Annotated in this window: 51 protein-coding genes, 2 tRNA genes, 1 other RNA gene and 1 pseudogene (1 of these 55 running past the window's edge); 18 read left to right on the top strand and 37 right to left on the bottom strand. The window is 61.1% G+C overall.

Annotation, left to right across the window (positions count from 1 at the left end; translation table 11 throughout):
* Window positions 1-130 precede the first annotated feature (130 nt).
* The 5 genes and pseudogenes from QKE52_RS07605 (at window position 131) to QKE52_RS07625 (ending at window position 6399) form a co-directional block, all read left to right on the top strand.
* Entirely contained in the window at window positions 131-2212 is a 2082-nt protein-coding gene (locus QKE52_RS07605) for a hypothetical protein (RefSeq protein WP_347948499.1), read from the top strand.
* Window positions 2213-2310: 98 nt separating this feature from the next.
* Window positions 2311-3483: pseudogene (locus QKE52_RS07610) on the top strand (DNA polymerase III subunit epsilon); the annotation flags it as partial.
* A 405-nt stretch (window positions 3484-3888) separates the two neighbouring features.
* The gene (locus QKE52_RS07615) at window positions 3889-5178 is read left to right on the top strand and encodes a MurT ligase domain-containing protein (protein ID WP_347948501.1); all 1290 of its coding nucleotides are present in this window, start codon (window positions 3889-3891) and stop codon (window positions 5176-5178) included.
* The gene (locus QKE52_RS07620; RefSeq protein WP_070821062.1) at window positions 5171-5950 is read left to right on the top strand and encodes a glutamine amidotransferase; all 780 of its coding nucleotides are present in this window, start codon (window positions 5171-5173) and stop codon (window positions 5948-5950) included. The genes QKE52_RS07615 and QKE52_RS07620 overlap by 8 nt, the downstream gene beginning before the upstream one ends.
* A gap of 137 nt (window positions 5951-6087) precedes the next feature.
* Window positions 6088-6399 carry a DUF3800 domain-containing protein gene (locus QKE52_RS07625; protein ID WP_347948503.1) on the top strand — a complete coding sequence of 104 codons (312 nt, stop codon included), beginning with the start codon at window positions 6088-6090 and terminating at the stop codon, window positions 6397-6399.
* 50 nt (window positions 6400-6449) lie between these two features.
* Here QKE52_RS07625 and QKE52_RS07630 read toward each other — a convergent pair whose 3' ends face one another.
* The 3 genes from QKE52_RS07630 to QKE52_RS07640 form a co-directional block, all read right to left on the bottom strand.
* Window positions 6450-8525 carry a M3 family metallopeptidase gene (locus QKE52_RS07630; RefSeq protein ID WP_347948504.1) on the bottom strand — a complete coding sequence of 692 codons (2076 nt, stop codon included), beginning with the start codon at window positions 8523-8525 and terminating at the stop codon, window positions 6450-6452.
* 45 nt (window positions 8526-8570) lie between these two features.
* Window positions 8571-8945, bottom strand: coding sequence for a hypothetical protein (locus QKE52_RS07635; protein WP_070754905.1), 375 nt, complete (start codon window positions 8943-8945; stop codon window positions 8571-8573).
* Window positions 8946-9393: 448 nt separating this feature from the next.
* Window positions 9394-9819, bottom strand: a complete 426-nt coding sequence (locus QKE52_RS07640) for an ATP-binding protein (protein ID WP_070754904.1) — start codon at window positions 9817-9819, stop codon at window positions 9394-9396.
* A gap of 260 nt (window positions 9820-10079) precedes the next feature.
* Between QKE52_RS07640 and QKE52_RS07645 the strand changes: the two genes are divergently transcribed.
* Entirely contained in the window at window positions 10080-10670 is a 591-nt protein-coding gene (locus tag QKE52_RS07645) for a DUF3800 domain-containing protein (protein WP_144012819.1), read from the top strand.
* A 24-nt stretch (window positions 10671-10694) separates the two neighbouring features.
* Here the strand turns inward: QKE52_RS07645 and recR are convergent, their stop codons facing one another.
* The 6 genes from recR to ffs form a co-directional block, all read right to left on the bottom strand.
* Complete coding sequence (recR, locus tag QKE52_RS07650) at window positions 10695-11351, bottom strand: recombination mediator RecR (RefSeq protein WP_010190001.1); 657 nt, start codon at window positions 11349-11351, stop codon at window positions 10695-10697.
* Between the two features lie 114 nt (window positions 11352-11465).
* Entirely contained in the window at window positions 11466-11846 is a 381-nt protein-coding gene (locus tag QKE52_RS07655; RefSeq protein ID WP_046648833.1) for a YbaB/EbfC family nucleoid-associated protein, read from the bottom strand.
* A gap of 57 nt (window positions 11847-11903) precedes the next feature.
* Window positions 11904-14546, bottom strand: a complete 2643-nt coding sequence (locus QKE52_RS07660) for a DNA polymerase III subunit gamma and tau (RefSeq protein WP_347948505.1) — start codon at window positions 14544-14546, stop codon at window positions 11904-11906.
* 32 nt (window positions 14547-14578) lie between these two features.
* Window positions 14579-15055, bottom strand: coding sequence for a suppressor of fused domain protein (locus QKE52_RS07665; protein WP_158397747.1), 477 nt, complete (start codon window positions 15053-15055; stop codon window positions 14579-14581).
* An 85-nt stretch (window positions 15056-15140) separates the two neighbouring features.
* Complete coding sequence (locus QKE52_RS07670; protein ID WP_347948506.1) at window positions 15141-16412, bottom strand: aminotransferase class I/II-fold pyridoxal phosphate-dependent enzyme; 1272 nt, start codon at window positions 16410-16412, stop codon at window positions 15141-15143.
* An 81-nt stretch (window positions 16413-16493) separates the two neighbouring features.
* An RNA gene (gene ffs / locus QKE52_RS07675) (signal recognition particle sRNA small type) lies at window positions 16494-16592 on the bottom strand.
* A 167-nt stretch (window positions 16593-16759) separates the two neighbouring features.
* On the opposite strand from ffs, the gene QKE52_RS07680 reads away from it, so the two are divergent.
* Window positions 16760-16848: transfer RNA gene (locus QKE52_RS07680), tRNA-Ser, on the top strand.
* A gap of 60 nt (window positions 16849-16908) precedes the next feature.
* Here QKE52_RS07680 and QKE52_RS07685 read toward each other — a convergent pair.
* The 4 genes from QKE52_RS07685 to gluQRS all read right to left on the bottom strand — a co-directional run bounded on the left by QKE52_RS07685 (window position 16909) and on the right by gluQRS (window position 20505).
* Window positions 16909-17274, bottom strand: a complete 366-nt coding sequence (locus QKE52_RS07685) for a VOC family protein (RefSeq protein ID WP_347948507.1) — start codon at window positions 17272-17274, stop codon at window positions 16909-16911.
* Between the two features lie 273 nt (window positions 17275-17547).
* A complete protein-coding gene (locus tag QKE52_RS07690; protein WP_158397386.1) occupies window positions 17548-17883 on the bottom strand; it encodes a hypothetical protein in 336 nt (111 codons plus the stop codon).
* 48 nt (window positions 17884-17931) lie between these two features.
* Window positions 17932-19503 (bottom strand): sodium:proton antiporter, encoded by a 1572-nt coding sequence (locus tag QKE52_RS07695; protein WP_102234497.1) that lies wholly within the window; start codon window positions 19501-19503, stop codon window positions 17932-17934.
* Between the two features lie 69 nt (window positions 19504-19572).
* Window positions 19573-20505 (bottom strand): tRNA glutamyl-Q(34) synthetase GluQRS, encoded by a 933-nt coding sequence (gene gluQRS / locus QKE52_RS07700; RefSeq protein WP_347948508.1) that lies wholly within the window; start codon window positions 20503-20505, stop codon window positions 19573-19575.
* A 58-nt stretch (window positions 20506-20563) separates the two neighbouring features.
* Here gluQRS and QKE52_RS07705 point away from each other — a divergent pair, with 58 nt between their 5' ends.
* Window positions 20564-21874 (top strand): hypothetical protein, encoded by a 1311-nt coding sequence (locus QKE52_RS07705; RefSeq protein WP_049157807.1) that lies wholly within the window; start codon window positions 20564-20566, stop codon window positions 21872-21874.
* On the opposite strand, the gene QKE52_RS07710 is transcribed toward QKE52_RS07705, so the two are convergent.
* From QKE52_RS07710 to QKE52_RS07750, 9 genes are all read right to left on the bottom strand, one after another.
* A complete protein-coding gene (locus QKE52_RS07710; protein WP_175974738.1) occupies window positions 21871-22374 on the bottom strand; it encodes a hypothetical protein in 504 nt (167 codons plus the stop codon). The genes QKE52_RS07705 and QKE52_RS07710 overlap by 4 nt on opposite strands.
* The gene (locus QKE52_RS07715; protein WP_175974736.1) at window positions 22371-23381 is read right to left on the bottom strand and encodes a hypothetical protein; all 1011 of its coding nucleotides are present in this window, start codon (window positions 23379-23381) and stop codon (window positions 22371-22373) included. Before QKE52_RS07715 ends, QKE52_RS07710 begins: the two co-directional genes overlap by 4 nt.
* On the bottom strand, window positions 23381-24340 hold the full coding sequence (locus tag QKE52_RS07720; RefSeq protein ID WP_070509676.1) for a hypothetical protein: 960 nt from the start codon (window positions 24338-24340) through the stop codon (window positions 23381-23383). Before QKE52_RS07720 ends, QKE52_RS07715 begins: the two co-directional genes overlap by 1 nt.
* Before the next feature lie 18 nt (window positions 24341-24358).
* On the bottom strand, window positions 24359-26041 hold the full coding sequence (locus QKE52_RS07725) for a hypothetical protein (RefSeq protein WP_347948509.1): 1683 nt from the start codon (window positions 26039-26041) through the stop codon (window positions 24359-24361).
* A 2-nt stretch (window positions 26042-26043) separates the two neighbouring features.
* Window positions 26044-28497 carry a hypothetical protein gene (locus QKE52_RS07730; protein ID WP_347948510.1) on the bottom strand — a complete coding sequence of 818 codons (2454 nt, stop codon included), beginning with the start codon at window positions 28495-28497 and terminating at the stop codon, window positions 26044-26046.
* A 23-nt stretch (window positions 28498-28520) separates the two neighbouring features.
* Window positions 28521-31358 carry a hypothetical protein gene (locus QKE52_RS07735; protein WP_347948511.1) on the bottom strand — a complete coding sequence of 946 codons (2838 nt, stop codon included), beginning with the start codon at window positions 31356-31358 and terminating at the stop codon, window positions 28521-28523.
* Window positions 31358-35026: a tubulin-like doman-containing protein gene (locus QKE52_RS07740; RefSeq protein ID WP_293775840.1), complete on the bottom strand. Its 3669-nt coding sequence runs from the start codon at window positions 35024-35026 to the stop codon at window positions 31358-31360. Before QKE52_RS07740 ends, QKE52_RS07735 begins: the two co-directional genes overlap by 1 nt.
* A 70-nt stretch (window positions 35027-35096) precedes the next feature.
* Window positions 35097-38078 (bottom strand): VWA domain-containing protein, encoded by a 2982-nt coding sequence (locus QKE52_RS07745; RefSeq protein WP_347948512.1) that lies wholly within the window; start codon window positions 38076-38078, stop codon window positions 35097-35099.
* The gene (locus tag QKE52_RS07750; RefSeq protein WP_232751584.1) at window positions 38078-38725 is read right to left on the bottom strand and encodes a hypothetical protein; all 648 of its coding nucleotides are present in this window, start codon (window positions 38723-38725) and stop codon (window positions 38078-38080) included. Before QKE52_RS07750 ends, QKE52_RS07745 begins: the two co-directional genes overlap by 1 nt.
* 435 nt (window positions 38726-39160) lie before the next feature.
* On the opposite strand from QKE52_RS07750, the gene QKE52_RS07755 reads away from it, so the two are divergent.
* From QKE52_RS07755 to QKE52_RS07770, 4 genes are all read left to right on the top strand, one after another.
* On the top strand, window positions 39161-39895 hold the full coding sequence (locus QKE52_RS07755) for a queuosine precursor transporter (protein WP_071409824.1): 735 nt from the start codon (window positions 39161-39163) through the stop codon (window positions 39893-39895).
* 119 nt (window positions 39896-40014) lie between these two features.
* Window positions 40015-40224: a DUF6290 family protein gene (locus tag QKE52_RS07760; protein WP_070509660.1), complete on the top strand. Its 210-nt coding sequence runs from the start codon at window positions 40015-40017 to the stop codon at window positions 40222-40224.
* A 2-nt stretch (window positions 40225-40226) separates the two neighbouring features.
* On the top strand, window positions 40227-40511 hold the full coding sequence (locus QKE52_RS07765; RefSeq protein WP_046648850.1) for a type II toxin-antitoxin system RelE/ParE family toxin: 285 nt from the start codon (window positions 40227-40229) through the stop codon (window positions 40509-40511).
* Complete coding sequence (locus tag QKE52_RS07770; RefSeq protein ID WP_347948514.1) at window positions 40504-41238, top strand: sortase; 735 nt, start codon at window positions 40504-40506, stop codon at window positions 41236-41238. Before QKE52_RS07765 ends, QKE52_RS07770 begins: the two co-directional genes overlap by 8 nt.
* Here the strand turns inward: QKE52_RS07770 and tgt are convergent.
* The 4 genes from tgt to QKE52_RS07790 form a co-directional block, all read right to left on the bottom strand.
* Entirely contained in the window at window positions 41226-42509 is a 1284-nt protein-coding gene (gene tgt, locus QKE52_RS07775; RefSeq protein ID WP_293775852.1) for a tRNA guanosine(34) transglycosylase Tgt, read from the bottom strand. The two genes, QKE52_RS07770 and tgt, sit on opposite strands and share 13 nt — an antisense overlap.
* Before the next feature lie 6 nt (window positions 42510-42515).
* On the bottom strand, window positions 42516-44948 hold the full coding sequence (locus QKE52_RS07780) for an MMPL family transporter (protein WP_293775854.1): 2433 nt from the start codon (window positions 44946-44948) through the stop codon (window positions 42516-42518).
* A 346-nt stretch (window positions 44949-45294) separates the two neighbouring features.
* A complete protein-coding gene (locus tag QKE52_RS07785; RefSeq protein ID WP_293775856.1) occupies window positions 45295-45798 on the bottom strand; it encodes a hypothetical protein in 504 nt (167 codons plus the stop codon).
* 145 nt (window positions 45799-45943) lie between these two features.
* A complete protein-coding gene (locus tag QKE52_RS07790; RefSeq protein WP_293775858.1) occupies window positions 45944-47194 on the bottom strand; it encodes an MFS transporter in 1251 nt (416 codons plus the stop codon).
* A 113-nt stretch (window positions 47195-47307) separates the two neighbouring features.
* Between QKE52_RS07790 and QKE52_RS07795 the strand changes: the two genes are divergently transcribed.
* The 3 genes from QKE52_RS07795 (at window position 47308) to QKE52_RS07805 (ending at window position 48127) form a co-directional block, all read left to right on the top strand.
* Complete coding sequence (locus QKE52_RS07795; RefSeq protein WP_158010513.1) at window positions 47308-47475, top strand: hypothetical protein; 168 nt, start codon at window positions 47308-47310, stop codon at window positions 47473-47475.
* 233 nt (window positions 47476-47708) lie between these two features.
* Window positions 47709-47837, top strand: coding sequence for a hypothetical protein (locus QKE52_RS07800; RefSeq protein ID WP_256381183.1), 129 nt, complete (start codon window positions 47709-47711; stop codon window positions 47835-47837).
* A gap of 77 nt (window positions 47838-47914) precedes the next feature.
* Window positions 47915-48127, top strand: coding sequence for a hypothetical protein (locus tag QKE52_RS07805; RefSeq protein ID WP_175974228.1), 213 nt, complete (start codon window positions 47915-47917; stop codon window positions 48125-48127).
* Window positions 48128-48233: 106 nt separating this feature from the next.
* On the opposite strand, the gene QKE52_RS07810 is transcribed toward QKE52_RS07805, so the two are convergent.
* The 4 genes from QKE52_RS07810 to QKE52_RS07825 form a co-directional block, all read right to left on the bottom strand.
* Window positions 48234-48324: transfer RNA gene (locus QKE52_RS07810), tRNA-Ser, on the bottom strand.
* A 92-nt stretch (window positions 48325-48416) separates the two neighbouring features.
* Complete coding sequence (locus QKE52_RS07815) at window positions 48417-48614, bottom strand: CsbD family protein (protein WP_010188406.1); 198 nt, start codon at window positions 48612-48614, stop codon at window positions 48417-48419.
* A 92-nt stretch (window positions 48615-48706) separates the two neighbouring features.
* A complete protein-coding gene (locus QKE52_RS07820) occupies window positions 48707-49147 on the bottom strand; it encodes a nucleoside deaminase (RefSeq protein ID WP_293778662.1) in 441 nt (146 codons plus the stop codon).
* A 34-nt stretch (window positions 49148-49181) separates the two neighbouring features.
* On the bottom strand, window positions 49182-49685 hold the full coding sequence (locus QKE52_RS07825) for a tRNA adenosine deaminase-associated protein (RefSeq protein WP_046648855.1): 504 nt from the start codon (window positions 49683-49685) through the stop codon (window positions 49182-49184).
* A 39-nt stretch (window positions 49686-49724) separates the two neighbouring features.
* Here QKE52_RS07825 and QKE52_RS07830 point away from each other — a divergent pair, with 39 nt between their 5' ends.
* Window positions 49725-50753 carry a prephenate dehydrogenase gene (locus tag QKE52_RS07830; RefSeq protein WP_293778653.1) on the top strand — a complete coding sequence of 343 codons (1029 nt, stop codon included), beginning with the start codon at window positions 49725-49727 and terminating at the stop codon, window positions 50751-50753.
* Window positions 50754-51213: 460 nt separating this feature from the next.
* On the opposite strand, the gene QKE52_RS07835 is transcribed toward QKE52_RS07830, so the two are convergent.
* The 5 genes from QKE52_RS07835 to QKE52_RS07855 form a co-directional block, all read right to left on the bottom strand.
* Window positions 51214-51402 carry a hypothetical protein gene (locus QKE52_RS07835; RefSeq protein WP_070516297.1) on the bottom strand — a complete coding sequence of 63 codons (189 nt, stop codon included), beginning with the start codon at window positions 51400-51402 and terminating at the stop codon, window positions 51214-51216.
* A gap of 11 nt (window positions 51403-51413) precedes the next feature.
* On the bottom strand, window positions 51414-52532 hold the full coding sequence (locus QKE52_RS07840) for a trypsin-like serine protease (RefSeq protein ID WP_070679227.1): 1119 nt from the start codon (window positions 52530-52532) through the stop codon (window positions 51414-51416).
* Window positions 52532-53437: a DUF418 domain-containing protein gene (locus tag QKE52_RS07845; protein ID WP_046648860.1), complete on the bottom strand. Its 906-nt coding sequence runs from the start codon at window positions 53435-53437 to the stop codon at window positions 52532-52534. The genes QKE52_RS07840 and QKE52_RS07845 overlap by 1 nt, the downstream gene beginning before the upstream one ends.
* Before the next feature lie 116 nt (window positions 53438-53553).
* Complete coding sequence (locus tag QKE52_RS07850) at window positions 53554-54033, bottom strand: hypothetical protein (protein ID WP_046648880.1); 480 nt, start codon at window positions 54031-54033, stop codon at window positions 53554-53556.
* Window positions 54034-54141: 108 nt separating this feature from the next.
* On the bottom strand, window positions 54142-54606 hold the full coding sequence (locus QKE52_RS07855; protein WP_347948515.1) for a hypothetical protein: 465 nt from the start codon (window positions 54604-54606) through the stop codon (window positions 54142-54144).
* Window positions 54607-54832: 226 nt separating this feature from the next.
* On the opposite strand from QKE52_RS07855, the gene QKE52_RS07860 reads away from it, so the two are divergent.
* On the top strand, window positions 54833-55072 hold the full coding sequence (locus tag QKE52_RS07860) for a hypothetical protein (RefSeq protein ID WP_347948516.1): 240 nt from the start codon (window positions 54833-54835) through the stop codon (window positions 55070-55072).
* A 219-nt stretch (window positions 55073-55291) separates the two neighbouring features.
* Here the strand turns inward: QKE52_RS07860 and QKE52_RS07865 are convergent, their stop codons facing one another.
* Both QKE52_RS07865 and QKE52_RS07870 read right to left on the bottom strand, forming a co-directional pair.
* Window positions 55292-55462 carry a hypothetical protein gene (locus QKE52_RS07865; RefSeq protein ID WP_347948517.1) on the bottom strand — a complete coding sequence of 57 codons (171 nt, stop codon included), beginning with the start codon at window positions 55460-55462 and terminating at the stop codon, window positions 55292-55294.
* A gap of 68 nt (window positions 55463-55530) precedes the next feature.
* The gene (locus tag QKE52_RS07870; RefSeq protein WP_347948518.1) at window positions 55531-56082 is read right to left on the bottom strand and encodes a recombinase family protein; all 552 of its coding nucleotides are present in this window, start codon (window positions 56080-56082) and stop codon (window positions 55531-55533) included.
* Between the two features lie 888 nt (window positions 56083-56970).
* On the opposite strand from QKE52_RS07870, the gene QKE52_RS07875 reads away from it, so the two are divergent.
* Window positions 56971-57083 carry the beginning of a hypothetical protein gene (locus QKE52_RS07875; RefSeq protein ID WP_347948519.1) on the top strand. 361 nt of this gene lie beyond the right edge of the window, so only the first 113 of its 474 coding nucleotides appear in the window; its start codon is at window positions 56971-56973; the stop codon falls past the right edge of the window.

The raw sequence follows: 57083 nt of genomic DNA on the forward strand, positions 1-57083 counted from the left end.
AATAAAGATTTTTCAAACATTTCGTGCGGCTAGTCAGAGCTTCAGTCTGGGCTTCGGCATTCCCAATGCTCACGGCGAACCCGCCCGGCCGTATGCATCCGACGTGGTCCACTCAACGAAGGCGAGCAATATGACGGTCACTAACTATGTGGTTCCCCACCACGGGTTTGGCACACCGCGTCGCCTGACGGTTGACACCGTAAACCCGGAGATGTTCCTGCAGCTGCTATCGCTAGCTGAAAGCAGTCATCTCCCCGTCACTTTGAGTGGACATTCAAGTACAGGATTTCGCGTCCATCACGGCGAAGACATCGTGGGCGTGATCCCCGCCTCCCAAGCTGCCGATTACTCGGAGCTGGACTGGATCATTGACGCGGGGCTGACCCCACAAGCCACCGCAGAAATCGCACTCCGCGAGGATGCGGCGGAAGAAACCATTCCTGCTTTCGAGGTCCTCCTCCCAGAGCCTGGCCTGTGCGTGCCGCTCAATATTCCCCCGGCTCAGCGGTGGGGCATGCTCAGTGGCCAGCGCGCTTTGCACATCACCGAGTTTGCGGTCCCAGCCAGTTCCCTACCGACGCACCCTGCGCACCTCCTTGTGCGTTTGACCAATAACCGGCACTTTTTCCGACGCTCCATCGAGGTTCACCTTGATGACGAACTCGTCGCCACTATTCCGAGGGAGCGGGCTCCCTGGTTGAGCGATACCATCGCGGGATTCAATCACGAGGGCCTCATCGCAGTCGCCCGCGCATATTTCATATCGGATGGACAACCAACCCTCACCGTCTATTCCGAAGAAGGCACGCCGGAAAGCCACTTCGCCGTGGGAACCGCCGGAATCATCGCTGCCGCCGCGGGCGCAGCGGCCGTGAAGGTCACCAACAGTGGCAAGGCACACGCAGCCAGCCTGCCGGCTGGCGGAATTGAGGCTACCGGCGCAGCGAAGACCGCCGGTACTGCTGCCACGCAGAGTGCACAAGCCCTGTCCCTCAACTCTGCCGGGGCGGCTGCCGTGACCGGAACAAAGATCGCTGCAGCTAGCACTGGGCTCAAGGTAGCTTGTGCTGCCGGCGTTGCCGTCGTGGTCGGCGGGGCTGCCAACTTCGCATCTTCCGGGAATTCCTCCGGTTCACACCACCATAACCTCGCCGAATCGGCTTTTGAAGAAAACACCCTCGCTGTGTCCACGTCACACTCTGCTGACGCCGACGCTGCTGCTATTGAGGACAAGGCCTCCGACGTCGCGGACACTGCGGACATTGTGGCTGCAGACGCCCACCTCCCCGAGGAGCGGGATGATACGGACGCTACGCAAGCGCTTGGCTCGACTGATTTTTCCGAGCACACAGAGCCTGCCGAGCCTACAGAGCTGACCGAACCAGCAGAACCCACGGAGCTCGCTGAGCCCACGGAACGTACACCGCTGCCCGCTGCCGAGGAGGCTGCTACTTCACCGCAGGCGGATCACCTGCCGCATACAGCACCGACAACAGCAGCACCTCGGACCACCGAACCCACAGCGGAGGAGCTTGACGCTCCGGAGGCTCGCCGCACTGAGGCGTTCACCGCTCCCAGCTCCAGCCCTACGAGCAGCGCCAGCCCTAGGAGCACCGTAAAAAGCACGGAATCAACCACTTCACGTGAGGTCAGTCGCTCCGCAGAGCCGCCGAGCGCTGCTCCGCAGCCGCGCACAACGCCGCCGATCCACGTACCCCGTCCCACCCCACAAACTCAGGCGACCCCGTCGCCGACTGTGGTGACGACTACGCCGAAGCCACCAGCTGAACCCACGCCCTCCACGTCAAAGGCTGCTCCCACCACTACTCCGGTGGGCGAAGATCGAACCGCACCTCGCGACGAACCAACTACCCCGAGCACGCCGCCGGCCACTACCCCTGTGACCACGCGCGTCAGCACACCACCCACGGCGGCTCCGGCGCCCTCGACTACTTCTGCTCCGGCAACTCCAACGCCCACCACCAAGCCCAAACCAACTAGCAAGCCCAAGCCCACCACGAAGCCAACGCCGACCACTGATCCCAAGCCCACCACCAAGCCACAACTAACCAACGAGCCCAGGCCAACCACTCAACCTCAGCCCACCAGAAAGCCCGAGCCGACTAAAGAGCCCGAGCCCAGCCGCGAGCCTGACCCCACTCCCGAGCAATCCGACCGCGGCGGCTGGGTCATCATCATCGACTTTGGCTAGTCCGCAGCGTGCTTACCTTCACCGCGACTCAGTGGATACAACCCCCTTCTCGTGTGCCCTTTCCAGCTTCCTCGCAGTTGGGTACTAAACTGTGAACAATGACTACGACACCCGGCCCCACCGAGCCTGCAGCGCAGCTCAGCGCTGCAGAGACGCCGGCCGCGGCGTCACCACACACCGGCGCCCCTAAGCCGGGCCCGCGCCCCCACCAGGCAGATAAGAAGCAGACCGATAGGGAGCACAAGGCCTCTGCCCGCGAGGAAGCTCTCGCCGCCTTTCCCTACGTGGCGCTGACCATCCAAACCACCGGAATCCACCCTTCGACCGGCCGCCTGCTCACCGTGGATGCGTTGACTCTCAACGCCGCCGGGGAGATCGGCCAGGAATTCCACGCCGTCATCAACCCAGGCGCAGACCCCGGACCGCGGCACCTCCACGGGTTAAGCGTTGAAGAAATCCAGGCTGGGCAGTCTTTCTCCATGCTGCTCAAGCCCCTGGACCGGCTCATTGATGGCCGCACGCTCATCGTCCACGACACCCCTTATACCTGGGGATTCATCGTCTCCGAAGCGCGCCGTGCGATGACCGCCGCTGCCCGCCAGAACCGCGCGCGCAATCGCAACCGGGGCAAGGGCCGACGCCGCCGCTTCAAGGTAGGACACGTCCCCACCCCAGTCGCCATCGTGGATACCCTCGCCACCGCCCGCCGCCAAAGCGTGTGGGGCACCGACATCCGCTTGGCGGCCGTCGCGCGTGACACCGGCCTTTCTGCACCCGACCCCATGGCCAGCGTCGAGCGTGCACAGAGAGCAGAAAAAGATACCTCCCGCGAAGCAACCCGCCTGCTCGTGGATCTCTACCGCGCGCAAAGCGCTGGCCCACTCAGCAGCGCCGCACCGGATGACCTGCGAGCGGATCGTTTTGGGCTGCAGCGCTCCCACGTCCGCGTCGACGCCGCCGAGGCTCCTCGTCAGCATCACAACCCCGGTCCGTATGTGCCCGGCAAGGAGCTCATCCGCGGCATGGAGATCGTCGTAGCCCCGGAGATCACCGAGGATCCCGACACCATCATTGCCGCACTCGCCCGGGAAGAGCTCAACTACTCAGAAAAACTCACCCGGGAGACTTCCCTGGTGGTCTGCAATATCACCACGGACCTCGTGGGCAAGCCCATGCATGCCCACCGCAAGAACATTCCCCTGATGTCCGACACCGCTTTCCTCGCGGCCCTCGAGCGCATCGAGGAACCCACGGAGCCCGAAGAGCAGTCCGCATCTGGTGGGGCGGGCAACTCGGGGAAGCGCCAGGGCGAGGGACGCTCCGGTGGGCAGTCCAACCGCAACCGCTCCACGAACAAGAATCGCCGCCGCTCCCGCCGTAAATCTTCCGGTAATCATCAGTCCGCTAAACAAGGGCACAACGATAAGAAGAACCAGAACCCTTCAACCGAGGGTTCCGCAGGCGACAAGCCTGCTCACTCGGGCTCGGCTAATAACCAAGGTTCGCAGGGCTCTGGCAACAACAATCGAAACAAAGGCGGAAACCACGGGCGTAGGCGTCGCCGCCGCGGTGGGCGCGGCCGCCGCGGTAATGGCAACCAGCAGGGCCAACAAAACTCGGGACACAACCGCTCCCGCAACACCGATAACTAGCGTCCCCCGACTACCCTGGAGAACATGAATTTTAACTTCCGAAGCGCGTTCTCCTCCGCGCGCACTGCGGTTGCCACCACCGCTGCGACGCTGGCTACCACTGCCTCGCGCGCCACGGGCCGCGGCGCCGGTGGCATGATTGGCGGGCTCATCGCCAACGCCATCGACCCCACCATCATGCAGAACCTGGCCAAGCAGCGCCCAGCCATCCTGGTGACCGGAACCAACGGTAAGTCCACCACCACGCGCATGCTCGCCGCCGCTGTGCGCACCGAGCACTCCGTGGCCACCAATGATGGTGGCGACAACATGGACGCCGGAATCATCTCCGCGCTTCTGGCAGGCAAGGACGCGAGCCACTTGGTGCTGGAAGTGGACGAGCTCCACGTTCCCCACGTCGCGGATAACCTCAACCCCACCGCGCTGGTGTTGCTGAACCTCTCACGCGACCAGCTGGACCGCGTGGGCGAAATTAACAAGATCGAGCGGGCCCTGCGCGGCGCAGTCGAGGCACACCCGGACATGCTCGTCATCGCCAACTGCGATGACGTGCTTATGACCTCTGTGGCCTATGACGCGAAGAACGTCATCTGGGTTTCCGCTGGTGCCGGATGGATGGGTGAATCCGTCACCTGCCCGCGCACCGGAGGACACATCGTGCGCGAAGGCGAGGACTGGCACGCGGTCAAGCCGCTTGCCGACGGCCGCGAATTCCGCCGCCCCACCCCCACCTGGGCAGTGACGGAGGAAGGACTGGTGAGCCCGGAGGGCGTCGACAAGCTCCAGCTCTCCCTGCCGGGGCAGGCCAACCGCGGCAATGCCGCCCAAGCCGTCGCCGCTGCCGTCGAGGCCTTTGGTGTGGATCGCCACAAGGCCATTGCCGCCGCGGAAAGCGTCGACGATGTAGCCGGGCGCTATTCCACCATCACGCTAGGAAACCGCACCATCCGCCTGCTGCTGGCTAAGAACCCGGCCGGCTGGCAGGAGGCGCTGTCCATGGTGGACCGTGACGCTGATGGCTTGGTCATCGCCACCAACGGCCATGTGGCCGACGGTATTGATATGTCCTGGCTGTGGGACGTGCGCTTCGAAGACTTCGAAGATCTGCCAGTCAAGGCTGCGGGTGAGCGCGGCACCGACCTCGCAGTGCGTTTGGTCTACGCGGATATCTCGCACGAGCTCATCCCAGATCCCCTCACCGCCATTCAGTCCTGCCCGGAGGGCCGCATCGAGGTGCTGGCCAACTACACCGCCTTCCGTGATCTGAAGAAGGCCCTCACCGCCGCAGCAGCAAAGGAGCATTCGAATGACTAGCCTGCAGATTGGCCTCATCCTCCCCGATATCCTGGGCACCTACGGCGATGACGGTAACGCCCTCGTGCTGCGCCAACGCGCCCGCATGCGCGGACTCGAGGCAGAGATCGTGCCCATCAAGCTGGGTGAGCCGGTGCCGGAGTCCCTCGACGTCTACACCCTGGGCGGTGGCGAGGACACCGCACAGATTCTCGCCGCGGAGCACCTCATTGCTGACGGTGGCTTGACCCGCGCGGCGGCCGCTAAGCGCCCAATTCTGGCGATTTGCGCAGGCTTGCAGGTGCTCGGCGAATCCTTCCGCGCGTCCGGCCGCGTGGTGGATGGCGTGGGGCTTATCGACGCCACCACGGCCTCCATGACCGAGCGCGCCATCGGCGAGGTAGCCACCGAGCCAACCCAGGCTGGCATTACTGCTGAGCTCACCGAGCCTCTCACCGGTTTTGAAAACCACATGGGTGCCACCATCCTGGGACCTGCCGCCCAGCCGCTGGGAACGCTCACACGCGGAACCGGCAATGCGGATACCGCTGCCATCCTGGACCTCTCCGACAGGGCCGTCCAGCGCGGCGCCGAGGGCGCGGTACAGGGCAGTGTCATCGCCACCTACATGCACGGTCCGGTCCTGGCGCGCAACCCGCAGCTGGCGGACCTGTTGCTGGCTAAGGCCATGGGAATCGCACTCAGCGAACTCGAGCCCTTAGACATTCCGGCTATTGACCAGCTACGCACCGAGCGCTTTAACGCCTCGGAGCCGCCGCGCTCGCAGCGCTAGATATCAACAGAAGTAACTAACTGAACCTATTGACCAGAATCTTCGGTACACGGTACAGTAAGCAACGGACGCACCAAGGTGCTCCACTTCCGAAGCTCGTGTGAACAACACGAGCTTTCGCGTATCCAGGGGGGAAGATGTACATCGGATATTTTGACGAATTTGGACATAACGGGGCTTATGTCTCCCGCACCGATCCGAATTATAAAACTCACCCCGTCTTTGGAATTGGTGGGTTCATTATCCCAGCCGACAATATTCGGCAGCTCTCAGGAGCATTTCGCAGAATTAAAGAACGCGGACTCAAAGCCGAAATTGACGCTAAGGTCATCGCGAAAGGTCGCCCTGTAGAACGCTGGGAAAAGAAAGGAGCCGCGCTTCTGACGACACAGAACGTAAAGAAATACCGTGAAGTCCGAAGCATTTATCGGTCGTATTTTCCGCCCTGAATCGGTCGAATTTTCCGTCTCGTCGGGATTGTGCCGTTAGACGTGTGCCGTTAGTCGGTGGCGCCGGACAGCCCGCGGCGGGCAAGCAGCGGGGCGACGTCCTTGTCGCGGCCGCGCAGCTCGCGGTAGGCCTCGGTGAAGTCGCGGGACGCGCCCTTGGACAGGACGAGGTCGCGGAAGCGCTGGCCGGCGGCGCGGGCGGCGGCATCGGAAGCCTCAGGGCCCGCGGCGTTTTCTTCCTTGAACCAGGAGAAGCCATCGGCGTCGAGGACCTCGGCCCACAGGTAGGAGTAGTAGCCGGCGGAATAGCCGCCGGCGAAGATGTGATTGAAGTACGCGGAGCGGTAGCGCGGCGCGATGTGCGGGTTGTGCAGGCCAGCGTCGTCGAGGGCGGCGCGCTCGAAGGCGTCGATAGACTCTTGGGACGCGGCGATAGCGGCGGCATCGGCAGGCTGGAGGGAGTGCCAGGCGAGGTCGACGATGGAGGCGGCGAGATACTCGACGGTGCCGAAGCCCTGGCCAAAGGTCTGGGCCTCGCGGACCTTGGCGAGCAGCTCGTCCGGGATGACCTCGCCGGTCTCCACGTGGTGGGCGTAGCGCTTGACCATGGCCGGGTCGAGCGCCCAGTTCTCGTTGATCTGGGAGGGGAATTCTACCCAGTCGCGCGGGACGCGGGTGCCGGAGAAGGTGGGGTAGCGCACGTCGGAGAGCAGGCCGTGGAGGGCATGGCCGAACTCATGGAAGACGGTGTGGAGCTCGTCTTGGCTCAGCAGCGGCTGGGAGCCGTCCGCGGGCTTGGTGAGCCCCATTACGTTGACGATGACGGGCTTGGTGCCGAGCAGACGCGACTGGCCCACGAACTCGCTCATCCACGCGCCGCCGCGCTTGGAGGGGCGGCCGAAGTAGTCGGTGAGCAGCAGGCCGATGCCGCTATCGCGATCGGCGGTGGGGTCTTGGCCTTCGTCGAAGACCTCCCACACGCGCACGCCCTCGGCGTAGCCTTCGAGGTCTTCGCGCGGGACGACGGTGATGCCGTAGAGGCGGTGGGCCGCCGCGAAGACTCCATCCTCGAGAACGCGGTCGAGAGGGAAGTACTGGCGCAGCTCGTCCTCGTCGAGGGAGAAGTCGCGGGCGCGAACCTTGGATTCCCAGTAGGCCCAGTCCGGGGCACCGAAGTCCTCGTTATGCAGGGTGGCTTTCTCGGCGAGCAGCTTCTCTTCGCCGGCGGCGTTGGCCCCGGCGGCGGGTGCGAGCTCGACGAGCATGCGGCGGGCTGCCTCGGCGGTCTGCGCGGTCTCTTCGGCGATGACGTAATCGGCATGTGTGGGGTAGCCCAGCAGCTGCGCGCGCTCGGCGCGCAGGCGCACCATCTCCGTGAGCACGTCCAGGTTATTCTCGCTGCCGCGGGCGCGCGAGGCCTCGTAGACCTTGGCGCGGGCAGCGGGATTTGCCAGGCGCGCGAGCTCAGATTGCACGGTGGGCAGCTCGAGCGGGAGCACGTAACCGTCCTGGCCGACCTCGTTGGCGTAGGCCTTGGCGGCCTCGATGCGACCGGCGGGCAGGCCCTTGAGCTCTTCCGTGCTGTCGAAGTGCACGGCGCGCTCGCGGGTGGACGCCATGAGGTTGCGGCCGAACTCCTCGGAGAGCGCCGAGAGACGCTGGTTAATGGTGGAGAGCTGCTCTTTCTCTGCCGCGCCGAGGTCCGCGCCCTGGCGCGCAAAAGTCCGCAGCAGGTGCGTGTGGAGGCGTTGCGACTCCTCGTCGGCCGGCGGGGTCGCCTCTTTGAGGCGAGCGTAGAGGACCTCATTCTGGTAGATCGCATCCGAATGCGCGGCGACCTGCGGCCAGACCTCCGCGGCGATCTCTTCCATCTCGTCCGTGACATCCGTGCCCGACAGGTTGCCGAAGATGGAAAGCACGCGCTCCAAATCCTGACCAGCGCGCTCGAGGGCCTCGACGGTGTTTTCCCATGTCGGGTCGGCCGTGTTGTCGACGATGGCCTTAATCTCTTCGTCGTGGCGGGAGAGTGCCTCGGCGATGGCGGGACGGAAGTGTTCGACCTTGATCTCCGCAAACGGTGGGAACTGGTACGGGAGCGTGGAAGGAGAAAGAAGCGGATTAGTCATGCGACTAATCTACCGATCTCCCCGTGCCGCCGGCAGGGAAATCCCCTAAAACAGGAGCTGGTCCGGCCAAGGGAGTTCGACCGTGCGGTCCTCGAAAGGAGCGACCTCGAGCTCAACGGGAACACCGTCCGCGATGTGAAGCAGCACCATAGCCCCAGGGCAATCGGCGGTGAGCACGTAACTGGAGCCTTGCGGGACGGCCTTGCCGTTGGCGTCGCGACGCGGCTCCGGCGGCTCTTCACCCGCCGTGAGGTAGACCGTGGGGCACGTGCCACATCCACAGTGCTTGTACACCTTGAGCTCCGGCACGCGTGCAGCAATGGCCTCGCGCTGCTGCGTGCTCAAAGAATGCATGGGGTCCGAGGCATGCGCCAGCATGGCGTAGACGACGTCGGATTCAGAAGTGAAGAGGGGACGCATGATTATGCCTTTCGTCGGGGCGACAGAATCCATACCCTAACAGGGCCCCCTCGACATAGGTTGGTGCGTGCGGTGTGCGGCAGGGACGTGACCGTTAGAAGAGGAAGCTTCTGCGCCAGAAGCAAGAAACAGGCAAAGAATTGGATTTTTGCATATATCCAGGTCGTGGACTCGGGGTTGCCGTGAAAACAGCGAATTAAGGCCAAAATCGAGGCTTGTGGGGTTAATGAAGCAAGAAAGTGATGAGACAAGAAGAGAAGTAAGAAAAGAAGTACGGTGTGTTGCAGTCGTGGAGGCCAGGTTAATTAACGCTGCTGGCCCAAAAGGGAACGTAGCGCAACGATCGGGCGCCTGCCGTGCGATCATAGGGCTTGATGAGTCCAGCATCTTCAGTGGCCTTGATGAGCCGTGTGGTTTGCCCCGCTTGAGAGTCTTTGAGACCGAAGCGTCAGCGTACGGATGAGTTTGTGACCGGACGGTTCTCTAAAACGTTGAGACATGCATGTTGGTAGACGGCCTCTTCCTTTTCCTCCTGGCTCATTAGGGCGAAGGGTCGGTACGCGCTCAGTGTCACGGTTGTTGCGCCGTTCGTGCGGATGAGTGCGGGCGGGAAGTGCGCGGCCTCGAGTGACTCGACGATACGGTCCCATCCGCTGCCGCGCTTCTCTACGAACTTAGCAACCCGCAGCGCTTCGCCGAGGTGCGGATTGCGGGTCACAGAAGTTGAGTCGATGAAGCGTTGCGGGCTAACAAGTGGGGCTCCAGGATTGCTCACGTCGACGTGATCGCTGAAGATCTCGATGGTTAACGAGCTGCCGCGTGCCTCAAGGTCTTGGTGCATGAGAGCATTAGCGAGGACCTCACGAAAAGCCACGGTGGGGAGGACAGGGGTTTCAACGCGGGACCGCTGGTGTCGATAGATTCTCCACCGGGCCGGATCGTGGCGAAGAGCTCCATAATGCGTGGGAATCCGAGAGCGCAGCCCTCGTTGATAGTCCATTCACGGAGGATGTTGGTGCGTGACGAGTCGCGAAAATGCATGACCCGCGGGACGAGGGAGTGGAAGAAGGGGAACGCGGAGATGGAGCGGGCGTACATGAGCGCCGATCATGCCGGGATGCACCATCCTAGTTCGTGAGAATAAACCGCGTACTCAACACACTTGAGAAACTCAACGCACAAATCATTTTCTACGGCCAAGAAAAGCCACGGGGCACCAACGAAGATACTGGCGAAGACGAACGATCACGTTATGACCACGCCATGAAACAACTTATTCGGTGTGTCAATTGGTCGCTAGCTGAAAACCAACGGCATCTCATGGTGCTCGACAAGCAGGGGACCAAAGAACGTATGGATATCTTCGCATCAAGCGCCGCGTTTATGTTCTCCCACCAAGATGCAGACAAACTCCTTGAACCACCGCTCGAAGTAGAAAGCCATCTTTACCAAACAGTTCAGTGCGCAGATTGGATCTGTGCCCTACTTGGAAGAATTTCAGCCTACAAATATGACCCAGATTTCAAGGATTTCGACTGGGCAATCAAGTATTTCGGAAACAGACTAGCCCATGCGAGTAGTCCCCACAGCAAGATTCGTGCTGCGGGCACTGGTCGGGACGTTTATGCGAATCATCTTGGCAGCTACCGCAGTTGTTTTTCCACAACCGAAATCCCCATGAGCCCTACCGATATGGAAGCTCTGGAGAAAAAGTTCAACGGTTAATTCTCTATTTTCTGAAGCGCCGGTTTAAACCGTTAGGCGGCCACTCAACGCACGCGAGAGCGTGAGCTCGTCGACGAACTCAAGGTCGCCGCCCAGCGGCATGCCGGAGGCCAGGCGCGTGATCTTCAGTCCCGGGAAATCTCGTAGCAGGCGCACAAGGTAGGCCGCGGTGGCCTCGCCCTCGGTGTTGGGATCGGTGGCGAGGATGACTTCGGTGATGTCCGGGGAATCGTCGTAAAGCGGCTCCTCCGGGGTGGAATCCGCAAGCTCTCGGTCCGGTAGCACGCCGCCGAGGCGCTGCAGTAGTTGCGAGATGTTGAGATCCTTCGGGCCCACGTTCGCCAACGGATCGAGTGCGCCGCCGAGCACGTGATAGCGGCCGTCATATTCGCCGGTGCGCTCGATAACCTGAATGTCCTTGGGCTCTTCCACCACGCAGATGGTGGAAGCATCGCGCTGCGAATTGATACAAATGCGGCAGACTTCCTCGCGCGAAATATTGCAGCAGATGCGGCAGAACGTCACCCCATCACGCACTGCTCCCAGCGCCTTCTGGAGGCGGTCAATCTCCTCTGGGTCCTGATGCAACACGTGGAAGGCGATGCGTTGCGCTGACTTCGGGCCAATACCCGGCAGGCGCGAGAACTCATCGATGAGATCCTGCAATGGTCCTTCAAACACGCAATGCTCCCCTCACTCAACAATCCCTCAGACCTCGACGGCCGGGGACACAATAAAAGGCCGCGCTGCTCTCCACGAAGAGAGCAACAACGGCCTTTAAGTCTAACGCGCGGCTTACTGGTTGCCGCCGAAGACATCCTGGAAGGACGGACCATCGTAGTTCTGCTGGGACTGGCCCATGCCCTGGGACAGCGGACCAATCTTCTCCTGGGCCAGGCGGCCAGCAGCAGCGTGAGCCTCCTTGAAGGCACCAACGATGAGGTCCTGGAGGGTATCGATGTCCTCCGGGTCGACCACGGACTTATCGATGGTAACGTTCTGCAGCTCAGCGCCGCCGGTCATGGTGACCTTCACCAGGCCGTTGCCGGCGGTGCCTTCAACGGTGGAGGCCAGGATCTCTTCCTGTGCCTTCTGCAGTTCTGCCTGGACGCGGGCTGCCTGCGCCAGGATCTCGTTCATGTCATTTGCCTGCTGCATCGGGTCGTTCTCAGTCATGCTAAAAATCCTTTCACACGATTATTTTCACTACGCGCCAAGTGTACAGATGCCACGCTAGAGCCGCCGCGCTCCCAACTCCTGTGCGAGGAGCTCCATGGCCACCTCCGTGGCGTTGCGGTGGTCCATCTCGCCGGCATTCTGCGCGGCCTCCATCATCTCGCGCTCCTCATCCGCGCGGGTGTACTCCGGCTGCGGAGCGGGAGCTTGCTGAGGCGCAGGTTGTTGCGGCGCGGCAGGCGCTTGGCCTGCGCTTTCCGACGCCCCACCCATCCCTGCCGGCGGACCGTACTCCTCCGGTGGGGCTTCGAATTCGCCTTCCTCCGGGCCTGGCTCCGGCGGCAGTGGAACGCCGTTGCCAAACTTGGGAACTTTGGAAAACTCTTCATCCCGCTGGGCCGCTACTTGGCTCGCTTGCGCGATGCGTGATCGCCATTGGCTACCACGGGCCTCCCTCTTTGGGGGCACCGTCGCCCCGCGCGGGGCGACGTCCGGACGTTGTGGTTCTGCCGGCGGTCGCGGGTCTGCCGGCGGCTGCGACTCAGCTGCCTCACGCGGCTGCTCCGTCGTCGTTGAAGAAGACGGAGCCTGCTGCCCGATCCGGCGCGGCGCACCCCACGGATCATCACTGGCATTGCTGGGTTCCTTCGCCTCGGACTCGCTGGGCTTGTCTCCTCTTTCAGATTCTGTTGCTGCCGCGGAAGCAGGCACAGTGTCGGAAGAGTGCGAATCAGTAGCGTTGTCCGGAGTCTCCGGACTCTCTGCCTCCTCGTCGGGCTCGGCGGCCTCGCGTGGTGGCTGGTTGGGGTTCCACTGGGTGCGCTGGGCTGGTTCAGCCACCGTGAAGCCGTGGGCCTTCGGGTCGGTGCCGATGACGCACGTGACCTTCAGGTTGCGGTTGAGCTCTTCCTTAAGGACGGTCACGATGACCTCGTTGGTGCCTGGCGAGTTGATGCGTTCCGCCAGCGCGCCGGTGGTGTGCCCAAGAACCAAGGTGTCATCGCGCACGCCGAGGACACGGGCTTCGGCGAGCATGATTTCAGCGACCTTGTTCCGGCGCCCAATCGTCGCCCGCAGGTCAGACCAACGCCCGCGAATTTCCGCGGCTGGGTCTTGAGGCTGCTCGGGCTCAGGCTGCTGTTCTTGTGGCTGTCCTTGAGCCTGTTCTTGCCGTTCTTGTAGTTCCGGCTGTTCCGCTTCCTGCGGTTGTTCGTGCTGCTCCTGTTGCTGGTGCTCCGGTCGCTCTTGGTGCTGCTCAGGCTGCTCTGACTGCGGCTCAGGCTGCGCCTCCGGCTGTGCAGGGCGCTCCACCGGTGCCTGAGGCTGCGCAGCCTCAGGGGTTGGGGTCTGCTGCGTCTGCTGGGCTGCTTCTTGAGTCCTTTCGACCTGCTGTGGTTGCTGTTGCTGGGCCTCCTGCTTTGCCGCCTGTCGGCTGCGACGCTGCGCAATGATGGCCGCGGCAGCGGCCGCGGGATCCTGGGCGCTAGCGACCGCAGATTGCTGGCGTTGCGCAGGCGGAGTTCCCTGCCCAGCGGGAGCGGAAGGCTGCACGCCCGCCCCCTGCGGGGCAGCAGTGGGCATCTGACCGGAGGCTGCCGCTGCAGGCCCCGAGCCAACGATGAGGTGTGCGCAGAGGATTTCTAGGAGCAGGCGCGGGGACGTCGCGCCACGCAGAGAGGACACGCGCTCGTTGACGGTTTCCGCTAAGTAGGCCAGCTGTGGGCCGGAGAAGCGTTGCGCCTGGGCAGTGAGGATCTCACCGCGGTCAGTCGGCGCAGAGACTAACCCCTCCTCCAACGCTGAAGGGACTGCCTGCAGGATCATCAAATCCCGCAAACGATCCAAAAGGTCAATGGCAAAGCGGCGAGGATCGTGGCCGGCCTCAATGACATCGTCGACAAGCCGGAAGAGCCCAGCCTTATCCTGGTTCGCCAGGGATTCAACCGTGTTATCCAGCAGGCCTACGTCCGTAACACCCAGAAGCGGGCGGGCTACCTCGTAGGTCAATCCATCGGGGCCTGCGCCCGCCAAGAGCTGGTCCAGGATGGACAAGGTATCGCGGGGCGAACCGCCGCCGGCCTGGATGACCATGGGGTACACGGTGTCATCCACGTGGACGTTCTCCGAGGCCACGGTGCGCTCCAGCAGCCCCTTCATCGCCGGCGGAGTCAACAGGCGGAAGGGATAGTGGTGGGTACGCGAACGGATAGTGCCGATGATCTTCTCCGGCTCCGTCGTGGCAAAAATGAAGATCACGTGCTCCGGCGGCTCCTCGACAACCTTGAGCAAGGCGTTCGCACCGGAGGCGGAAATCATGTGGGCCTCATCGATGATGAAGATGCGGTAGCGCGACTCCGCCGGCGCGTAGTAGGCGCGGTCACGCAACTCACGCATGTCCTCGACACCATTGTGAGAGGCGGCGTCGAGCTCCGTGACATCCAAGTTGCCCGGCCCACCCGGGGCCAGCGAGACGCAAGAGTCACACTGCCCGCACGGCGTTGACGTTGGCCCCTGCTCACAGTTCAGCGAGCGGGCCATGATGCGCGCGGACGACGTCTTTCCGCAGCCACGCGGGCCGGAAAAGAGGTACGCATGGTTAATGCGCCCTGCGTCGAGGGCAGCGGATAAAGGCGTGGTGACCTGCTCTTGGCCAACCACTTCCGCGAAGGTTGCTGGACGATATTTCCGGTAAAGAGCCACGGTTAGTCAGTGTAGCGTCTCAACCCGACACGTCACTCCGAGCGCTGCCAATCCAGCAGATCGATGCCTTGCTCCGCCACCGCCTGCTGCAGCGCCGGCACGCCTTCCTCGACGGCGTAGGCATACTCGGCGTCGCTCAGCATGAGCAGTTGGCACACCAGCGTTAGGCGGCCCTCCTCCGCCACCTGCGGGGTCTGGCCGCCCCACAGGTACGGGGCGATGAGCATGCCATGACGCACGCTCAAGTGAGCGAAGCGCTCATCGTCTTCGGCAAAGAGCTTGGGCAAGAGCAGGCCCGGTTGCGCGGGCAACAAGCCTGCAGCTTCCGTGAGCAACGCCGCCGCAGAACTCACTGCGGCAGCCACCTCCACCTGCCCGGTGCGGGCGACGGTGAGGAGCTCACAGCGCACGTCGATGCCTTGCTCGGCGTGCGCTAGCCCGGTGTCGACGGCGGCAAACTCACACGTGACGGCGAGGGACTGTTCCCCCTCCAGTGAGGCTAAGCCCAAGCGCTGCCCCTCGACGTTCTTAAACGCTAGGTCAGCCGGAATGATCTGGTCGAGCCAGTAGGCCGTCTCGTCGGAGTTGATTGCCTTATGCCCCCAGCTTCTCTACTGCGGCGAGCAGCACACAGGTGGCCACGCCATCCATTGCTGCCTCGACTTCTTCCTGCGGCGGCAGGGACGGTGCCAAGCGAATGTTGTGGTCCTTGGCGTCCTCGCCGTATGGGTACGCCGAACCAGCCTGGGTCAGGAGAATGCCGGCGTCACGGGCCAGCTCCCACACGCGGGTGGCGGTGCCCTCCATCACGTTGAGGGAGATGAAGTAGCCGCCCTTGGGGTGGGTCCAGTCCGCGATCTCATGGTGGGTGAGGTTCTTATCCAGGATGCGAAGAACCGACTCGAACTTCGGCGCCAACAGCGCAGCGTGGCGGCGCATCACCGCGCGCACGCCCTCGGCGGAACCAAAGAACTCGTAGTGTGCCAGCTGGTTAATCTTGTTCGGGCCAATGCCGCGGATACCGGCGTGCTCCAGGTACCACTCGAGGTTGTCTTCGGAGGAGCCGAAGAAGCTCACGCCAGAGCCAGCGAAGGTAATCTTCGACGAAGAAGACATGGCCCAGAAACGGTCCGGGTTACCTTCTTCCGCAGCGATATCCAGGATCGGCAGAATCTCCGGGAAATCCTCAGTCAGCGTGTGCACGGCATAAGCGTTGTCCCACACGATGCGGAAGTCCGGTGCGCCAGTCTCCATCGCGGCAAGGCGGCGGGTCTTCTCTTCAGAGATGACAGCGCCCGACGGGTTGGAGAACATCGGCACCACCCACATACCCTTGACCTGCGGGTCCTTGGCCAGCTCCTCTACCGCCTCGATGTCCGGGCCATCTTCTTCCATCGGCACCGAAATCAGCTCGAAGCCGAAGGACTCCGTGATGGCGAAGTGGCGGTCATACCCCGGGGTGGGGCAGATCCACTTGATGGTCTCCTCCTTGGACCACGGCTTCTCAGAGCTGTTAGTGCCAAAGGTGTAGGCCCACAGGATGAGGTCATACATGATGTTCAGGGAGGAAGAGTCCGCTGCGACGAGGAGCTCCGGATCCATGTTGGTGAGCTTGCCCCACAGATCGCGCAGCTCCTTGATGCCCTTCTGGTTGCCGTAGTTGCGCAGGTCATTACCCGCAGCATCGGTGTAGTGGCCGCGGCCCGGCAGGACGAGCAGATCATTGGACAGATCAAGCTGAGCCTTGGACGGCTTACCGCGGGTCAAGTCAAGATCCAACCCCTCAGCCTTGAGGGCCTCGTAGTCCTTGCGCACCTGCGCGGCAAGCTCATCAAGCTCGGACTTTTCAAGATTAAGAAGAGACATCCGTCTTCCTTCCGGGACGTAGTGCGGACATATGGCAACCATACTAACGCCCCGTCACATCCCCCGTGTGAAAGCACACAAATAAAAAGGGGACCCCGCGCACCCGCCAGAGCCTCCTGACCCTTGCTGCATTCCTGCCCTGGGGGAGTTCAGAGGATGGACGCCACGCGGAATCCTGCGGTCTAGCCTAGCGCGCCTTGCTTGCCGACGCCAAACCGCTCCCCCACCACCCAGCTCCCCACTCCGCTTCCAAGCGCACTTTCCGCCTCAAGCCACTAAATCCTTAACTTTTTCGCGCTGACCTGGCGATTTTGCTTCATTAGGGGGCTCATGTAATGTTTTCCAGCGGAGGATTCGACTAGCGGCCTATGTCACACGCCTGGAACGCGTGCGGGAGTCACATCCCTCAGGGGTTCAAATCCCCTATCCTCCGCCACTGGGAAGTCCCCTGGATGTCATCATCCAGGGGACTTCTTCTTTATCCGGGGCCCCCGTTTCACCACGTATAGAACTCCAAGATGTTTCCGTCTGGATCCGAAATGTAGGCGGAATAAGAACCCCATGGCATTTTCTTCGGTGAGGCAGAAGCCTCGCGATAGGAATCTGGAAGTTGACTCCAGTACTCGTCGACGTCCTCGACAGAAAACTGGATTACTGCTCCGCCGGGGGTCGCCGGACTAGTGTTAGTGGCTGAAGCAAAAGCTGAAGAATCGAATACGCCAATTACGCTGTCGTCAAACGACACCTCAAAATATCCTTCTTCAGCAGACAATGGCTTTACTTCGGAGTTGGGAAGTTGATGGTAGAACTCCCATGAGGCTTCGATATTGCGGGTCAAGATCGTCAAATGATCGAATCGCATGATTGGAATAACCTTTCTCGCTGGGCCAAAGATTTGTTGCGATTATTCCAACTACCCTTTGCACCTGTGCGGTGTTAGGAATCGAGGCTATTGGATTCTTCATGCGGTGGTTTGAAGCCTTCAAGCAAAGGAACCAAAGTAAAGGCACCATTTGCGGGGACTAGGATGGAAAACCCCAGGTGATTGCATGCGGAGTTTCGCATAAGGTGCCAGTACTTTGGTTCCTTTGCAGCTGACGGAGGCGCCTCATCGAACGCCCACAGCTGCACGCCCCTAATCGAACTCGGGGGCCGCGAAACCGTCTTCCTTAAGCCACTCCACGTGCGGCGGGGTGTTCATGCCCCACTCGGTGCGGGCAAGCAAGAAGGCCTCGTCCACCTCGGCCTCGTCATAGCCGCCATCGCACAGGTACTGGCGGAAACCGTTGGGGCCAGGATCTTTGATCCACAGCCACACGTAGTCATCGAGCGTGCTATCACCCAGGATGTCCTCCATGCCCGCTGGCAGCAGCTCACGCCCGGCGCGCACGCGCTCCTCCAAGTCAGCGTCGAAGAAGTCGTAGAGGTAATCCAGGCCGTCTTCCAGCTGGGCGTACTCATAGGCGTCCATTGATTCGCTCCTCTCGCCACCATTCTTAGTCACGGATCAGCACTCCCCTCAACTGTGTTTCTTTGCGCCGAGGGACATCCGGTCGACGTCGGCAAGCACTTCGTCCACAATCATGGGGTTGAATTCCCTATCGCGGCGCAGGCGCAGCAATTCCTGTTGGGCACCGGCGAGGGCTGTTCGCCGCGCCGCGAGGGCCACCTCACGGGCCTCGATGGCCATACGCAGACGAGTCGTAGCGTCCTCGCCATCCTCATCCTCACCGAGGCGATCCTCAAACCATCGGGCGATATTCGCCGCAATGTCGGGGTCCAGTTCCTCATACTTCGCGCGCATCGCAGCGATACCGGCTTTACGCGCGCGGGAGGTAATGGTCGCGCGCATTTTATCCGTGGCTGCCTGCGAATACGTGGTGAGGTCGAGCTGACGCATAAGCCACGGCAGCAGCAGACCGGGAATCACCATGGTCATGAGCAGCACCACGAGGGCGATAACGGTCAACTCGTTGTAGAAGCTCAAACCACTTGGAACAGACAGAACCAGCGCAAGAGTCACCAAACCGCGCATGCCGGACCACGTCATAAGCAGCACTTCTTGCAGGCGCAGCGGCGCCAGGCGTGGCTTCCCACGGCGCCTATTAATGAGATAGAAGGCGTACATCCACACCAAGCGCACGAGGAAGGCAACAACGGACAGGATGACGCCGATGATGACCGCATGCCAGAGGTCCGCACCCGCGGCGTCGATGGCGCTGAACACGGTCAAGCCAATGAGGCCGAAAGCCACACCCGTGAAAAGCAGCTCGACGGTCTCCCAGAATGACTGACCGGAGAGTCGGTCCTCGGCTTGAATCGGCGCGCGGGAGTGCAGTTCCACCGCAGCAATCACCACAGCGATGACACCGGAGGCACCGAGCTCCTCCGCGGCGATATACACGGCAAAAGGAATCACCCACGTCAACGCGTTGCGAGCGATAACCTCGTGAACCGCGCCGACGAACCACGAAGACACGCGCCCCACGACGAGCCCGAGAATGGTGGCCACCGCCGCGGAGTAGAGGAAACTCGTCACCGCTTCCCCGGCATGCATCTCCCCCGAGCTCGTCACGGCTTCCAGGGCGAGGTGGAAGGCCACAATAGACGCGGCATCATTGAACAGGCCCTCGATCTGCAGCACGGAAATGATGCGCCGCGGGATACCGGCCGGTTCTGCCACGGCCTCGACGGCCACCGGATCTGGCGGGGCAATCGCGGCGCCGATAAGGATGGCGGCAGCGAGCCCCAAGCCCGGCATGAAAGCACGGGCGGTGAATCCCACCGCCAGGGTGGTAGCCACCACGAGCAGCACGGACAGAGCCAGGATGGTCATCCACTGCTCACGAATGACACCCCACGATGTTCTCCTTGCCAGCGCCCACAACAATGGCGGCAAGAAGATGGGAAGAATGAGGTCAGCAGGCACGGAGAATTCAAATGTGCCATTCGAGAAAGTGGCGTACACCGAAACCGCCACCGCCGTAAGGATAGTCAAAAGCGCCGGCCAGGGAAGTCCTATTTTGTCCCCTACCGCCTTGACGATGACGGTCAACAGCATCAGGCCAATAAGGACAAACAAAACTTCCATGCTGAGCTTCTCTCTCCGTTAAATTTTTTGTTCTCAGACTACCGCTGTACAGCCGGCGAGGGGGAGGAGCTACACAGCGCCATCCCAGACGAAGGCCTCCCGCGATAGCTTCTCCGGCTGAAACTGTTGGCACAGCTCCTGTACGGAAGAGGCCTCATACCCTAAGGAGTGGGCCAAGAGCTTGACGACGTCCCCCGCATCCCTACCGTGCCCATCGAGCAGCTGACGCAGGGTCACCGCCCCATCGCGCTTGGACAAACGCACACCCTCAGCGTTGAGCACGAGCGGCACGTGGACGAACTCCGGCTCCGGATAGCCCAGCTTGTGCGCCAGGTAGGCCTGGCGCGGGGCCGAAGACAGTAGATCATCACCGCGCACGATCTGATCGACGCCTTGGAAGGCATCATCAACAACAACCGCCAGGTTATAGGCCCAGTCCATGCCCTGGTTCGGATCCGCCGGGGGCTGGCCGCCACGGCGCAGGATGAAGTCATCCACCTCCCCGGTGTACTCGCCGGCGAGGGCATCGTGGATGGTGAAGGAGGAGGCGTCGGCGCGCAGGCGTATGGCGGGCACGCGGTTTTGGGCGGCGAGTTCGGCACGCTTGGCGGCCCGCTGATCGTCGCTAAGCGCGCGGCAGGTACCCGGGTACTGTCCTGGGATGGCGTGTGGGGCACGGGAGGCTTCCTGGATGTCCTTGCGCGAGCAATAGCACTCATAGGTGGGAAGCTGCGCGAGCGCCTCCTCATAAGCCGCGTAGCGATCCTGTTGGTAGATAACTTCCCCGTCCCAGTCCAAGCCGAGCGCGGCGAGGTCCTCCAGCTGGCGCTGCGCCGACTCCCGCGAGGAGCGCTGCGTGTCAATGTCCTCCACGCGCATAAGAAAGCGGCGCCCGCTGCTCCTGGCGTAGAGCCAAGCCAGCAACGCCGTGCGGAGGTTACCCAGATGCAGATCGCCGGACGGGCTCGGGGCATAGCGCCCGGCGGGGCTGAGAGAATCCATGCCCACCAGTCTACGAGGAGGCCCGCGCGCGTCGGAGTCCTCTACTAGAATCTCCCCCATGGCTTCTGACGCGACGTATCCCCTGCTTGATTCTGCCGACGCCGAGCGTATGCTCGCTTATGCGCGTGCCCAGGCGCCGGGGCTTTCTCTTCCCACCGTTGAGTCCGCCCACATTGACAAGCAGATCGACCGCGTGCTGTCCAACGACACGTTCCAAGGCTGTGCGGAGGATGCCGTCCCTGCCGCCCACTACTTGGAGGCGCGGGAGACACTTCGCGTGGCTGCTGGCACCATCGAGAACATCGACGATTCCCTCACCATTGCCTCGATTGGAGCGCTGACCGGGCAGCCGTCTCTCGTAGCTACTGGCTATACGCGTGTGGCCCGCGCATGGTTGGATAACGACAACACCGAAGAAGCAGAGAAATTTGCGGCCAAGGCAGCAGCGGCTGGTGACGACACCGCGCTGGGCGAGATCGCCGCAGCTCGCACCGCGGCCAGCCACAAGGATTTCTCCGAGTCCGCCCCCGCTAGCGAGAATGCATCAATCAGCCCCGACAGCACGACGTCGCTCTCGGATCTGCAGGAACTTCTAGATTTCGCAAAGAACGGCGATGCAAAGGCGCATGCGGCCGACTTCGTGGCTGTCAACGACGCTGTGACCGGAGGCAAATTCGACGGAGCGGGTGCCACGATGGCCGCAATCCTTCAAGCCATCCTCGAATCGGCCGTGGGCGCACTCTGGGCATCCAACTCTGCCGCCGACTGTGAACGCGTGGCTGCGCAGTCCTTCACCATCCTCTCCAACGCACGCAGCGACGAGGATTACCAGCAGCTCCCAGCGCCCATGCTGGCCCGCTTCTACAGCGATGCCGCACAACACTCCCCTGACGATGTAGAGCAGCGCGTGGCCTGCTTTGCCGCCGCTGCCCGCGAGTACCAACGTTGCGGCGACCTCGACGGTGAGCTGCACGCCCTCCTCAAGACCGTGGCCCTCGATGTTCGCCACCGCGATCCGGAGGAGGCCTACGACATCCTGGCCTCACGCTATGTGGACTCCACGAAGCTCAAGAGCCTCCCCGTAGCCGCCAAGTGGACCGTTCTGTATTCCGAGAGCCTGCGCACGCAGGCTCAGGACATGTTTAAATCCACCCAGGTGTTGCTCGACTTCTTGGAGAAGCACCCCGCGTCCCAGGCCACCACGTCTTCGGAGCAAAACGCCATGGCGGAGGTAGCTGAGCTTCTTGGGGATCGCTACACCGCCGCCAACGCGGCAGACCGCGCGCGCAACATGTATCACTTTGCGTTTAACCTGTTTGCCGCAGCGGGCAATTCCCGCGCGCTCGAGGAGCTCCGCAAGAAGGCCTAGGTTTGTGGCGTTTGTCCACCGAACCACTGCCGGTTCGCCGGCAACCACAGCAGAACGATGACTGCCGCGGAGACGATCGACGCGGGCATCACCGAACTCAGTGGAATGAGCAATACCACGATGGCGCTGATAGCGGTCAAGGCAATCCGCGCCGACTGCTGCGCGTGCAGCACATAGGTCGTGATGACACACACGAGAAGGACCAGCACGCCCAGCAGCACGCCGAGCTCCGTGGAGAGCTGGTCCGTGCGGCTTACCGCCGCCGGGCTGTTTTCAAAGGCCACGAGCCGGCAGATGTTGTATACCGCGTAGCTCGTGATGAAGACCTCCAGCACCGCTGAGACCTTCAGCGGCCACGGTGCCCACTGCGCCTTCATATCGGCGGCACGGCGGGTCTGGCGAACAGAATCGCTGACCTGTCCAAAGCGATAGTCCGGCGTGATCCCGGCAGACGGGCCAAGCGGTGGTGTTCCTGGGGACTGCGGGCTGCCGAAAGTCATGACACGTCCTGCACAAAAACTCCGCGGCGGCTGAGCAGCCAGCGGATGGGATCCAGCACACGATAGGGCGCAATGCCGCTGCGCGCCAGCTGGCGGCCGGTCGGGGCCTCCCCTAAGGCGGAGACCACGAAGAAGCTGCCATCGCGCGGAGCTGCCGAATAGAGCTTGTTGATCAGATCGTTGGCGCCCAAGAAGCGCAACAGCGATTCAGCTTCGAGGTGAACCATCCAACGGTCCGAATCGCGGAAATTCCACCCGGTGTCGCGGCGGAAGGCAGCACCGCGGTTGGCCATGAGCTTCTTCCACCGCACGTCATCCACCTGCTCCAGCTTCTGCACGGTATCGAACTTGGAAATGGTCACCGCGAGCGGCGGCGGGGTCTCCGTATCGAGCAAATCCAGCAGGTTATCCAGGACCCGCAAAGAGTCCGCGCCCAGCTCACCAATGTTCGGGATCAGACCGTGGATAAAATCCTGAATCTGCTGCACGCGGAGCGGATCGAAGAGGAAAATCACCAAGTCCGCATGGGAGAAGAACGCGAGGTTCTCGCGGTCCGCTTCGTTTTCCGGAGGGTTCTCCAGGTCCTCGCCCGCCACGTCGCGGAAGACCAGGTAATTCATGCGCTCGTGGCCCTGCTCATCCGGCCACTTACCGAGTTCAAAAATCAGCGGATCGCGCTGGTAGGCGTCGGTAGCCACCGCACTTGGTGTGGGGTCCATGGCACGCATCTCCTCAAAGAGCGGCCGCTCATAGACCTCCGCGTAGCGCTCGCGCGTGGATTCATCCGCCGCTTGGACGGAGCGATTGTGCTTGTGCGCCAGCTGCTTGAGCTGCTTGATCATCACTGCGGTGTAGAGCGACTTACCGGAGTTACGCGCACCGGCCATGGCCACGCAATGCGTCACGGCGTCGGTCCATCCCTGCGGCAGCTCGCGGTTGGTGTACGGGCTCACCGTCACACCATCCTCGAGCGGTTTAAAGGTCCACGGACAACGTGCCTGGCTCATTAGTTCCTCTCTTTCAGCATGGCGGTGACGCGATCGGTCAGTTCCGAAAGCTCCGTGTTGGCGCCGGTATCGAGCTGCTTGACGACGTCCCCGTCGATCACCGCGTACGCCACATGAGCTGGGGTTCCGTTGATGTGCGCAAGCTCCAACTCCTGGCGCCCGATGGCGCTCGTGATGAGCACGACGGTGGGCACCTGGGTCTCCAGCATGGAAGCCACTGGGGAATCGGTGACGTAGATAGCAAGAGAGGCTGTGGAAGCCACCGTCGGCCCACGCCACGGGCGCTGTCCGACGCGCTCCGCTCCGTTATCGATAACGCCCGCGATGAAGCGCGTGAGCTCGTCTACCTTGTGGGTCTCGATGCTGTCCTGGCCGTCGGTGGCGCGGAAGTGCCGGAAGGCATCGGAGAGCGCATCGATGTATTTGGCGGCCGCCTCAACGATCTTCGGTGTGACGTTGACCTGCATGGAGGCGGAACCGTCGACGACCACGGTAACGGCATCGAGGCCAGCGACGTCCAGCTCCGCGCGGCGCATCTTGGAGCGCACCTCGCGGGCGGAGTCGGTAATTCCGGCGCCCTCAGTGGTGCCGAATGCTTCCAGACGGTAGCTGCCGGATTCCGGGGTGACCTCGGCGAGGCGCTCGGCGGAGTCCTCGGCGGCGTCGATAAGCACGCGCGGGAAAGTCACCGAATCGCCCGCGTTGCTCACCGTCAGGCGCACTTCGCTGCGCAGGCCGAAGGTCCCATTCCCCTTCGGGCGCACAACGATGGTGGCGCGCTCGGGAAGGGAGTGCACCATGAGGGAGAGATCGTGGACGCGCACGGCGTCAACGCCTTCACCGAGGATCGCTAGCTCCATCGAGGCGCCGCCGGTTCCCATCTCGAAGGCTTCGACGCGCAGGATGCCGTCTGAGCCGATGCGGCGGGACTCGCCGTCCCGCAGTGTGTATTTAGCCATGACGCTTCTTTCCTTCTCTTACCTTCCGTGGAATCCCGTGTTTCGCCCGTGCTCATTGGGAGCTGTGCCTCGGTGCTGCCACGCTGTGTGCTGTGCAAACTGCGCTGGCCCCGGCCGTTGCTGCAGGGGAGCTGAGCGCTCCGCCAGCAACTGTGTCGTACCATCCAGCAACATGGCGACGCGCCCCGTGGCGTAGCGCTCGCAATGCTCCAGCGCGATGACTCCCGCAAAATGCGTAGCGGTGAGGTACCCAATGTGCTCGAGTTCGCGGTTCTCCCAAGGCTGCAGTGCGTCTTCTGCCAAGAGGTTGAAATCCCGCGGGAAGTAGAACACCCAGGAGGCCACTATCGCGGACATCAACACCTTGTCCAGCCCCTCCCCCAACGAAGATTTATCAAGGTAGGCCAACTGGATTGAGCGGCCGCGGTTGACATCAAGGTGCTCGATCCACCAGCGCGGATCGAATTCCCGAAGCTTGTGCCACTCCTCGGCGCTGAGCCCAGGAACGTTGGCATTGCCGCCGGCAGCTCCTTGTGGCTCCGCCTGGCCGGCGGATGCTTCTCCCCCGGGTTCTGGTGCGGCCTCCGGTGTAGTGGCGAAGGGGTTCTCCTGCGGTGTGTTCGGCGCGGGGTTATCAAGCGGATTCGGCGGAAAGCCTGCCGGGGATTCGGCCGACGCCGCAAAAGGCGAGGACTCCGTCAGTGGTGCCCCAAAGTCCGCTGGATCCTTGCCCCAGGAATCATCAAAGCTCGGTGTGGTGGCCTGCTCGGGTGTGGTGTCGGCCGCAGCGTCCTGCTTGGTCTGCTCCTCCTGTGGCTCCGGGGCCACAGCCTCAGCTTCTTCCGCAGCACGTGCTTCATAAGCGCTGACGTCTGGCAGGGCTTCATCGAGCGCAAACACGACTGGATTGCCTGGGATGGTGGTTTCCGCCAAGCGCTGCTTTTCACTCGGCGGCACCACGAGCATGGTGGATGTGCTCAGCGGGAACTCATTAATGGCAGCTGCCTTCTCAAACGTGGAGAACCCGAAACCGTCCTCTCCCACCTCGCGGGCGGTGGCGGCAATCCACAACGCAGCTTGGTTGTCGGGCGCGACGAGAATAACTAAGCCATTGCGGGAGTTCAACACCGACGCCATGGCAGAGACCAGCGCGCGGTTGAAGGTTGGGTTCGGGTTCGGGCTGACCGCTTTGAACGGCGCGGGAAGCTTGTCTGGGTGGCGGAACTCCCCATCCAGGAATTCCTCCAGCAGCACATCCGAGTGCAGCGGGCCGCGCGCCGAGATCTCCTCCGGTATCTGCACCTTATCCACCTCATAGATGGAAAAGGGCGCTGGAACGTCAGGAGAAAACAGGACCGTCGCCGGTGCCGGCGGGGTTCCTGTGCGCGAAATCGACGTGTAGGTGAAGACGTTGCCGCCGCGTCCGGTCGCATCCAGCCCGGCAGGGACAGACACCATGGTGACCCACTTTTCTGCCTCAGGAGTCAACGCGAAAACCGCGGTACGGCGGACCAGCTCTGCGCGCTGCTGGGCGGAGGGAAAATCCGGGATCGTCGTGCCGTTGTTGAGCGATGTCGGTACGAAGGACACCAGCTCAGCCAGCTCCTCCTGGGTGATATCGCCGGCTTTCTGCCCTACTCCCCAGCCACCGGCGCGGCCGTTGGCGCGGGAGAATGATGCATAGCTAAAAGCGCCGCCCATACCTACTGGCCCCCTTGGTAGTACTGGTCCTGGCTGTAATCTAGACCGTAATTCTGCTGGTCATAGCTCTGCTGTTCATACTGTTGCTGACCGTAGTTCTGGTCATAGTGGGGAGTCTGATTCTGCATTGGTGGGTACAGCACCAGCCTGTAGGACACATCGCCTTCCACCACTACGGCTTTATCCAGTGCGCTCAGCGTGGGGGCGGGGTCGCTGTAGCTTTCGGAGAAACTGCTGAAGGCATCCTGCCCGCCGAAGCTATCGAAGGAACTATCAACGTGGCTGTCAAAGCCCTCAACCGCAAAGAGGCGGATAAAGCCCCCGCGCTGGACGTGCTCACCAATTGACACCGTGAAATCCGGATGCTGCCCACGCATCGGACCTAAACCATGAGCAACGTGCGTGGTGCTCTGCAGGTTGGTCTCCACGATGCCAAGCGCCTCGCCGTCTTCGGGGAAAAGCGGCAGACGGTCAGCACGGTAGACCACCTGGCAGGAGAACTGGCGCTTATCACCGTTACCCAAGCTCCAGAGGAACACCCGGACCTGGCCTTGGGAGTAATCGACCTCGAAGTCATACGTCACCGGGCGCAGACCCTCGTACTGAATCACACGTTCTTCTCCCTCGGTGCGCTTACCGGCGAAGACCGCATAGGGCCGCAGCCGCACGGTATCGCCGTGCTGATCCAGGTGCAGGCGGATGCCTCCCTGGAGGTCGTAGTCTTCCTCACGAATCTGATCGTGCTCGCGGTTGGTGGAGTACTCCACGGCGGTCGCGCCCTTCGGCCAGTCGAAAGTAACGAGCTGGCTATCCACGCGTTCAATCAGCCGGAACTGGTCATCCTCGATGGACTGCACGCGCTGCAACACCTTGGATTCACCGACCCAGGCATCAGCGTCGTTGAAGTTCACTGGGGTGATATAGACCTCGTACCAATCCGGCGGCCACGGCACCGTCGTGGTTTGGAAGGAGCCCGGCTCAGACACGCCGCGGGTCTCGCTGATAGCACTCGACAGCGCACTTTCGACATACGTCTTCGGCACCGCCGACGTACGCAGATCCGCCTGCGGGGCGGTCGGCGTGAGATAGATCTTTACCTCACCGGTCTTGGGCGAATACCAGTCCACCTCAATGGAATCTTGGCCATAGTCACTGCGCCGCTCGCAGCGTGAAAGCTCCAGCTTTTCAAGCTCGCTAGCCAGCTTCACCGAACGCTGAACGGCAACCTCGTCCTGGCTCTGCTCGGTAGCGCCGTGAAACTCCGCTTGGCCCAGCAGGGAAATGACCACGGTCTGCCCGGCTTCCTGCACCGGAATGGTGGCCTTGCGCCCGCTGCTGTCCACGTCTTGTTCGAAGCGCGGTGACAGCTTTTCCTTCTCACTATCCCGGCACGCATAAACCATGGCGCTCGAGTGTCCCGGCAGCAGGTCCCAGGACACTTGGATAGCACCCTTGATAGTGGAAACCTGGACGTTGACCGGTGGGAAAACCACGCCGGTGTCTCCCATAAAGACTGGCTGGCTGTTGATGAGCTCACGAAGGTCTCGGCCCTTGTAGGCCCACACCGCGTAGTGGCGCAGACCTGCCTCGCCCGGGGTGTGGTCACGGTAGGCGGTTCCCTTGGTGTAGACGAGGGTGTCGCCCGCGTCGGGTGAGGCAACCATCTCAGAATCATCGGCTACCACTCGGTAGAAGACCACCTCATCCGGCGTGTGGTCCAGCTCAGGCCACCACAAGCGCACCGGATGGCGCTGGTCGGTGTCCTCTGGAACCGGTTCTGGTTCCACGCCATAGCCAGGCTCTTCTTGAGAATCCTGTTCCGGCTGTGCCTCAAGCGGTACCTCAACCTCGAAGTTGATGCCCGGTGGAACCCAGTCTGGTTCTTGGCGGTACTGATACTCCGCCCGGATACCGAAGCCCGGGATAGTGATGTAGTCCTCTTCGTTGACCTGAGTCTTTTGCTCCTCCTCAGCCTGCAGTGCTTCCCACTCAGCGAAGAAGTCGCGAGGACCTGCTGCCGCAGGCTGTGCCTTCTGTGACTGCTGTGGCTGGGGGAATGCCGGGGCTGCCTCCACTCGTGCCGCTTCTTCTCGCGCCGCCTCTTGTTGTGCAGCGCGTTCACGCGCGGCACGCTCCCGCGCGTCCTCTTCTTGTGCAGCGCGTTCACGCGCGGCACGCTCCCGCGCGTCCTCTTCTTGTGCTGCGCGTTCACGCGCGGCACGCTCGCGCGCGGCACGTTCTTCCTGCGTCACCGCAGCGTTGCGCGCCTCCGCGCTCAGCTCCGGATGCGTTACCTCTTCGCCGTTGAACGTGGCGGCGATCTGTTCAGCGAACTGCCTAAACGGTGCTGATACGGCGTCGCGCACATCATCGGCGCTCACGCGCTTGAGCTCGTGCAGCGTCCTCAGCTCACTCAGCGGTACGTCCGCAATCGAAGGTTTCGGGTTGTGTGTCATCAACGTTCCTTAAAGAGGTTCCGTCAGAAGGTTTCGTCGAGGTCTGAGAGGTCCGGGGCTGCCGGCTGACCAAAGAATGGCCGCGCGGCTGAGCCCTCGTTGTTCTCCTGCACCGGCGACTTAAAGTCCATGTGATTCGTGTCATCCAGCTCATCCAAGGACAGATCCGAGGGCTGAGCAAAGGGCTGTGCGCTGGACGACGCATCCGGAATCAAGTACTTGAAATCCGTAATCTTTCCGTACTGCACTACCGTCACAGAGCGTGAAAGCTGGCTGGTCAGCGCGGTCTGGCTGTCGACCTCCACGATGCGCGTGCGGGAGCCATCAATTTCGGTATAACCTTCAGCGCCGCCAGCGCTGGTGAGCGCGTTGGGGCTAAAGGCCTGGAGGGCTCCCTTTTCCTGGTTCATTCCGGCGAGGAACTCGGAGGTGCTCTGCACGCGGCTGCCGCCCTCCTCGCGGAAGGTCACGCGGCTTAGGTAGCGCTGCAGGCTGCGGGTCATCCGCGGGTCCGTGATGACCTTCTGCCATTCCTGTTGCTTCAGGTCACGGTCCTGCATGTACGCGTGATCGAGGTTGCGCGACAGGTTATCCAAGGCAGTGCTGGACCCCAGTCCAGCCATGCCCCACATCTCATTGAGCGCCACGGCCGAGTGGCCAGTGCGGTTGCGCTCGAAGGTGTTATTCATGTCATCGAGCAGCGACTTAAGCGAACGGTGCGCCCATTCCGTCTGGAAGATGTAGGAGCGGATTTCATCCGTCATGCGCACGGCATCGTCGCGGTTGAGCACGGCCTGGGCGATGCGAGCGTTTTCTGGAAGACCCGCTTGCGGTGTCCGCAACCGATCGCTCGACGTCTCCTTGCGGCCGAAAGGTGCGTAGATCGCACGGCCCAGCAGCGCCGACCAGCTCAGGAACTGGTTATAGGCATTAGAGATGCGCGAGATCTCCGCGGAGGAGGTTGCCAGATTCTGGGCGGCAATTTCCTGATTGCGGTTGAGCAGCTTTCGTCTCTGCACGTAGTCAAAGATTTCACGCTGGGCCTTAGTAAAAACCGCCCAGGAGCAGACGAGGAAAAGCACGACCGCCAGGATGATGCCCACGACGTACCAAGGCCAGTCGAACCACTGTAGGTACTCACCCAGCGGCAAGTCTGGGTTGTAGCGCCCGGCCACCATGTAGGTCATGAGGGCAAGCGCCACGAAGAGCACGATCCACATCGTGCGCAGCTTCCGGGTCAGTGCTTTGTTTTCCGCGTTGAAATCACGCGCTTGGAAGTTATTGGCCAGCTCTTGCAGCTCGCGTGCTTTGGCGTGCGCGTCGCGGTACTTCTGCTGGGCATGCCCCAGCTTCTCCCATAGGCCCTGGCCCACCTTCCAGGCGAAGGTGGTGCTGTTCTTTGCTCGCCACGACGCAAACTCGTGCTTCTTGCGGCTCACCGCCTCGTTGCGGGTTTGCTGGCTGGTGTACTCGATGTCTGCGGCAAAACGCTCGGCGCCTACCGGATCGAAAGGCGCGACGGTTGCTTGGGACTCGTGTGTGTAGCCCAGCGTGCTGGTCATCAGCGGGTGGAAGCCTTGGAAGGAAGCGCTGACATCCTGCACAGACTGGCCACCGTATTGCACGATGTACATGTTGCCCTGGTTATTGCGCAGCCCCTTGGTGTCGATGCTCTCGCGCCACGAGCCATCGACCAAGCCGAGTGCATAGTCGTGGTATGCCTCCCACGTGCGCGACAACTGCGGTTCCTGTCCCAGGGAAAAGTGCTGCTCCCGGGCGACCCGCATGGTGTGCTCGCTGGCTTGGCGCAGCTCTTCGACGCTCGTCGCGCCGCTGCCCTTGCCGGAGTGCCCCGCCAAGACGACCTCCACGCTGGAGTCCTCGCCGTAGAGCATCTTCTGCAAGAAGGTAGCCGCGTTCTTGTTCATCGCACCGCGCTGGCCCTCAACCCAATCCTGGGGCTTGCCCACCACAGTGGACCAGTACAAACGCAGATTATCCTTCAGTGCTGCCCATCCGCTGACCTTGTGGGACTGCAGCTCCTCATAGGCGGTCGGGGCGCTGACCAGCGGAGCAATCTCCTGGTTGATGAACATCTGTGCGCACTGCTCCGTGAGCTGCTCCGGGTTGGCATAATGCACGGCGCGCGAAATGTTGTTGACCTGCGGCTGCGGCAGGCGCTGGGCGGGATCGAAGACAGCCTTTTTTACCTTGTCCTCGATGTCATTGGCATCGATGGTGCGGTGAAAAGCGCGTACGAGACGGAAACGCTGCCGGTCACCGGTTTCGATGACGCGGTGCGTCTCCGGATCCAACACGGCCGGTTCCGGCATGCCGCGCCACAGACCGAAAATGCTGGCCACGGCCGGGGCTGCGAACTGTGCCAACTCGAAGCCGTCCGCGGTGCGCTTGATGGGACGGATGCGCGACGACGCCGGGGTTCCGCCCTCCTCCGGAGAGAGCACGAGGTTGCTCCAGCCCTGCAACGGGGCGATGTCCACGCTTTCGCGCGGGAGGGCGGAGAGCAGCAGGCGCACGCGCAGATTGGAGGCCTGGATGAGCCGCTGATCGACGGCGCTGACCCACTCCGTGAGCTTGTCGACGTCCTGCGGTTGTTCCGCGTCCATCGGGTCTATGGTGGCGAGGAGGACGTCCCCGCTGAAGCTGCGGAGGGCCTCGTCGAGTGTCGACAAGCGCGCCGTTCCCTCTTCCGTAAAGGAGCGCACGACGGCCCCACTAGTGGGGTGGGCATAGTCGATCCAGAGGAAGTTCTGCAGGAGACCAACCGCACGCAGATCGCTCAGGCGGGAGCGGATGTCATCCGCGGTGGCGCCGTGTCCAAAGATAATTACGTTCGTCATTAGAAGGTGTCATCCAGGTCGTTGAGGTTGAATTCCGGCGCGGTGGGCTGGGCGAAGCCTGACTCGGAGCTACGCACCTGCGGCTCCGGCTGGGCCACGGGATTCTCCGCCACCGTCTTAGCCTGATCCAGGTAGTTGCGGATGACCGGAACCATCGCGATGACGTCCAGCGCCAAGTCACGGTAGTACGGCGTTATCGAGGCAACTTCGCGGGAACGGATTTCAGCGAAAGGCTTTTCCTTCCGGCCCTGGCCCGGCAGAGCATTGGAGTGCCCCGGCACGAAGTGGTCTGCGCCGCGAGCAAACTTGTCCAGCTCGTTGACGAAAGTTTCGTAGCGATCCTGAATAGAAGTGCCTACAACTCCGCGGTTCGGGACGTCACCGTTAGCCAGGAACTGTGCCAGGCGATGCACCACGGGGTGCGTCGAGGCGCCAGAGTGGGCGAAGTCGAGGCCGTCGTCGAAAAGCCCACGCAACAGTTGGTACGGGTACAGCGAGGAGGCGAAACCGTAACGCCCAGTTTCCTGAACCTTGGCGTAGGCGATGAAGATGGATTCCAGCACCGAAGACATCCAGTCCGACTTCTTGATCATGCGGCGTGGTGAGATGAGCAGCGGGTTCGGGAAGTCCACCCAATCGTTGACGCCGCCATCTGTGTCATCGAAAATGTGGGCCGCGGCGTTGGCAGCATCCGGGTTCGAAATGTAGACGCGGCCGGTGATACGCCCGATGATCCAGCCAGCCACCATGGCCTGGCGTTCCGTGTTCGTCAAAGGCAGTGCTGCCGGCAACGGGCGGGTGCGGCGCTCAGACCACCAGGAGCCGTCGAAATTGTCCTGCTTCTCAATGTCCTTGGCAATGTAGTTGAACATGGAGGAGAAGACGATCGGCGAGTAGTTCGGGTAGGACCCGAAGATCTCAATGTGCTGGACGTGGTCCGACATGTTGAGCGAATTGCGCAAAGCCACGGAAGAAGGACCATCAATCTCAGGGCGGCTCAGCACTGACTCCAGCTGAGCGGCAATGCCGGTCTCCGCAGAGCCCAGCTCCGCAAACGGGATATCGGAGAAAGAGTAGGTGTACTGCACCGACTTGCCGTGGATGCGCTGCACCATCTCATCGTTGACGGCAGCCAATGGGCGGGCATAGCTCAGGGCCAGTTGGAAAGCCTCGATGAAGCGACGCTGACGCTCCGCGTGCTCAACCTCGTTGATGTCTGGGGTGAGCGTGAGGTAGCGGCGCAGGTCCACAGAGTTGAACTTCTGGAACTCGTAGTCACGGCGGTTAATCCACTGACGCGAGCGCTCCAGCAGGTCCGTCGGGCGAATCTTCGCCCGGTAGTGCGCACGCTGTGATTCGCGGGTTTCGCCATTCTGCGGATGGCGCGAGAGGTACTTGGATACCCAGCCGGCCCGGTTGGAGTAGGCATCGTTGGTGCGCTTCTGCGGCGCCAACGTGTCATTCGGCGCCTGGGCCGCATCGAGCGATTCCCATTCGCCGCGGATGACGGCACGCACGGCAAAGGGGTAGGCCTGCTCGTAGTTGGTGACATCCGCGGTGGACTGTTGGCCCTGGATGGTGCGCAGCATCTGGTCCCGATAGTCCGAGATGAAGGAGTTGACGTCGGTCAGCATGATTTCGTTCTCCGCGCCCTTGAAGCGGGATTCCACGACCTCATCGAACTCCGTCGGCCACGAGTTGACCTCATCGGTGCGGACATCAGCCAGCTTGTTGGTTTCCGGGCGCTTCGACACGGCCTTCTCCAACACCGCATGGGCATCTCCCAGCTCGCGCTTGAGATGGAAGAGGTTCTCATCGGCGTAATCCTGAAGGACGTCCTTGAGCAGGTGTGCGATGGCCATGAGGGCGTAGCTGTAGAACTGGTTGAAGTACAGGCCCATGAGCGCATTGACGGTGGGGGTCGGATCCGTCATCTGCCCCTTACCGGTCAATGGGCTGAGGATGGGATCCGCGCCTTCCGGCTTCGTCAGCACGCGGGTGTTTTGGTAGTAGCCGGAGTACTCAGCCAGGCACGGCAGGAGGCGGTCGGAGTTGGTGAGAACGTCCGTGATCTTGGAGAGCATCTCGCGCACATAAGGAACGCCCACCGCGGCCAGCTCCGCCTCCACGGCAGCGAGGACGCTATCGCTGAAGAAGTTGGCGTAGCGGTAGACGATGTCATAGGCGGCATTGTTAAGAACAGATGCGATGGCCTGCTCGTTGCGCGGATCCGCCATGTTGCCCTCGAACTCTTCACGCCATTCGTTAACGTTGCGGCCCTGGCCTACGGGGATGAAGCTCTGCAGGTATTTCGTGGCGCTATCAGCGGCTTGCTGGGCTTGACCGCCAAACACGCTGTTAAGCCAGTTCCACACGCTGCCGCTGTCGATCTGCCCGCCCTGCGCCCAAGAAGGATCGAGCGTGATGGAGCCGAAGGCATTGGGCAGGCGCTCCTCCAGCTTCTTGGCAATCTGCATCTCGCCGGCCTCGGGGTTTTGCGGGTCGAGGTGCCCGTTGAAGAGGCGCTCGAAGGCACTACGCGCAAGGCGCTGGGAGGAATATTCGGCGAAGCGATCGCGGCCCATCGACACCTGGGCATAGCCGAGCGAACCCCAGGGCAGGCGGCCCCACGGGGTTCCACCCGTTGGGCTATCCCAGCCGAAGAAGCGGCGGCCGCCGTCACCGGCCGGAGTGTTAGTCATTGCATAGGACACTAAGTTATCGCTGGCCTTGGTGGAGGCCATCAGTCCTGCCAAGGCTCGTCCCAGGCCACGGTAGATGGACATGGCGGAGCCGTCACCGAAGCGGGCGCTGGTGGTACCCATCTTGGAGCCGATCGGGAAGATGCGGCTGAAGATCTGGCCCTCCGGCGGGGTACCCATGTCGAATGCCTCAAACACAGCGCGGTCGTGGTCACTGGAGTTGCCCACCTGCGCGGCGACGACTTCACCGAACATGGCGAGCGAGTTCGGCCACGCGCCGGCCATGTCATCCGCCTTGTTATCGGAGAAGATCTCCGGGGTGTACATGAAGACGAGCGTGCCCTGCGGGTTCACGTTCGGAATGGTGGTGAGCACGCGGCACACGTCGAGGAACATCGAAGCACCTGCACCGCCCGCCATGGAGGAGACCACGAGGACAACCGGCTGTGAATCGCCGGTATCAGAGTCCAGCTTGGTCTGCTTGTAATTGAGGCGGTTGAGCTCCTGGATCGCCTCCTGCGTGAACATCTCATCCACCGCATCCTTGAGGGCCTGGCGAATCTCCTTCAGGTGCGGAAGGGTCAGCATGCGGCCGATCGCACGGTACTGGCCGGCACCGTCAGCCAGCTTCACGTCATTGGTGGCGGGGTTGCGGGTGGCCCAGGTTGCGATCTCCCCAAGCTTGCCGGAGCGACCCAAGATGCTGGACACACCTTCATCGAAGGTGTTGTAGTTCTGACGTGAACCAATGCCAACGTAGTGGCCACCGTTCTGGGTAACGTTCGGCAGCTTTTGTGGGCCGGCTTCCTCTTCGAGCGGCACGTCGATGTTGACGAACTGCCAAGCCTTGGGCAGCTCGGTTAAGTCCGGGTCGATGCTTCGCAGCTCGGCCTTGAGCTGGTCCATCATGAACGCCAGTGTCTTGGCGCCGGAGCCACCGCAACCGACGACGAGGAACTTCTTCATCTCTAATTACCTTTCGAAGGGGAGGTTCGCTTCTGTTCTAATTAGGTTTGGTGTGTGATGCTCAACCGGCTTAGCCCTGGGATCCGAATCCCGGGCTCGGGGGCCAGCCGCCATTGTTACCAGGGTTACCAGGATTGTTCGGGCGCTGCTGGCCTGGCTGGCCGCAACCGGGGCCTCCACCGAAGCCGGATCCGCCACCAACGTTGGGGCCACCGCCAAAGCCGGGGCGCCCTGGCCCGCCTGTGGGCCCTGGCTGGCCGTGATTCGGTGGACCGGATGGCTGGGACGGCCCAAAGCCTCCGTGCTGCGGCGGTTGCTGCTGCGCACCATTGCGGGGAGCACTCTGCGGGCCGCGCTGCGGCGTAGGTGGTTGGCCAGGGTGTGGTCCGCTCTGCGGGGCATTCGGCGGCTGCGGGCCAGGCTGGCCCGCCTGCGGCGGCGTCTGCGGCGGTGTCTGCGGCGGTGTCTGCGACTGTGACTTCTCGGCGGGGAATTCCACTTGGTCGAAGAGCTGCAGGGCCTGGCGGCTGATCTCCTTCGACATCTCGTCGTACGCGCTGGCCTGCGCCAACGTATCGACAGTCAGGACGATCTCTCCGGAGTTGCGGTCCTTCACGTTGCCCACGAAGAACCACGTGTTCTGCACAGCAAGTGGCAGCACTGCGCGGTAGCCGGACTTCTTGCCCTTACCGGAGATAGTGCCATCGCGCTGAACCTCCACGTGGGCGGCGGTAAAGGGGCTCAGGCCCATCTTTACCTTGGCGTCGTTGCCACCCAGGCGAACAGAACGTGCAGAGGTCTCAACCGGAACAGCACCCTGGAATTCATCCTTGGACACCGCAAATGGGCGGCCATTATCGGTACGTATGAGGTTCGCGCCATCGCGCTTGACCGGGATGGTCTTCGCAAACATGCGCGGCTTCTCCGGAATGCGGCCGCTAATCCACTTCATCAAGTACAGAATTCCCAAGGGGATCAGCAGCGCGAGCACAACCGCAAGGACGAAGGACAGACCGAACGCGGACTTGTTCAATGGCGCGCTCATCGAGCCCTGCAGCGTCAGCGGTAGCTCCAGCTGTTGGTTATCCTCAGCCGACTGCAGGTTAATCACCGGCTCCACGCGCAGCGGGCCATCCGCCATCTCCTCAACGCTCACCGTCACCGGGATGGTCGTCTTCTCATCCTTGGAGAGCTCCAGCGCGGAATCCTCAGAATTGTGCTTGGAGCTCACGGAAACGGAAGGTACTCCTGCGGGAAGCATGCCGTCAGCGGAATCCACAGTCTGGTCTGCTACCCAGACCTTGCCGGGACCGGTCACGGGGACATCGACGGTAATTTCTTTCTCCGTCATGGTGATCGTCTGCGCCGAGCCCACCGTCGGCATATTAACCGGGGTAACGGTCAGCGGCGTTTCCGCGTTGATGGGATCCAGCTTCGAGCCTGGGCGCTCATCGGTGCCCTTGGTGGTGATCTCCACGCGCGTCACCAGCTGACCAGATGCCGCGTTTTCCACTTGGTCCAGCGGAATGTCGACTGGCTGCCCATCCGTGATGGGCGCATTGTCCACGAGGGTGACCGGGGAACCATCCTCCGGTACGAACTCGGCGTGGAGGGTACCTTCGCCCTCCAGCGTGCGCGGCGCGCCTTGGCCATCGACCAACTGCCCCTTCAGGACCTGGTCCGAGTTGATGCCGCCTTCCACCTTGGAGCCGTCTTCCGTCTTGAGGTCCAGGTTGAGGCCCGGCACCATAACAACGGACGCGAGGTACTCACCGTCAGTCCCTTCAGCCACCTTGTAGCCAAAAGTCCAGGCGCCTGCCCAGGGGTCGCCGTCCTTCTCCATCGCGATATCAACCATGCCTGGAAGCTTGCTGTTCTCCGTCACGGAGACCTTCGCGCCGGCTACGTGAGTGGTATCAGGCTTGAGCTCAACGGTTTCACCATCGGGCCCAGTCAGAGTCGGGATGAGCTCTCCTTCCCCAACCGAGCTCTTCGGCACCGCCGACAATCGCACTGGGGACACGGAGTTATCGAGGACGAAATCGAATTGGTCCTTGAGGTTTCCCTCCTTGGTCACACCACCCGAGGTGGGGATGAGGTTACGGAAGGCAGCGAACAGCGCCGCTGGATCCTCACCCGCGTCGAAGAAAGCACCGTTAGGGGCACCCTGGCCGCAGTCTTCGCCCTCCGCCATGCGGGTGAGCTGGCGGACCTGATCTTGTGCTTCTGCAGCCGGCACGAGGCCCACGTTAAAGAGGCGGATATTGGAGTTGCGGAACGCGGTGACAGAGGAATTAACCTCACAGAGCTTGTCCTGCGCTCCCTGGAGATCATGAGCCTCGGCATCGGTGTAGTACTTGCCATCGGTAAAGAACACGATGGCGCGGCAGCTGCTGCCCTGGTGGGAAGCCAGTTCCTTGAGTGCTCCCTTGTAGGCCACGCCATAGTTGGTTTCTAGATCCGCAACACGGTCCTCCTGTCGGAACTTGTCCAGTTCGCCTTTGAGAGCATCCCCGTTGCCGGAGACGTTGGTCCACCCGCCATAGTCAGCCGGATCGCTGTAGTACTCGGAGCCGAAACCGGCGATCTTGACGTTGATGTCTGCGCCATTGTCCTCCCCGAGGTTGGCCAGCTGCTTGACGATGTCCGCCGTGGCGTCAACGCGGAAGAAATCAGCATCCGTCGGCTTCGATCCCTCATAGCCCACCAGCGAGGCCGACTGGTCAAGAACGAACAACAGGTCCGCGGATTTTTCGCTGGCGATGCAGGAGCCAAAATCAGAGAGGTTCTTTTGCGAAACCTCAGAAAGCGCGGACTCGGAGCCGATTCCCTCAACGTGCTCCTGCGGCGGCTGATTCTCTCCGCCGTGGTCTTCTGGGTTCTCCCCGTTATGTTCTTCCGGCTGAGCGTCCGGGGCCTCTGGTGCAGGAGCCTCCGGCGCGGGGGCATCTGGGGCCGGAGGAGCCTCCTGTGCCACCGCTCCCAGGCTGCCGCCGAATCCGGCGAGTGCCATCGCCGCGGACAGGGCAAGTACACGAGTGAGCTTCTTCATTAGACGCCAACCGCCTTTCCTACGTAGAAGGCGATTTCCACCGCAGCGACAATAACAAGGACAAAGCTCCCGCCCATGATGAGGCGGTACAGCAAGGTTTGCGTGGTGTCCTCTACATAAAACGTCTCAGCCTGGCGCTGCGTGTTCTTCAGCGTATAGATACCCAAAAGGATGAAGGATACGATTCCAGCCAGCAGCCAGCCGCCAATAGCCAGGCCAAAGAACAAGACCTGTGTAGGGGCGGCCACAAGCGGGGCGACAATCAACAGGATCAACGCAATGACCGCAGATACGCCCGCTGCGATGAGAAGCGGCCATGGTCCCTTCGTGGGGCCCGTGGGTGTTGCCACCTGGCGGCGGTAGTCCGGCGCCGGGGAAGACTGGCCGAAGCCATCCGGCGAGCCCGGCGCGCCGAAGGAGCCACTGGCACCCGAATCGGAACCTTGGCCAAACCCAGAACCCGAGGAAGGCTTCTGTACGGGGTTCTGCGCAGGATTCGGTGCACCAAAGCCACCGAATCCGCCAGGTCCACCGGGCGCGCCAAACCCAGAGCCAGAACTGTTTCCGGACCCTGTGCCTGGCTGGGGAGCCCCCTGTGGCGGGCGCCCGCCGAACTGTGGTGACGAGCCTGGGGAACCAAACGTCATATCGATGACCTTCCCTAATGCGAAGTTGTGCCGCCGACTAGCCTCTACCTACTCCATCGAAAGGCGCAGAAGGCGAAAAAGACCAGCCGGAGGCTTAAGGACTAGAACCAAGGTAGCCGTGCCCCCTGACACGGCCTGCCCTTCAGTGGCCCGAAATTCGAACGCGCCCGAATTTCTTCGAGCGCACCGTGGCACAGTAGACAGGAAACGTGCAGGGAACACGAAAACACTGCAAGCAAAAGAATGCCACACTAGGAGCGTTTTTTCTGCCCACTTCACAGATCTTTATGGGTGGACTACCGGAACTGCCTCCCAGGAAGGTGCAGCTCAACTGCTCTTTCTTAAGGAACGAGGAGGAATGGGAGCACTCCCCGTCTGATGGGAATCAATTTCCCCATTTCTGCTTCCCCCATTTTCGTGGAAAGATGCTGAGCCATGACAACTCAATCGGCAACCGCAACCACCGCAAACGGTGGCGAGAGCATCCGATTCATCCCGGTACATTCCACCTTGTACCCGTGGCTGGTCGCGGTGTTCGTCGTTACCTTCCTCATCTCGAACATCAACGCCACGAAGGGCGTCCAGCTCGGCCCACTCATCACCGATGGTGCCTTCTTCCTCTTCCCCCTCGCCTACATTGTGGGCGACGTTCTCTCCGAGTGCTACGGCTTCAAGTCCACCCGCCGCGCCGTTTATATCGGTTTTGCCATGGCTCTTTTGGCCGCGGTTTCCTTCTACATTGCAATCTGGCTGCCCGCGGCTGATTTCTACGAAGGCCAGGAAGCTTTCGCCGCCACGCTCGGCCTGGTTCCGCAGATCCTGCTGGCTTCCCTCGTCGGCTACGTCGTGGGCCAGCTGCTCAATTCCTTCACCCTGGTGAAGATGAAGGCCCGCTCGGGCGAGAAGGGCCTCATCGCTCGCCTTGTTGCTTCCACCGTCGTCGGCGAATTCGGCGATACCCTGCTGTTCTGCGCCATCGCCGCACCCGTCATCGGTATCGACTCTTTCGGTGGCTTCCTGAACTACGTCGTCGTGGGCTTCTTGTGGAAGACCGCCTGCGAGGTCATCATGCTTCCACTGACCACCCTGGTTATCTCCTGGGTCAAGCGCCGCGAGGACTACGTGCCTATCGACGAGACCGAAACCCCTACGGCAGCGCCCTCTAAGTAGCAGCGAAGCATCCCAGACTTTTAACCCCCTTGGCACGCACTGTGCTGAGGGGGATTTTTCACTCTTCCCTTCACCCTCCCCATAGAATACAATGTATTCACGATGGTTAAGGAGGAGATATGGCTACTTTGACAATTCGCATGGATGATAACGACGCTGAGCTCGTTCGAAATCTAGCCGCCTTTGAAGGACATACAATATCTGACTTTGCCCGAGCAGCGCTTTTAGAACGGGTCGAAGACTACTACGACCTTCAGGAACTGCGCGCAGCAATGGCAGAGGATTCTGGCGAACGGTTTAGCCTTGATGAGGTCCTCGAGGATCTCTAAAGATGTCGGAGGGAATCACTTCATATCACGTCGAATTCACTTCGAAAGCCCGGAAACAGCTAAAGAAGTTTGACCGATTCGATGCGCGAATCATCGTGACGTGGATCCAAAAGAACCTCGAGGGCTGCGAAGACCCTCGAGCTCTCGGAAAAGGATTGACTTCAAACCGTTCAGGTGAATGGCGCTATCGGGTCGGTTCTTACCGCATTCTGGCGTACATCCACGACCAGAAAGTAACGATTGAGGTATTCGCTATTGGCCACCGGAAGGACATCTACGATGCATAAGCATCTACGAGGTTCCCTCCTCCCCATCCTTGGCCTGGCTACAGCCTTCAACCTTGCGGCATGCTCGGGTACAGAGGAAGTCACCACGTCGTCTGAAACGACGAGCCACGCGGCACCGGAAACGACGGCGGTGAGCAGTGAGGCGTCGTCAAGCGCAGCACCCAGCACCACCCCTCCCCCGCTCAACCAAGGCCCAGCACCCGCTCTGACCGGCACGTTTGAGATGGATGGCCCAGCCACCATCACGGGCGCGACCTATGATTCGATGCCCTTCGTCGTGCCCCTCAACCCGGCCGGTCCGCAGGAGACCATGGTGCGATGGGTACAAGACTGGGGCGAGTCCCCCGCCACGGCGGAGCAGGGCACCACCTACGTGTTGGGCCATGCCTGGGGCCAGCAGAAACTGGTATTCAACCCCTTCTCCGAGGTGGTCACCGCCGACGTCGATCTGAGCAACCCCACCACCGTGGAGAGCCTCGACGGCGTCGAGGTGCAGCGCTTTACGACGCCCATCCTCAACGGCTCCCACATCCGCATGACCTCCGAGGGCGGTGCCGGGCGCGAGTGGATCGTGGATAACGCCTTCCTAGTTGATAAGGAACAACTAGGAAGCGACGCGGACCTGATGAATACCGAGGTTCCCGGGCGCATCGTACTCATCGCCTGTGCGGTAGACGGCAGCACTGACTTGGCGTACAACGTGATCGTCACCGGTCACTTGGCGTAATAGCGCCCCAGGAATTCATCGCGGTAGGCCTCGTAATAACCGCCGTCGATGGACTCCCGGATGTTATCCACCAGGCGGATCATGAACTCTAGGTTGTGGATGGTGCACAGCGTTCCCGCCAGGAATTCCTTGGCTTTGAGCAAGTGGTGGATGTAGGCGCGGGAGTAATTCTCCGAGACGTAGCCGCCAAATTCTTCATCCACACCAGCAAAGTCGCGCTTGAAGCGCGCATTAGTGAGGTTCATGCGTCCATCGAGAGTGTAGACGCCACCGCGGCGCGCCAGACGGGTCGGCGCCACGCAGTCGAAAGTATCGGCACCAGCCTCAACGGCGGTAAAAATATCATCCGGTTCAGAGATACCCAGCAGGTGCCGGGGCTTATCGACGGGCAACTCATCGCATACCCAGCCCACAATCGTGCCCAGGTTCTCCTTCTCCAATGCGCCACCGATGCCGAAGCCACCGAATCCTCGACGGCCATTTGCCTCGGCGCGATCGGAAAGCTCCACCAACCCGCGCGCGGCCTGGCGGCGCAGATCCTCGTATTGCGCGCCCTGCACCACGCCCCACAGGGACTGGCGCGGCTTCTGCGGGCCGCGGGCGAGCGTCAGTCGGTCGTGCTCATCCAGGCAGCGCTGCGCCCAGCGGCGCGTGCGCTCCACGGATTCCTCCTGGTAGGTGCGGGTATCTACGAGCGTGGTGAGCTCATCGAAGGCAAACATGATGTCCGCGCCCAAGCCATGCTGGATCTGCATGGAGACCTCCGGGGTAAAACGGTGCATGGAGCCATCGATGAAGGACTTAAAGTCCACACCGTCCTCATCCACCTGCGCCATGCGCTCCTTCTTGGCCGCACGGATATCGGAGTCCGTCAGGTCTGCCACGTCCATGGCGAGTACCTTTTTAAAGCCCACGCCGAGCGACATGACCTGGAATCCGCCCGAGTCGGTATAGGTCGGCCCATGCCAGTTCTCGAAGGTAGCCACACCACCGGCCTCGTCCACGATGTCGTGGCCCGGCTGCAGGTAAAGGTGGTAGGCGTTGGACAGGATGGCCTGCGCTCCGGTCAGGCGAATCTGCTCCGGGGTCAGCGTCTTCACCGTGGCCTTGGTGGCCACCGGGATGAACGCCGGGGTCTGGATATCGCCATGCGGTGTGTGAATAACACCGGTGCGGCCGTGCTTTCCCGGCTGCGCTGGGCCGCTCAAGTCCAGCTCCTTCTTCACGTCGAAGGAAAGGTCGGTCTCCAGCAGCGGCTTAGGGTGAGTCATAGGGAACTATTCTACGGGCTGCGCTGCCTTATCCTCTGCTTCACGGGATGCTGCTGCGTGTTTGCGCTCCCATTCTTCCTCGAGTGCGGTGCCCTCGATGTCCAGCTGCGGGATCAGCTTGTCCAGCCACTTCGGCATCCACCACGTGGTATGCCCCATGAGGAACATGGTGGCGGGGACAAGCGACATGCGGACTAAGAAGGCGTCGAAAAGCACGCCCGCTGCCAGCGCGAAGCCAAAGATTTGGATGAAGGGAAGGGGCTGGCTGATAAAGGCCACGAAGACGGAAATCATGATGATGGCCGCGGCGGTGACCACGCGGGCACCGGCGGTAAAGCCGGCGATGGTGGCCTCGTCGTTGGCGTTGTACTTGCTGTACTTCCCGCCGCTGCCCTGCGGGTAACGGGAGAAGTGCTCGCGCATGCGGGTGACCAGGAAGACCTGATAGTCCATGGCCAGGCCGAAGGTCACGCCGATGAGGAAGATGGGCATGAAGGAAATCAGCGGGCCGGGCGCGGGTACTAGGCCGGTGAGGCCGTCCTGCCACACCAGCACGGTCAGGCCGAAGGCGCCGCCGACGGAGAGCAGGAAGCCCAAGCCGGCCACCAGCGGAACCAAAATGGAGCGGAACACCGCCAACAGCAGGAAGATGGCCAGGCCTACCACGATGGCAAGGTACGGCCCCATGGCTTCTTCGAGGCGCTCGGTGATGTCGAGCTGCACCGCGGTCAGGCCGGTCATTCCGATCTCGGCGCCGGTGGCATCCTCCAGCTCCGCGCCGGCGGTGCGCAAGGCGGAGGCGGTGCCAACCGTGGCCTCATCCGTCGGCGCGGTGGTGGGGCTGACCATGATCTGCGCGGCCTTCATATCCTGGCTCACGCCCACCAGCTGGGCGTGCTTGACCCCGCCCACTTGGTTCAGGCGCTGCACGGAATAGATGAAGGAAGAAAGGGCCGCCTTCTTCTGCTCGTCCTCTTCGCCCTCCTGACCCTGGATATAGGGCTGCAAGGCTGCGGAATCCGGGTTCGCGTTAGCACCATCTACGATCACCAGGAAGGGGCCGTTGATGCCGGGGCCAAAGCCTTCGGACAGCAGGTCCGCTGCCTTGCGCTGGGTGGTATCCGGATTAGACGTGGTATCCGCCGGCAGAGCCAGCTCCATATGCAGAACCGGGGCGGTCAAAGCACCGAGGCCGAGCACCACCAAGGCCATGACGACACCGGGGACACGCTGCACCGTGCGCACCCAACGGTTACCCATCGTTGGCTTCGTGCGGCGCGGGCGGCGCTTCGTGGGGTTGCCGGCCACGCCGGGGATGCGCCCGGCGAAGGCTTTATCACCGAGCAGGCCCAGCATCGCGGGCACCAGCGTCAGCGCCACGAGCACGGCCATGAAGACCGTGCCCGCAGCGGCCAGGCCCATCGCCGTCAAGAAGCTAATGCGCGCTACAAGCAGGGCGAAGAGCGCGATGAAGACCGTCGCGCCGGCAAAAACCACGGAGGATCCCGCCGTGCCGACGGCCATGCCGGCGGCGTCTGGTCCGTCCATGCGGGAGCGCTCCTGCCGGTAGCGCGACATGATGAACAGCGCGTAGTCGATGCCCACGGCCAGGCCAATCATGACGGCCAGCACCGGGGTGAGGTTGTTGAGCTCCATCCAGTGGGTGGCGATCATGACGCCCATCGCGCCTAGCCCCACGCCCACGACCGCGGAGATAAGCGGCATTCCCGCGGAGGCCAAGGAACCGAAGGTAATGATGAGAACGATAAACGCCACGGCCAAACCAATAACCTCAGAAATCGAGTTGACCTGGATCTCATCACCGAAGCCCGCGCCGCCGGCCTCTACCTCCAGACCCGCCGCCCGACCAATATCCATGGCCTCATGCACTACGTCTTTATCCGCGGGGTCCACCGAATAGGGGCTTTCCGCATCGAAGTCGAAGGTGGTGTAAGCGATGGTCTCATCAGCATTGACCATGGCCAGGTTATCGGCATCCGCCCGCGCGGTCTCCTCCGGCAAACCCATGGAGGTGAACTGCTCAATGACCTGCTGCTGAAGTGCTGGCGATACCTCAAGCGGGTTGCCCCAACGCTGCTGGCTGCCCTCCGGGATATCAAGGCCTTCAGCAATGTGGTGCACCACGTCCTCGACCGCTTCTTTATTATGCGGATCGCTGAGCTTCTGCCCTTCCGGGGCCTTGAAGACGAGGTTAACCGACGGCGCATTTGCCGGATTACCATTTTCCGGGAAGAGCTCCACCGCGCGGCGGGTGGCATCAATAGCGGGCGTGCCGCTGATGGAGTACTCCGTGGTCATCGGCTTCATCAAGCTCAAGGTTGCTCCACCCGCGGCCGCCACGATGAAGATCCAGGCGATGATGACCTTCCATCGGTTGATGTAAGACCAGCGGCCTAGGTGGTAGAGCAGCTTTGCCACGGAAATTCCCCTTCACATGCGCGATTATTGCTCGCGGAAGCTTTGGTGGTGGACACGAATGTGCACCAGTTTAACCAGTTGGGCTGTGAAGCCCTAACGACATCGTGCACCTAGATAAGCACCAGCTCGTGGTTGAAAGACTGCGGCAGACACCCCGTATTCACAGGCGACCTATTCCCGGCTCTTACTAAGTAGGACAACCGTATCGACACACGACGTTTGAGTTCGTCCAGGAAAGCTTTCGGCATACTCTCAAATCCATGTTGTTGAGGGGTTTCGCCGTCATCAACCATGACACCGCAGAATAATGACCTTCCGGCGCAGTTGATAAATGGACTCTAGGTGGTCAAAGTTTTCTACGAAGCGGTATATAGGCAGTCCTAGGAGAGTCCCCGAAGACCGCAGTTGGATGCACTTTCCAATCCTCTCCTTCTCGGAGAAGCTGCTGTATTCCTGCTCTACAGAACATCCCGGCCCAGATCTGTGCTGCAGCCTTTCCGACGCGTTTGGTTACTCCTAAATGCACCGCCGCCGCGAACTCGCCATTCGCTCTGTCCGGCTGGTTTAACACCGACAAAACGAAGGCACAGGGATCTGCGCTTAGGCGTTTGATCGCATCATCAAATTCATCGGTGCGCGATGCGCGTCGCCATTGTGCAATCTCACCAGGCAGTACTAGTTCTTGAGCAGAATCAAATGTGTACCGCCCAATCAGGGAGGTTAAACCAAGTGCTGGTATATCGGATAATTCTTTTTCTGAGAAAGTCCCCACCTTCTCAAGATTCAATCGAATTTCACCGACCGTCTTTGCATCGGTTAATGCCCAGGCAAATAGTTCAACTTCTAACACGTCACATCCTTGGTAGAGACAGACCCCAGATTTACATGTGTAGCGCCTACTTTGGAAACTCCACTCACCTGAAGGCCTCTGCCCGAGAGCCGTGATGTTGTAGGCAAACTGGCCAATTGCACCCTTGCGATGCGTACTTACTTCATTACAAAGGAACAGCACCCTCAGCTATATCTGCCGTACGCGGCGAACGCGCCACAGGCAGGGACGACGCAACAGCTGCAACCACCAACGCAGCTGCCAAGGCAACCGCCGCAACACCAGGCTGAGAAGAAAGCGCCGCGAAAAGAATCATTCCAAGCGGGGTACCGGCGGTAAAGACCAGCTGATCCTTTGTTGCGAACTGATGCACCAGATCATCATCTCCCAAAGACTGCCCGAGAGAATCCCACGCAATGCCTGCCGCAGTCATCAACAAGGACGCAGCAGCACCAACTGCGGCGATGAGCACGAAGACAGAGGAGAATGCCAAAGCCAGGATCTGCCCGGCCAGAAGAATCAGCATCAGAATTTGCAAGGTGCCAAAACGCACCCGATCTAATGCCTTCAGAATTGTTGCGGCTGAGCCAATCAGCGAACCGACCGCAAGCGCAGTTGCCATAAACCCCCACGACTTTTCGTCGAAAGTATTCATAATCCATGTAGGTCCAGCACTTCCCAGGAAGCCGTTGACAATTGCCGCGACCAGCCAAGTGCCGAGCCCTACCCGCACCCAGCTCGGGAGTGTTGGGGCCGCAAGAGGCTTGTTCGGGCTCGATGAACCTGCGCTGTCCGGTTCTGGTTCAGCCGCTGCGACATTAGAGCTTTCGCCTGCTGGTTCCCTGCGCACTGAGAGAAACGGAAGAACAAAGAGCATGGCCACGAGGAAAGTGGCGCCGTCGATAAGCAATACCGTGTTGAATCCCAAGGTGAGCACTGCCGCTGTACCGATGAGTGGGCCGGCGATAAACAGCACATCACCGAGCATCGACAGGGTTCCATTGACGCGGGTGCGCTGCTCATCGGAAAACAGCTGCGACAAGAGACTAAACCTTGCTGGCCCAAAGAATGACGAGGCACAACCGTACACGCAGCTTGAGAGCGCGAACGCAGCAATGGAATCGCCGCGAGCCACCACCCACGCCACGAGTCCCCACTGCGCCAACATCCGAACGACATCACTACCCAGAATCCAGGTCACCGGCCGGTGAGGTGGCGGCAGCTTTCGGACCACTAAAGAACTAAGGAAACGGCCCGCCCACAGTGCGATAAGCACCACCGTCAAGCCGCGCCCCGACGGATCTACTCGGTGTGCCTGAAGCGCAAAAGCAATCGGGATGAGGCCGTCACCTAACCCGGAAACGACAGCGGCTGCGAAGACGAGCGAGAACGTAGCTTTAAAAGAAAGACTATTCATCAACCTCAACATTTTATAGTGCTACACTTCATAGTATTGAGCTATAGAGAGCCAGAATACATCCCCCCCTGTCCAGTCAAAGTTTTAACCCCTGAAGTGCTCTAGGAGACCCCATGTCCACTTTCGTCATCGTTGCCGTCGCGGCCATCCTTCTCATTGCCATCCCAGCAGGCATGATGAACCGACGGATTCACAAACGTACGGAAGACCACGACCCCGAGGCGCGCCAGGCCGCGCTGGATTTCCAAAGAGATGTTGATAGAGGCCGGGCCAGCTTCTAAAACACAAAAAGACCGGCACCCCAGAGCTAAGAGCTGGAGTGCCGGATGTGGCGGTGGCGGCGTAGTCCACGCTCACGACATCCTTGAGCACCGTTCCTGCGCACGCCGAAGGGAGGAGTGCCTAGGATTGCCTCAAAAAAATAGCGTCCAACAGCCAATTCTGCGGACGCATCAAAGCAGATGGACAATGGTCACCGTACGTTTACGTGAACACTGTCCCCTAAGGAATGACTGTGCAAATCTTTCTGATCCTGCTGGTAGCTTTCATAGCTGCACGGCTTCACTTCTTGGTCAAAGAAGTAGAAAAAACAAATGAACTTCTAGCCCTTCAGATTGAAGAAACCCGCCAAGGCGATACCTAAAGCATCGCCTACTGAATGCCTCACTTTTTCAGGGGTTAGGGGTCTAAATGTGTGACAAAAAGAAGGTACAGGAGCAAATGGGAAAAATTCTATTGGGCATCTCTATCGGTCTACTAGCGGGAGGAATCATTGCTTTTGTAGCGCTCTCCTATATTGACCTCACCGCGCCATTCTCCTGGGTAGTTTTCTTTTTCTCGGCGACCATCGTGGGAGCTATCGTCGACATGATTCTGCGGACAAAGAAATGCGAAGAAAACACTTCTGCCCCAGACAGTGATATCCACCCTTGATATCGCCCGCCATACAGGTCGAAGCCCAAGGCCCAAGAGGGGGCGGGCCGGCTTCTAAAACATAAAAAGACCGGCACCCCAGAGCTAAGAACTGGAGTGCCGGATGTGGCGGTGGCGGCGGGATTTGAACCCGCGGTTGGGGGTTACCCAACAATCGCTTTCGAGGCGATCACCTTCGGCCGCTCGGACACGCCACCGCGTTCCAGATTACGTCGAGTAACCCCGAGCGACAAAATCGCTGCCCACGCCAGGCGGCGCGGACAGCGATTCAGCTCTTTAAGGCTAGGAATTAGTCCTTGAGGTTACCGATGACCTCGTTGGCCTTATCCTTGACGCCCTCAACGGCGTCGGAAGCCTTCTGCTTGGCCTCGGAGGTGACCTGGTCGGCCTTGCCCTCGTTCTCCAGCTTCTCGTTGTCGCTTACGTTGCCAGCGGCTTCCTTAGCCTTGCCGACGAACTCGTCCTTCTTGTTCTCGAAATCACCCATGGTGTTCTCCTTACTCTCTACTTCTCTCACGTGGACCACCCAGCCTACACGCGAATCGGAAGGTGGATCCGAGACCACTTCCCAACTCAGGGCTAAGCGCCGCCGCGCAGACCCCCGAAGAAGCCCGTGAGCAGCTCCGCGCACTCCCCCTCCAGTACACCGCCGCGTACCTCGGGAACGTGGAGGGCGCCCGGGGCGCGCAATACCTCCACCAGCGAACCGCACGCCCCCGTCTTCGGCTCAAAGGCCCCGAAGACCACCGAAGACACCCGGGAAGCCTGAATCGCGCCCGCGCACATCGCGCAGGGCTCCAGGGTGACAACCAGCTCGCAGCCCTCCAGACGCCAACCATCGCCATGCACGCGCACCGCCTGGCGGATGGCTTCCACCTCTGCGTGTGCGGTGGGGTCATTCAGCTGCTCGCGGCGGTTAACGCCGGTGGCGAGTTCGTTGCCGGAGGCGTCGTAAAGCACGGCACCCACAGGGATATCCCCCGCCGGCGTGGTGCGCGCAACCTCCAGGGCGCGGCGCATGCGGGCCTCTGCGCGCACCAGCCCCGCTGCTGGTTTAAGAGTCATCCGAGTCGAGGCCGTCGATGAAATCCTCCAGCTCATCGCCAAAACCCAGCTCGCCGGCGATGCGCAGGAGCATATCGGAAGGCCAGTCCTCATCGTTGTCGATGATGTAGCCCACCTGGTCCTCATCGAGGCCGAGGTCCGCGAAGATATCGAAATCGCCGTCACCGTACGGGTCGGCGTCCTCCCACTCGTCTTCGTCTAAATCCGGGATCTCGAGATCGCGCAGGTCCAGGAAATCCGCGGCGAAGTCGTCCTCGGAGGCGTAGGTGGCGTCGGAAAGCAGCATGCGCACATCCCCCGGCACCGGGCGCACGACGACGAAATAGTCATCCTCCACGCACAGCAGCGCGAATGCCGCCCCCTCGGAACGCAGGTTGCGCACCGCTTTGATGGAGGTGTTGACGTCGGTGAAGTCATCCTTGAAAGGGCGAATCACCCAGCCGCCTTCGGCACTGGCAACGGTGATGGCAAAGGACAGATCGTCGTGGCTCATACCTCGTCAGATTAGTCGGGTTGTGCCACAATTGTCACCGTGAGTTCTCAAGATGTTCAACGCCCCGTCTGCATTATCGGCCTCGGTCTCATTGGAGGTTCCCTCCTGCGTGACCTAGCTGCTGCACACCATTCCGTGTACGGCTATAACCACTCCACTTCTGGTGCCCGAACGGCCATTAAGCAGGGCTACGACGTCACCGATGATCTGCCGGCCATCCTGCGGCGCGCCGAGGAGGACAATGCGCTTATTGTCATCGCGGTGCCCATGGATGCGGTTGCCTCGGTCCTCGACGCCATCCAGGAACACGCCCCGAGCTGCGGGTTGACGGATGTCGTCTCGGTCAAGACCGAGGTGCGCCAGCTCATTGTGGAGCGCAACATGCAGTCGCGCTACGTGGGCGGCCACCCCATGGCCGGTACCTCTAAGTCTGGCTGGGAGAACTCCCACACAGGGCTGTTCAACCGCGCTGCCTGGGTTATTACTTATGACTATGCCGCCGAGTGCGACGCGCGCGGCGAGCGCATCCCCACCGAATGGGAGAACACTTTTGCCGACGTGGTCCGCATGACCCAGATGGTCCACGCGGAGGCGGTTCCGGTGCGCGTGGCGAACCACGATGCCGCGGTTGCCCGCATTTCGCACTTGCCGCACGTGCTGGCGGAGACCCTCGCGGTGGTCGGCGATAATGGCGGCATTCTGGCGCAGTCCCTCGCGGCCGGCTCCTTCAAGGACGGCACCCGCGTGGCGGGCACTCGCCCGGATCTGGTTCGCCAGATGTGCGAGACCAATGCACCGGCACTGGTCCAGGCCCTCGACGAGGCTCTTGAGTTGCTGCAGGATGCGCGCGAATCGCTGGCCTCGGATAAGCCTTCCATCGCCGCGCTTGCCGACGCTGGCTTCCGCGCCCGCACCCGCATCGAAGCCCGATCCGGTGCTCGGAAGGAATCGGTCTCCCCGGTGAAGATTTCTTCCCGCCCGGTCTTGCGGCTGCACCCGGGTGCGCCGAACTGGGTGGCGCAGCTGCGCCAGACCGAGTCTTTGGGCGGGCGCATCGAGATTTTCTAGCCGGCTGGTCGGCTTCTAGGCCTGGCTTTCTTTCCTAGCAGGCGGTTTCTCGACGGGTTCGCGCACCTGGTTCCAGTCAAAAGGTTTGTTTGCCCCCAAACGAACCTTCTACCTGGTTAAAGATGGTTTACTTGCCTCCAAGGGAACCTTTTGACTAATGACTTCTGAGTGGAACCTTTTGCGTGCTGCTGGGCATGGGGCAGTTTCCAAAAGGCGTCTTGCAAATGGCATGTTGCAGATGGCATCTGTCAAAAGGCGTTTTCTCGCCTGAAAACGCCTTTTGGGGCGTGCAGATGGCGTTTTCAGCCCCAAAGATGCCTTTTAGTGGATGTCTTTTGTGGGGTGCCATCTGGTGACCGGCTGTGAGTAGCGTGCGCGGCAGCGTGGGACGGCGCGGGGCGGCACGACACGACGCGGTGTCGGGCAGCGTAGAGCGGTGACAAAGGGGGAGGTGGGGCGCTTAGTCGCGGAAGGTGTCGTCGCGACGTTTGCGGGCTTGGGACTCATCGCGCGTGATGCCGAGCAACGGGTAACCAGCAAAGCCCGCCGCTAGGCCCACCGGCAACATCCAGAGCATGCCGGAGGCCAGCCACAGCACCACACCAAGGATGGCACCGGCAATCAGACACGGAACGAGTTTCTCCTTCATGGAGAAACAGCCTAGTTGCTACCCCGCTCAGCACCAGATTTGCGGCGAAGCAAACGTGAAGCGATGGCTAGCACGATCAGGCCCACCACCCCAGTCACGCCGGCTGTCAGAGCTGCGGGCGCGCTGACCTGCATCGTTGCCGGCGGCGCCGGGGAGTTATCGGCGTTGAGAACTCCGTCGGTATCGCGGCCGCTGGTGACGTCCTCGATCCAATCGCGGACTTCGACCACGGACGTAATCGCCGCTGTTGGGGAAGGTAGGTCCGGGTCCGCATTCGATGTGCCAGCCGTGGCCACGCCCACGAGGCGACCATCGACAAAGAATGGGCCGCCGGAGTCGCCGCCCTGCATGCCCTCACCATTAAGGGACTTCACGTCCATGATGGCAGCGGCAATCATCGGGCCCACTCCCCCGAGTTCACCGGCCGGGATACTTTCCGCGCCGTCGGGTCCAACAGCGATCTCTGGCATGTCGCCGCCCTCCATTACCTGGGGTGCATCGGACGAACCAGGGGCGGGAGCGACCATTCCATCGGGAGCAGGCACTGCCATGTCACCAGGAGCCATGGCCCCGGAATCCCCCGGGGCCACCGGCGTCATCTTCTGGCCAGACTCGTCTGGGCTTGCCGGCGGGGTACCGCCGGATAGCAGTTCGCCTACTTCCATCTCTGCCATCGGTAGCTGGCCTTTGCGGGCCATGCGGGAGCTGCTGCTCCAGCCGTAGAAGTGCCCCTTCTCGCCGGCGGTGGGGACCGCATCCGCGAGCTTGGCTGGCTTGATGCCCTTGACGGGCTCGGTCAGGTGCATGAGGCCGGCGTCGATAGTCGGCGAAACAGCCCAGGAGTCCACGTCATACACGCGGGTGTCCTTGCCCTGGCCAAAGCGAGCCTGCGAGCCCTCGTTGTTGACGGACTCCAAGCAGTGGCGGGCAGTGAGCACCCACTGCTCGGCAACGAGCGTGCCGGTGCAATCGCCGAAGTTTCCGATCTTGCCCATGCGCAGCGCAGCCACGGCAGCGCTTTCCTCCGACTGCGGAGCGGGCTGGGCGAATTCCAAGGCCATGGCCGGCGCAGCGCCTAGCCCCACGACCAGAGCGCTGGCCACAACAGCAGTTATCTTTCGTGCCACCATTACGCGGCCACCTCCTTGATTGCCCAGGCCACGACCCTCTCGGCCGGGCCCTTTCCACAGAACTTCTTCCACAGCGCGCTCAGCACCAAGAACGCGAGCACAAAGCCCAGTGCCGCCATGGTGTTGTGCAGCGAGACGTGTGCTTGCCAGTAGCGTGCGGTGAGAATGTGCAGGATATAGATTGTCAACGACATCGAGCCCAATGCTGCGAAGGGGAAAGCCAAGCGTGGCAACTGACGGCCGATAATCAGGCACAGGTGCAACACCACCGCGGTGACTGCCACGGAGAGAAGGATTTCACCAAGCACACCCGTATGCCCGGTAAAGCGTAGCCAGCTGGGGATATCCGGGTTAAAGCGCTGCCACAGGCCGATGCCGGCAACGACGACGGCCACCGCGGTCACAACGGCTTGGATGCGGGTGGGGCGGGTGAGGTAGACGTCGTAAAGCAGCATGCCTGCCACCATGTACGCCAGGAATGCCACGAGGGGATAGACCTGCGGGAGGGTATAGGGCGCGTAGAGCACCGTGGCGCCCGCGGTGGCCAGCGCGAAGAGCAGGACCTTCCACACAGTGGCGAGCGGCGGCACCCAAGCGGTAAGAGCCATGGCTGCGCCCATCACGACGAGGACAACCTGAATCTCGCCGCCGACGGGCAACAGCGCCACGCCGATGAGCATGACTATCAGACCGCGGGCGACCAGTTTGAGGAAGACCCGCAGCGAATAATCGCGGGCAAGGATCATCATCGTGGTACCTGCAATGATGGCAAAGCCCGCCGCCGGCAGCCCGGAGAGCACCACTTTGGCGCTCCACACCAGGTTGGCCATGTGCAGAATAATCATCCCGATGATGGCCAAGGAACGTGCAATATCAAGGCCCACTATTCGGGCACGCGCTGACACCTATTCATCTCCTTGCAGTTGAAAACGTTTAAAGACCGACCAGTGGCTCTGGCCGGTCTTCTTATTTGTGTGCGTTTTCAGCTCTGCATTTCACTCAGCGCTGCGTGATATGCGTCTCAGCGGCTAAGGGCGATGGCTTTGCCATCGCGCACGAAGTAAATGCGCTCAGGGGTTGCGGAGGCATCGGGGTCCACCATCACCGTTACTGGACCTGCAAGAAGTTTCATGATGGCCCCGTCAGGTTGCGCACCAAAGCAGATTTTGTCCAACCTCAAATCCCGAGTGATTTCTAGCTGACCATCTCCGTTGCTCTCAAAGTGGAAACTGAGGATATCGCAGGAGAACTGCACGACCCGATCCCTAAAGTTCACGCGAAAGGAATCCGGCTGCTGCGCGGACTCCCACTCGGAATTCACCACGAACTCCATCTGCTGCGCATTGGCGGTGACCAGGCCTGCGGGCACGCCAGTAACAATGTTGCGCTGCGAGGATCCAGCTTCCGCTATGCCCGAGCTTCCCGGCAGCTCCGAGGAGCCGGCAAAAGAGAAGAGGGAGGAAATGAAAAGCAGGATAGCGGAGAGAATCGCTTGAATCATGGGCATCATTGTATCACTCCCAACCGACCAACCAGTGGCTCTGGCCGGTCTTCTCATTTCTGTTTGTTGTCAGCTCTGCGTTTCACTCAGCGCTGCGCGATATGCGTCTCAGCGGGTGAGCGTGATAGCTTTGCCATCGCCTACAAGGTAAATGCGCTCAGGGGTTGCGGAGGCATCGGGGTCCACCTTCACCTTCGCCGGTTCGGACAGGAACATAATGAAGGGAAGGTCGACTTTTCCTCTAGGGCAGGCCTTATCCGTCAACATGCTGAGCTCCACGCCGCCATCAACCAAGGTGAAGTCACCGCCGTTACAGGGCAGCCACGCCGTCTGGTTCTGGAAATTCAGGGAGAAGTCCTCTGGGCTCGCCTCAGACTCCCACCTGAAAGCAGTGATATGTTCCATCTGCTCATCGTTTGCTTCGACTAGTCCCCCGGGTGCGTCCGTGATGATGCCGTGCTGGGCGACGTTTAGCCCCCACGCCTCCGAGCTCCCCGCCAGCTCCGAGGAGCCCGCGTTAGAAAACAGCGAGGAGATGAATAGCAGAATGGCGGTGAGAATCGCTTTGATCATATTTCAGAACACTACCGGACTTGCCCAGCCCACAGAGCTGAAAACGAAAAAGCCGCCCGAAGGCGGCTGAGATTTGGTGCGCCCGGAGGGATTCGAACCCGTGGTTTATCCCTGTTGGTAAACGCACTGTTTAGCGGTGTTTTTAGCGCTCCTGCATTGGATAGCAACTCTACCAAACCATGCGCGTGCAATAAACGTGCAATAACTCGATTAAGGAGCGCCTGTAATGGATACAGCGACGAAGATGGACGGGCTAAGTATCCCGTTCTTGGTGAGCGTGAACAACGTGGAGGGACGGCTACAGCTATCGCATGATGCTGTGTTGCAAGACTGGCACCCGTTGGTGGCTCCGGTGTTGGAATACACCCGGCGCGCCGGGCTGTGCGTGCTGCACGATGACGAAGGCGATAACGACTATTTCGTTTCTGGTCGTGAGCGTGAAAGGTGGTTTATCCCCTGTGTTTAACTACGAACTCGAAGCGCTAGCCAACGGCGTTCGTCTTACCTACGAATTGCCGTATCCGAAGCATGTACCGGCGTCTGTAACCGAATGGATAGCTAGCCAAGATATGACGCGGATTAGTACCAGCGTTTCCGGAACTACAGCGACGCAGGTTTACGTAGCCTAGGAGCACGAGTGCCCCAGCCTTTTTCAAGGTACCGGGGCGTTTCTGGCTTTGTAGACTTATGCGCCTGCCATAGACGACATAAGAAGGGCCGGGCCTGCTGCGCTGGAACCAACGGCAAGGACAATTGCCGCTAGGCCACCGAAAAAGACGCCAGCGAGTGTTTTGAGGCTCTCCGGATTAAGCATTTCCGGATTGGTGATAAGCAGTTCCATTAGATTAGTAAGCATTTGAATTCCTTTGCTTTGGAGACAGAGACTTGCTCATATTACCCAACACACCCCGTGCACGGTGCGTTTTAGCTATTTTCCAAGGCACGATAAATGCTAGGACGTGAAACACCGTAGCGACGGGCGATTTCTGCGATTGATACGCCGTTGGCTTTAAGCTCTACAACTTCATCAACCTGTGCCGAGGTTAGTGATGGTTTACGGCCTTTGTATTTTCCTTTGGTCTTTGCAATGGCGATACCCTCGCGTTGGCGTTCTTTGATTAGTGAGCGCTCGAATTCCGCTACTGCACCAAGCATGTTGAGCAAAAGATTGTTCATTGCGGAGTCGTCACCATTGAAGATGAGACTTTCTTTAACGAACTGTACAGCAACGCCTTTGGTGTTTAGTTCTTCCACTATGCCGCGCAGGTCAACGATGTTGCGGGCGAGTCTGTCCATGGAGTGCACCACGAACACATCCCCCTTGCGGGCGTAGCGGATGGCGGCACTAAGCTGCGGGCGGTTTGCGTCTTTGCCGCTGGCTTTGTCCGTGAACATTTCGTCTACGTCTACGTCTGTTAACTGGCGTTCTTCGTTCTGGCCGTAAGAACTGACGCGTTGGTATCCGATTACTGACATTTGCTTAGTCTCCTTTGTGAGGGCGTGCCGGGGTGTACGTTAGAGTCTATAACCCGGCGTACACAGTGTCAATAAATGAGCATTGGCACCCTATCGTACAGGGGATACGTGCACCGCCTCCGGTGTCCGTAGGGGTATAGCCTATCGGACACCCTCGCAGGGACTACCGCGCACACACTGGGTTTGGACTAGGCAGGCTTTGCCGCAGGTTTGTGGCTGAGTTGGGATTGCAACACACAGGCTTGCACTTTGGCACGGGCAACAACGACAAGGAGCCGCCACGCTCCTAGCGTCCCCTGCTAACAGCACAGCACCCTTGTGCGGTTTATAAAGCTGCGGGTGCCTCCCGCGCTTCAAACAAGCGCCCGATAGGGGCAGGGGGTATACCCGCGCCCCCGCACTGTGACCGAGACGTATAGCGCCCGCAAGCCCGTGCCGGGGTTGCGAAGTCGATGAATATAATTCGCCAGCGAACTTGACAGTGGCCTACGACATGAGCTATACTGAGGAGTGCTCAGAAATGCCAGAATTCCCGGCAAGCTGCAACTTGGCGGGCTGGACTTTTTAATTCTGAGTTGATTTGTTTACCACAATGGGCGTTAGCCGCAACTTTAGTCGATGCATTGAGTTTACGCAAGCGCCCTCCGCTTTGAGAGAGGATGTTAAACGATTTCCAGATTTATCGCTACGCCAGAATTCCGTGCACGCCGGACGGAGCTGGCAGAAATTGGGCTACGCCAATGCATACGCTGCGGTGAGATAAAGCCCCTTGAATCCGGCTTTGACAACGACCGTAACGGAGCTAACGGCAAATCTGGCCGGTGCAAAGACTGTCGCAACACTAGCTCCCGTGAGCGTCACAACCGCAACGACGGACTACAAGGGGCATTGGATAACGGGTACAAGCGTGCTGCTAAGGCAGGCAGACGACGCAAGCGGTTCAGCGTTGAGCACCTGCTAAAGACATGGGAGCGCAACGGTATTGACCCGTGGAAGTGTTA

It is taken from the genome of Corynebacterium sp. c25Ua_47 (assembly GCF_039907205.1).
Taxonomy (GTDB): Bacteria; Actinomycetota; Actinomycetes; order Mycobacteriales; family Mycobacteriaceae; genus Corynebacterium; species Corynebacterium hiratae.

Coding starts and splice junctions, on each gene's coding strand:
- QKE52_RS07605 (WP_347948499.1), top strand. CDS start 131: ATGACGGTCACTAACTATGTGGTTCCCCACCACGGGTTTGGCACACCG.
- QKE52_RS07615 (WP_347948501.1), top strand. CDS start 3,889: ATGAATTTTAACTTCCGAAGCGCGTTCTCCTCCGCGCGCACTGCGGTT.
- QKE52_RS07620 (WP_070821062.1), top strand. CDS start 5,171: ATGACTAGCCTGCAGATTGGCCTCATCCTCCCCGATATCCTGGGCACC.
- QKE52_RS07625 (WP_347948503.1), top strand. CDS start 6,088: ATGTACATCGGATATTTTGACGAATTTGGACATAACGGGGCTTATGTC.
- QKE52_RS07630 (WP_347948504.1), bottom strand. CDS start 8,525: ATGACTAATCCGCTTCTTTCTCCTTCCACGCTCCCGTACCAGTTCCCA.
- QKE52_RS07635 (WP_070754905.1), bottom strand. CDS start 8,945: ATGCGTCCCCTCTTCACTTCTGAATCCGACGTCGTCTACGCCATGCTG.
- QKE52_RS07655 (WP_046648833.1), bottom strand. CDS start 11,846: ATGACTGAGAACGACCCGATGCAGCAGGCAAATGACATGAACGAGATC.
- QKE52_RS07670 (WP_347948506.1), bottom strand. CDS start 16,412: ATGTCTCTTCTTAATCTTGAAAAGTCCGAGCTTGATGAGCTTGCCGCG.
- QKE52_RS07685 (WP_347948507.1), bottom strand. CDS start 17,274: ATGCGATTCGATCATTTGACGATCTTGACCCGCAATATCGAAGCCTCA.
- QKE52_RS07690 (WP_158397386.1), bottom strand. CDS start 17,883: ATGGACGCCTATGAGTACGCCCAGCTGGAAGACGGCCTGGATTACCTC.
- QKE52_RS07695 (WP_102234497.1), bottom strand. CDS start 19,503: ATGGAAGTTTTGTTTGTCCTTATTGGCCTGATGCTGTTGACCGTCATC.
- gluQRS (WP_347948508.1), bottom strand. CDS start 20,505: ATGGATTCTCTCAGCCCCGCCGGGCGCTATGCCCCGAGCCCGTCCGGC.
- QKE52_RS07705 (WP_049157807.1), top strand. CDS start 20,564: ATGGCTTCTGACGCGACGTATCCCCTGCTTGATTCTGCCGACGCCGAG.
- QKE52_RS07710 (WP_175974738.1), bottom strand. CDS start 22,374: ATGACTTTCGGCAGCCCGCAGTCCCCAGGAACACCACCGCTTGGCCCG.
- QKE52_RS07715 (WP_175974736.1), bottom strand. CDS start 23,381: ATGAGCCAGGCACGTTGTCCGTGGACCTTTAAACCGCTCGAGGATGGT.
- QKE52_RS07720 (WP_070509676.1), bottom strand. CDS start 24,340: ATGGCTAAATACACACTGCGGGACGGCGAGTCCCGCCGCATCGGCTCA.
- QKE52_RS07725 (WP_347948509.1), bottom strand. CDS start 26,041: ATGGGCGGCGCTTTTAGCTATGCATCATTCTCCCGCGCCAACGGCCGC.
- QKE52_RS07730 (WP_347948510.1), bottom strand. CDS start 28,497: ATGACACACAACCCGAAACCTTCGATTGCGGACGTACCGCTGAGTGAG.
- QKE52_RS07735 (WP_347948511.1), bottom strand. CDS start 31,358: ATGACGAACGTAATTATCTTTGGACACGGCGCCACCGCGGATGACATC.
- QKE52_RS07740 (WP_293775840.1), bottom strand. CDS start 35,026: ATGAAGAAGTTCCTCGTCGTCGGTTGCGGTGGCTCCGGCGCCAAGACA.
- QKE52_RS07745 (WP_347948512.1), bottom strand. CDS start 38,078: ATGAAGAAGCTCACTCGTGTACTTGCCCTGTCCGCGGCGATGGCACTC.
- QKE52_RS07750 (WP_232751584.1), bottom strand. CDS start 38,725: ATGACGTTTGGTTCCCCAGGCTCGTCACCACAGTTCGGCGGGCGCCCG.
- QKE52_RS07755 (WP_071409824.1), top strand. CDS start 39,161: ATGACAACTCAATCGGCAACCGCAACCACCGCAAACGGTGGCGAGAGC.
- QKE52_RS07760 (WP_070509660.1), top strand. CDS start 40,015: ATGGCTACTTTGACAATTCGCATGGATGATAACGACGCTGAGCTCGTT.
- QKE52_RS07765 (WP_046648850.1), top strand. CDS start 40,227: ATGTCGGAGGGAATCACTTCATATCACGTCGAATTCACTTCGAAAGCC.
- QKE52_RS07770 (WP_347948514.1), top strand. CDS start 40,504: ATGCATAAGCATCTACGAGGTTCCCTCCTCCCCATCCTTGGCCTGGCT.
- tgt (WP_293775852.1), bottom strand. CDS start 42,509: ATGACTCACCCTAAGCCGCTGCTGGAGACCGACCTTTCCTTCGACGTG.
- QKE52_RS07790 (WP_293775858.1), bottom strand. CDS start 47,194: ATGAATAGTCTTTCTTTTAAAGCTACGTTCTCGCTCGTCTTCGCAGCC.
- QKE52_RS07795 (WP_158010513.1), top strand. CDS start 47,308: ATGTCCACTTTCGTCATCGTTGCCGTCGCGGCCATCCTTCTCATTGCC.
- QKE52_RS07805 (WP_175974228.1), top strand. CDS start 47,915: ATGGGAAAAATTCTATTGGGCATCTCTATCGGTCTACTAGCGGGAGGA.
- QKE52_RS07815 (WP_010188406.1), bottom strand. CDS start 48,614: ATGGGTGATTTCGAGAACAAGAAGGACGAGTTCGTCGGCAAGGCTAAG.
- QKE52_RS07820 (WP_293778662.1), bottom strand. CDS start 49,147: ATGCGCCGCGCCCTGGAGGTTGCGCGCACCACGCCGGCGGGGGATATC.
- QKE52_RS07825 (WP_046648855.1), bottom strand. CDS start 49,685: ATGAGCCACGACGATCTGTCCTTTGCCATCACCGTTGCCAGTGCCGAA.
- QKE52_RS07835 (WP_070516297.1), bottom strand. CDS start 51,402: ATGAAGGAGAAACTCGTTCCGTGTCTGATTGCCGGTGCCATCCTTGGT.
- QKE52_RS07840 (WP_070679227.1), bottom strand. CDS start 52,532: ATGGTGGCACGAAAGATAACTGCTGTTGTGGCCAGCGCTCTGGTCGTG.
- QKE52_RS07850 (WP_046648880.1), bottom strand. CDS start 54,033: ATGATTCAAGCGATTCTCTCCGCTATCCTGCTTTTCATTTCCTCCCTC.
- QKE52_RS07855 (WP_347948515.1), bottom strand. CDS start 54,606: ATGATCAAAGCGATTCTCACCGCCATTCTGCTATTCATCTCCTCGCTG.
- QKE52_RS07860 (WP_347948516.1), top strand. CDS start 54,833: ATGGATACAGCGACGAAGATGGACGGGCTAAGTATCCCGTTCTTGGTG.
- QKE52_RS07865 (WP_347948517.1), bottom strand. CDS start 55,462: ATGCTTACTAATCTAATGGAACTGCTTATCACCAATCCGGAAATGCTT.
- QKE52_RS07870 (WP_347948518.1), bottom strand. CDS start 56,082: ATGTCAGTAATCGGATACCAACGCGTCAGTTCTTACGGCCAGAACGAA.